52 protein-coding genes and 1 other RNA gene (1 of these 53 only partly in view) are annotated in these 57,246 nt (G+C 66.7%); 41 read left to right on the top strand and 12 right to left on the bottom strand.

Features of this window, described 5'->3' with window-relative positions; genetic code table 11:
- From BFF94_RS31820 to lipA, 6 genes are all read left to right on the top strand, one after another.
- A protein-coding gene (locus BFF94_RS31820) for an ATP-NAD kinase family protein (RefSeq protein WP_128848499.1) crosses the window boundary here: on the top strand, positions 1-20 show its 3' portion. 1,039 nt of this gene lie to the left of the window's left edge; 20 of the gene's 1,059 nt are visible here — the last part of the coding sequence; the start codon falls outside the window, past its left edge; its stop codon occupies positions 18-20.
- A 59-nt stretch (positions 21-79) separates the two neighbouring features.
- The gene (locus tag BFF94_RS31815) at positions 80-856 is read left to right on the top strand and encodes an SDR family NAD(P)-dependent oxidoreductase (protein WP_219140237.1); all 777 of its coding nucleotides are present in this window, start codon (positions 80-82) and stop codon (positions 854-856) included.
- A gap of 77 nt (positions 857-933) precedes the next feature.
- Positions 934-1,917, top strand: coding sequence for a thiamine pyrophosphate-dependent dehydrogenase E1 component subunit alpha (locus BFF94_RS31810; RefSeq protein WP_128842182.1), 984 nt, complete (start codon positions 934-936; stop codon positions 1,915-1,917).
- A 54-nt stretch (positions 1,918-1,971) separates the two neighbouring features.
- Positions 1,972-2,976 carry an alpha-ketoacid dehydrogenase subunit beta gene (locus BFF94_RS31805; protein WP_128842181.1) on the top strand — a complete coding sequence of 335 codons (1,005 nt, stop codon included), beginning with the start codon at positions 1,972-1,974 and terminating at the stop codon, positions 2,974-2,976.
- Between the two features lie 4 nt (positions 2,977-2,980).
- The gene (locus BFF94_RS31800) at positions 2,981-4,096 is read left to right on the top strand and encodes an acetoin dehydrogenase dihydrolipoyllysine-residue acetyltransferase subunit (RefSeq protein WP_219140236.1); all 1,116 of its coding nucleotides are present in this window, start codon (positions 2,981-2,983) and stop codon (positions 4,094-4,096) included.
- A gap of 2 nt (positions 4,097-4,098) precedes the next feature.
- Positions 4,099-5,064, top strand: a complete 966-nt coding sequence (lipA, locus tag BFF94_RS31795; RefSeq protein ID WP_219140235.1) for a lipoyl synthase — start codon at positions 4,099-4,101, stop codon at positions 5,062-5,064.
- Between the two features lie 11 nt (positions 5,065-5,075).
- Here lipA and BFF94_RS31790 read toward each other — a convergent pair whose 3' ends face one another.
- The 8 genes from BFF94_RS31790 to trxA form a co-directional block, all read right to left on the bottom strand.
- Complete coding sequence (locus tag BFF94_RS31790) at positions 5,076-6,431, bottom strand: MATE family efflux transporter (RefSeq protein ID WP_219140234.1); 1,356 nt, start codon at positions 6,429-6,431, stop codon at positions 5,076-5,078.
- A gap of 2 nt (positions 6,432-6,433) precedes the next feature.
- Positions 6,434-8,191 (bottom strand): ArnT family glycosyltransferase, encoded by a 1,758-nt coding sequence (locus BFF94_RS31785; protein ID WP_128842180.1) that lies wholly within the window; start codon positions 8,189-8,191, stop codon positions 6,434-6,436.
- Between the two features lie 216 nt (positions 8,192-8,407).
- Positions 8,408-8,668 carry a type B 50S ribosomal protein L31 gene (locus tag BFF94_RS31780; protein WP_006753671.1) on the bottom strand — a complete coding sequence of 87 codons (261 nt, stop codon included), beginning with the start codon at positions 8,666-8,668 and terminating at the stop codon, positions 8,408-8,410.
- 157 nt (positions 8,669-8,825) lie between these two features.
- Entirely contained in the window at positions 8,826-9,659 is an 834-nt protein-coding gene (locus BFF94_RS31775; RefSeq protein WP_128842179.1) for a M90 family metallopeptidase, read from the bottom strand.
- Positions 9,660-9,697: 38 nt separating this feature from the next.
- Positions 9,698-11,254, bottom strand: a complete 1,557-nt coding sequence (locus tag BFF94_RS31770) for an MFS transporter (protein ID WP_219140233.1) — start codon at positions 11,252-11,254, stop codon at positions 9,698-9,700.
- A complete protein-coding gene (locus BFF94_RS31765) occupies positions 11,251-11,751 on the bottom strand; it encodes a MerR family transcriptional regulator (protein WP_128842178.1) in 501 nt (166 codons plus the stop codon). Before BFF94_RS31765 ends, BFF94_RS31770 begins: the two co-directional genes overlap by 4 nt.
- A gap of 131 nt (positions 11,752-11,882) precedes the next feature.
- The gene (gene rho / locus BFF94_RS31760) at positions 11,883-13,145 is read right to left on the bottom strand and encodes a transcription termination factor Rho (RefSeq protein ID WP_006478662.1); all 1,263 of its coding nucleotides are present in this window, start codon (positions 13,143-13,145) and stop codon (positions 11,883-11,885) included.
- A gap of 192 nt (positions 13,146-13,337) precedes the next feature.
- A complete protein-coding gene (gene trxA, locus BFF94_RS31755) occupies positions 13,338-13,664 on the bottom strand; it encodes a thioredoxin TrxA (protein ID WP_006402348.1) in 327 nt (108 codons plus the stop codon).
- 390 nt (positions 13,665-14,054) lie between these two features.
- On the opposite strand from trxA, the gene ffs reads away from it, so the two are divergent.
- The 10 genes from ffs (at position 14,055) to BFF94_RS31705 (ending at position 23,532) form a co-directional block, all read left to right on the top strand.
- Positions 14,055-14,153, top strand: an RNA gene (ffs, locus tag BFF94_RS31750) — signal recognition particle sRNA small type.
- 127 nt (positions 14,154-14,280) lie between these two features.
- The gene (locus tag BFF94_RS31745; RefSeq protein WP_219140232.1) at positions 14,281-16,650 is read left to right on the top strand and encodes a DNA polymerase III subunit gamma/tau; all 2,370 of its coding nucleotides are present in this window, start codon (positions 14,281-14,283) and stop codon (positions 16,648-16,650) included.
- A 94-nt stretch (positions 16,651-16,744) separates the two neighbouring features.
- Positions 16,745-17,071 (top strand): YbaB/EbfC family nucleoid-associated protein, encoded by a 327-nt coding sequence (locus BFF94_RS31740; protein WP_043188249.1) that lies wholly within the window; start codon positions 16,745-16,747, stop codon positions 17,069-17,071.
- Between the two features lie 31 nt (positions 17,072-17,102).
- Positions 17,103-17,699: a recombination mediator RecR gene (recR, locus tag BFF94_RS31735; protein WP_034181272.1), complete on the top strand. Its 597-nt coding sequence runs from the start codon at positions 17,103-17,105 to the stop codon at positions 17,697-17,699.
- Positions 17,700-17,746: 47 nt separating this feature from the next.
- Positions 17,747-18,952, top strand: a complete 1,206-nt coding sequence (locus tag BFF94_RS31730; protein WP_128847050.1) for a CaiB/BaiF CoA transferase family protein — start codon at positions 17,747-17,749, stop codon at positions 18,950-18,952.
- A gap of 116 nt (positions 18,953-19,068) precedes the next feature.
- The gene (surE, locus tag BFF94_RS31725; protein ID WP_128847047.1) at positions 19,069-19,830 is read left to right on the top strand and encodes a 5'/3'-nucleotidase SurE; all 762 of its coding nucleotides are present in this window, start codon (positions 19,069-19,071) and stop codon (positions 19,828-19,830) included.
- Entirely contained in the window at positions 19,827-20,759 is a 933-nt protein-coding gene (locus BFF94_RS31720) for a protein-L-isoaspartate(D-aspartate) O-methyltransferase (RefSeq protein ID WP_219140231.1), read from the top strand. The genes surE and BFF94_RS31720 overlap by 4 nt, the downstream gene beginning before the upstream one ends.
- A gap of 5 nt (positions 20,760-20,764) precedes the next feature.
- Entirely contained in the window at positions 20,765-21,652 is an 888-nt protein-coding gene (locus BFF94_RS31715; RefSeq protein WP_219140230.1) for a peptidoglycan DD-metalloendopeptidase family protein, read from the top strand.
- 11 nt (positions 21,653-21,663) lie between these two features.
- A complete protein-coding gene (gene rpoS, locus BFF94_RS31710; RefSeq protein ID WP_128844262.1) occupies positions 21,664-22,752 on the top strand; it encodes an RNA polymerase sigma factor RpoS in 1,089 nt (362 codons plus the stop codon).
- 3 nt (positions 22,753-22,755) lie between these two features.
- Entirely contained in the window at positions 22,756-23,532 is a 777-nt protein-coding gene (locus tag BFF94_RS31705) for a 3'-5' exonuclease (protein WP_128844259.1), read from the top strand.
- Between the two features lie 30 nt (positions 23,533-23,562).
- Here BFF94_RS31705 and BFF94_RS31700 read toward each other — a convergent pair whose 3' ends face one another.
- Entirely contained in the window at positions 23,563-24,417 is an 855-nt protein-coding gene (locus BFF94_RS31700) for an endonuclease/exonuclease/phosphatase family protein (protein ID WP_219140229.1), read from the bottom strand.
- A 184-nt stretch (positions 24,418-24,601) separates the two neighbouring features.
- Here BFF94_RS31700 and rlmD point away from each other — a divergent pair, with 184 nt between their 5' ends.
- Complete coding sequence (gene rlmD / locus BFF94_RS31695; RefSeq protein WP_128844265.1) at positions 24,602-25,999, top strand: 23S rRNA (uracil(1939)-C(5))-methyltransferase RlmD; 1,398 nt, start codon at positions 24,602-24,604, stop codon at positions 25,997-25,999.
- Between the two features lie 63 nt (positions 26,000-26,062).
- On the opposite strand, the gene BFF94_RS31690 is transcribed toward rlmD, so the two are convergent.
- Positions 26,063-26,761: a Bax inhibitor-1/YccA family protein gene (locus BFF94_RS31690; RefSeq protein WP_006484459.1), complete on the bottom strand. Its 699-nt coding sequence runs from the start codon at positions 26,759-26,761 to the stop codon at positions 26,063-26,065.
- 248 nt (positions 26,762-27,009) lie between these two features.
- Here BFF94_RS31690 and ndk point away from each other — a divergent pair, with 248 nt between their 5' ends.
- From ndk to BFF94_RS31605, 17 genes are all read left to right on the top strand, one after another.
- Positions 27,010-27,435, top strand: a complete 426-nt coding sequence (gene ndk, locus BFF94_RS31685) for a nucleoside-diphosphate kinase (RefSeq protein WP_128844257.1) — start codon at positions 27,010-27,012, stop codon at positions 27,433-27,435.
- A gap of 55 nt (positions 27,436-27,490) precedes the next feature.
- Entirely contained in the window at positions 27,491-28,630 is a 1,140-nt protein-coding gene (gene rlmN, locus BFF94_RS31680) for a dual-specificity RNA methyltransferase RlmN (protein WP_011549686.1), read from the top strand.
- Between the two features lie 191 nt (positions 28,631-28,821).
- Positions 28,822-29,841, top strand: a complete 1,020-nt coding sequence (locus BFF94_RS31675; RefSeq protein WP_219140228.1) for a helix-turn-helix domain-containing protein — start codon at positions 28,822-28,824, stop codon at positions 29,839-29,841.
- A 112-nt stretch (positions 29,842-29,953) separates the two neighbouring features.
- Positions 29,954-31,258 carry a flavodoxin-dependent (E)-4-hydroxy-3-methylbut-2-enyl-diphosphate synthase gene (gene ispG / locus BFF94_RS31670; RefSeq protein WP_128841879.1) on the top strand — a complete coding sequence of 435 codons (1,305 nt, stop codon included), beginning with the start codon at positions 29,954-29,956 and terminating at the stop codon, positions 31,256-31,258.
- A gap of 16 nt (positions 31,259-31,274) precedes the next feature.
- Entirely contained in the window at positions 31,275-32,615 is a 1,341-nt protein-coding gene (gene hisS, locus BFF94_RS31665; protein WP_128841880.1) for a histidine--tRNA ligase, read from the top strand.
- Positions 32,616-32,670: 55 nt separating this feature from the next.
- Positions 32,671-33,300 carry a tetratricopeptide repeat protein gene (locus tag BFF94_RS31660; protein WP_128841881.1) on the top strand — a complete coding sequence of 210 codons (630 nt, stop codon included), beginning with the start codon at positions 32,671-32,673 and terminating at the stop codon, positions 33,298-33,300.
- Between the two features lie 41 nt (positions 33,301-33,341).
- Positions 33,342-34,487 (top strand): outer membrane protein assembly factor BamB, encoded by a 1,146-nt coding sequence (gene bamB / locus BFF94_RS31655; protein ID WP_128841882.1) that lies wholly within the window; start codon positions 33,342-33,344, stop codon positions 34,485-34,487.
- A 246-nt stretch (positions 34,488-34,733) separates the two neighbouring features.
- Complete coding sequence (gene der / locus BFF94_RS31650) at positions 34,734-36,071, top strand: ribosome biogenesis GTPase Der (protein WP_128841883.1); 1,338 nt, start codon at positions 34,734-34,736, stop codon at positions 36,069-36,071.
- 142 nt (positions 36,072-36,213) lie between these two features.
- Positions 36,214-36,453 (top strand): RNA chaperone Hfq, encoded by a 240-nt coding sequence (gene hfq / locus BFF94_RS31645; RefSeq protein ID WP_014896913.1) that lies wholly within the window; start codon positions 36,214-36,216, stop codon positions 36,451-36,453.
- Positions 36,454-36,525: 72 nt separating this feature from the next.
- Entirely contained in the window at positions 36,526-37,701 is a 1,176-nt protein-coding gene (gene hflX, locus BFF94_RS31640) for a GTPase HflX (RefSeq protein WP_201260357.1), read from the top strand.
- Positions 37,702-37,748: 47 nt separating this feature from the next.
- Complete coding sequence (gene hflK / locus BFF94_RS31635) at positions 37,749-39,071, top strand: FtsH protease activity modulator HflK (RefSeq protein ID WP_128841885.1); 1,323 nt, start codon at positions 37,749-37,751, stop codon at positions 39,069-39,071.
- 14 nt (positions 39,072-39,085) lie between these two features.
- Positions 39,086-39,985 carry a protease modulator HflC gene (gene hflC / locus BFF94_RS31630; RefSeq protein ID WP_128841886.1) on the top strand — a complete coding sequence of 300 codons (900 nt, stop codon included), beginning with the start codon at positions 39,086-39,088 and terminating at the stop codon, positions 39,983-39,985.
- Between the two features lie 36 nt (positions 39,986-40,021).
- A complete protein-coding gene (locus BFF94_RS31625) occupies positions 40,022-40,213 on the top strand; it encodes a DUF2065 domain-containing protein (RefSeq protein WP_128841887.1) in 192 nt (63 codons plus the stop codon).
- Positions 40,214-40,314: 101 nt separating this feature from the next.
- Positions 40,315-41,463 carry an ATP phosphoribosyltransferase regulatory subunit gene (locus BFF94_RS31620; protein WP_128841888.1) on the top strand — a complete coding sequence of 383 codons (1,149 nt, stop codon included), beginning with the start codon at positions 40,315-40,317 and terminating at the stop codon, positions 41,461-41,463.
- A gap of 113 nt (positions 41,464-41,576) precedes the next feature.
- Positions 41,577-42,923 carry an adenylosuccinate synthase gene (locus BFF94_RS31615; RefSeq protein ID WP_128841889.1) on the top strand — a complete coding sequence of 449 codons (1,347 nt, stop codon included), beginning with the start codon at positions 41,577-41,579 and terminating at the stop codon, positions 42,921-42,923.
- Positions 42,924-42,930: 7 nt separating this feature from the next.
- The gene (locus tag BFF94_RS31610; protein ID WP_162285528.1) at positions 42,931-43,527 is read left to right on the top strand and encodes a phosphoribosyltransferase; all 597 of its coding nucleotides are present in this window, start codon (positions 42,931-42,933) and stop codon (positions 43,525-43,527) included.
- A 274-nt stretch (positions 43,528-43,801) separates the two neighbouring features.
- Positions 43,802-45,718, top strand: coding sequence for a potassium transporter Kup (locus BFF94_RS31605; RefSeq protein ID WP_128841890.1), 1,917 nt, complete (start codon positions 43,802-43,804; stop codon positions 45,716-45,718).
- A gap of 105 nt (positions 45,719-45,823) precedes the next feature.
- Here the strand turns inward: BFF94_RS31605 and BFF94_RS31600 are convergent, their stop codons facing one another.
- Entirely contained in the window at positions 45,824-48,148 is a 2,325-nt protein-coding gene (locus tag BFF94_RS31600) for a Tex family protein (protein ID WP_219140246.1), read from the bottom strand.
- 160 nt (positions 48,149-48,308) lie between these two features.
- On the opposite strand from BFF94_RS31600, the gene BFF94_RS31595 reads away from it, so the two are divergent.
- From BFF94_RS31595 to yoaA, 3 genes are all read left to right on the top strand, one after another.
- A complete protein-coding gene (locus BFF94_RS31595) occupies positions 48,309-49,037 on the top strand; it encodes a hypothetical protein (RefSeq protein ID WP_128843336.1) in 729 nt (242 codons plus the stop codon).
- A 77-nt stretch (positions 49,038-49,114) separates the two neighbouring features.
- Positions 49,115-49,330 (top strand): YdcH family protein, encoded by a 216-nt coding sequence (locus BFF94_RS31590; protein WP_128843335.1) that lies wholly within the window; start codon positions 49,115-49,117, stop codon positions 49,328-49,330.
- 55 nt (positions 49,331-49,385) lie between these two features.
- On the top strand, positions 49,386-51,632 hold the full coding sequence (gene yoaA, locus BFF94_RS31585) for a DNA repair helicase YoaA (protein WP_219140227.1): 2,247 nt from the start codon (positions 49,386-49,388) through the stop codon (positions 51,630-51,632).
- Between the two features lie 120 nt (positions 51,633-51,752).
- Here yoaA and BFF94_RS31580 read toward each other — a convergent pair whose 3' ends face one another.
- The gene (locus tag BFF94_RS31580) at positions 51,753-52,577 is read right to left on the bottom strand and encodes an outer membrane protein assembly factor BamD (protein WP_128843334.1); all 825 of its coding nucleotides are present in this window, start codon (positions 52,575-52,577) and stop codon (positions 51,753-51,755) included.
- 41 nt (positions 52,578-52,618) lie between these two features.
- Here BFF94_RS31580 and BFF94_RS31575 point away from each other — a divergent pair, with 41 nt between their 5' ends.
- The 4 genes from BFF94_RS31575 to BFF94_RS31560 all read left to right on the top strand — a co-directional run.
- Complete coding sequence (locus tag BFF94_RS31575; RefSeq protein ID WP_128843333.1) at positions 52,619-53,827, top strand: RluA family pseudouridine synthase; 1,209 nt, start codon at positions 52,619-52,621, stop codon at positions 53,825-53,827.
- 6 nt (positions 53,828-53,833) lie between these two features.
- Positions 53,834-54,673 carry a peptidoglycan editing factor PgeF gene (pgeF, locus tag BFF94_RS31570; RefSeq protein WP_219140226.1) on the top strand — a complete coding sequence of 280 codons (840 nt, stop codon included), beginning with the start codon at positions 53,834-53,836 and terminating at the stop codon, positions 54,671-54,673.
- A 360-nt stretch (positions 54,674-55,033) separates the two neighbouring features.
- Entirely contained in the window at positions 55,034-56,899 is a 1,866-nt protein-coding gene (gene phaC / locus BFF94_RS31565) for a class I poly(R)-hydroxyalkanoic acid synthase (protein ID WP_128843332.1), read from the top strand.
- Positions 56,900-56,997: 98 nt separating this feature from the next.
- Positions 56,998-57,246, top strand: a 249-nt coding sequence (locus BFF94_RS31560; RefSeq protein WP_504740296.1) for a thiolase family protein, incomplete at its 3' end; no start/stop codon positions are given.

Genomic DNA, 57,246 nt, shown 5'->3' with positions numbered 1-57,246 from the left:
CCGGCGCGTGGCGCGACTGAGACGCCGGTTTCCCGAACGACATTTCGACATCCATAACGATCATCAAGGAGACATCGGCATGACAACCCCTCTCGAAGGACAGGTCGCCATCGTCACGGGCGGCGCGCGCGGCATCGGCCGCGGCATTGCGCTGACGCTCGCCGGCGCGGGCGCCGACCTCCTGCTGGCCGACCTGCTCGACGACGCGCTCGACGCCACCGCGCGCGAGGTGCGCGCGCTCGGCCGCCGGGCGGCGGTCGCGAAGGTCGATGTCACGCAGGCCGCGCAGGTCGACGCGATGGTCGCGCAGGCGCTCGACGAACTCGGCCGGCTCGACATCCTCGTGAACTGCGCGGGCGTGATCAGCATTCATCCGGTCGACGCGCTGACCGAACGCGACTGGGATTTCGTGATGGACGTGAACGCGAAGGGCACGTTCCTCGGCTGCCGTGCGGCGCTCGCGCATCTGAAGGCGCAGGGCCGCGGCCGGATCATCAACGTCGCGTCGATCGCCGGCAAGGAGGGCTTTCCGAATCTCGCCCATTACAGCGCATCGAAATTCGCGGTCGTCGGCTTCACGAACGCGCTCGCGAAGGAGGTCGCGCGCGACGGCGTGACCGTCAACGCGATCTGCCCGGGCATCGTGCGTACCGACATGTGGGACCGCCTGTCCGACGAATGGAAGACCGACGGCGAGTCGGTCGAGGAGTCGTGGCGGCGGCACCAGCTGACGCTGATCCCGCAGGGCCGCGCGCAGACGCCGGAAGACATGGGCCGGCTCGCGCTGTTCTTCGCGACGATGGACAACGTGACGGGCCAGGCCGTGAACGTCGACGGCGGCTTCACGTTCCACTGACGGCCGCGGGCCGTGCAATCCGTCGCCACGGCGCGGCCGTGGCGGCATTCGCAGTCAGACCTACCCAGGAGACACACATGACCGTTTCGACACAGCTCAGCAGGGACAAGCTGCTGGACGCCTACCGGCTGATGCGCACGATCCGCGAATTCGAGGAGCGCCTGCACGTCGAATTCGCGACCGGCGAGATCCCCGGCTTCGTTCACCTGTACGCGGGCGAGGAGGCGTCCGCGGTCGGCACGATACTGCACCTCGGCGTCGACGACTACGTCGCGACCACGCACCGCGGCCACGGCCATTGCATCGCGAAGGGCGTCGACGTGCACGGGATGATGGCCGAGATCTACGGCAAGAAGACGGGCGTCTGCCACGGCAAGGGCGGCTCGATGCACATCGCCGACCTGTCGATGGGGATGCTCGGCGCGAACGGGATCGTCGGCGCGGGCGGCCCGCTCGTATGCGGTGCGGCGCTCGCGGCGAAGCACAAAAAGACCGGGGGCGTCGGCGTGTGCTTCTTCGGCGACGGCGCGTCGAACCAGGGCGTGATCTTCGAATCGATGAACCTCGCGTCGGTGTGGCGGCTGCCCGCGATCTTCGTGGCCGAAAACAACGGCTACGCGGAAGCGACGTCGTCGAGCTGGTCGGTCGCGACCGACAACATCGCCGATCGCGCGAACGGGTTCGGGATGCCGGGCGTGATCGTCGACGGCTTCGACTTCTTCGCGGTGCATGAAGCACTCGCCGAAGCCGTCGAGCGCGCGCGCAACGGCGGCGGCCCGACGCTCGTCGAGGTGAAGTTCACACGTTATTTCGGCCACTTCGAAGGCGATGCGCAAACCTACCGCGCGCCGGGCGAGGTGCAGAAGCTGCGTGACGAAAAAGACTGCCTGAAGCATTTCGAGACGCGTGTCGTGCGCGCCGAAGCGCTGACGACGGCCGACCTGCGCGCGGTCGATGCGCAGGTGAAGGCGCTGATCGACGACGCGGTCGCGCAGGCGAAGGCCGCGCCGGTGCCCGATGCAGCGGACCTGCTGACCGACGTCTACGTGTCGTATCCGTGAGCGCGGCCTGACACCGCAGCAGGCACGGCGAACCGAACATTCCAGGAGACAGACATGGCAAGGAAAATCACTTATTCGCAGGCGATCAACGAGGCGCTCGCGCAGGAAATGGCGCGCGACGACAGCGTGATCGTGATGGGCGAGGACAATGCAGGCGGCGCGGGCGCGCCGGGCGAGGACGACGCGTGGGGCGGCGTGCTCGGCGTGACGAAGGGGCTGTTCCACAAGTTTCCGGGCCGCGTGCTCGATACGCCGCTGTCCGAGGGCGGCTACATCGGCGCGGCGGTCGGCGCGGCCGCGTGCGGGATGCGGCCCGTCGCGGAGCTGATGTTCATCGATTTCATGGGCGTGTGCTTCGACCAGATCTTCAACCAGGCTGCGAAATTCCGCTACATGTTCGGCGGCAAGGCCGTGACGCCGGTCGTGATTCGCGCGATGTACGGCGCCGGGCTGCGCGCGGCCGCGCAGCACTCGCAGATGCTCACGTCGCTGTTCACGCACATTCCCGGGCTGAAGGTCGTGTGCCCGTCGACGCCGTATGACGCGAAGGGGCTGCTGATCCAGGCGATCCGCGACAACGATCCCGTGATTTTCCTCGAACACAAGCTGCTCTATACGCGCGAAGGCGACGTGCCGGAGGAGTCCTATGCGATTCCGTTCGGCGAGGCGAACGTCATGCGCGACGGCGACGACGCGACGATCGTCACGTACGGCCGGATGGTGCATCTTGCGATGGATGCGGCCGCGAAGCTCGCGAAGGACGGCATCCAGGTCGACGTGATCGACCTGCGCACGACGTCGCCGCTCGACGAGGAAACGATCCTCGACAGCGCGGAGCGCACCGGGCGCGTGGTGGTCGTCGACGAAGCGAACCCGCGCTGCTCGATCGCGACCGACATCGCCGCGCTCGTCGCGCAGCGCGCGTTCCGCTCGCTGAAGGCGCCGATCGAGCTGGTGACCGCGCCGCATACGCCCGCGCCGTTCGCGAGCGTGCTGGAAGACCTGTATATCCCGTCCGCCGATGCGATTGCGCAGGCGGTCCTGAAGACGAGGAGCTGACACGATGTCGATTCACATGATCACGATGCCCAAGTGGGGGCTGTCGATGGAGCAGGGGCAGGTCAACGGCTGGCTGAAGGCGATCGGCGAACGCGTGACGAAGGGCGACGAAGTGCTCGATGTCGAGACCGACAAGATTTCGTCGGGCGTCGAATGCGCGTTCGACGGCATGCTGCGCCGGCAGGTCGCGCAGGAGGGCGAGACGCTGCCGGTCGGCGCGCTGCTCGGTGTCGTCGCGGCGGCCGAGGCGAGCGATGCCGACATCGATGCGGCGATCGCCGATTTCCAGCGCGATTTCGTGCCGAGCGCGGCATCCGACGAAGCCGCCGGCCCGCAGCCCGAGAAGGCGCAGATCGGCGGCCGCACGATGCGCTTCCTGAAGCTCGGCGACGGGACGGGCACGCCCGCCGTGCTGATCCACGGGTTCGGCGGCGACCTGAACAACTGGCTGTTCAATCACGCGGATCTCGCCGCGCACCGCCCTGTGTGGGCGCTCGACCTGCCCGGTCACGGCGAATCGGGCAAGGCGGTCGACACGGGCAGCCTCGACGAACTGGCCGACGCGGTGCTCGCGCTGCTCGATGCGCAGCACATCGACCGCGCGCACCTGATCGGCCATTCGATGGGCGGCGCGGTCGCGATGGCGGCGGCCGAGCGCGCGCCGCAACGCGTCGCGTCGCTGACGCTGATTGCGAGCGCGGGGCTCGGCGCCGACATCAACCGCGCCTATATCGACGGTTTCGTCGCCGGCAACAGCCGCAATACGCTGAAGCCGCACCTCGGCGCGCTGTTCGCGGACAACGCGCTCGTGACGCGGCAGCTCGTCGAGGATCTGGTGAAGTACAAGCGGCTCGAAGGCGTGCAGGCCGCGCTGGAGAAGATCGCGAACGCCGCGTTCGACGGCGCGGCGCAGCGGCGCGTGTTCCGCGATCGGCTCGCATCGCTCGCGCCGCGCACGCTCGTGATCTGGGGCGAGCACGACCAGGTGATTCCCGCGCAGCACGCGCAGGGCTTGCCGGACGGCGTGCGTGCGGAGGTGATCGCCGGCAGCGGGCACATGGTGCAGATGGAGGCGGCCGCCGACGTGAACGGCCTGATCGTCGCGTTTCTCGGAGACTGACGATGGCCGCCGCGCTCGAACGACCCAGCCTCACGGCGCTCGGCCAGCCGGGCGCGAGAAGCCGCGACAAGCTCGCGCGCATTCCGGTGCGCGTCGAGCCCGCGGCCGGCGCGGCGTTGCCGAAGCCGCCGTGGCTGCACGCGCGGCCGATGATGAGCGCGGCGGTTGCCGACATGGCGGCCGTGCTGCGCGATCATCGGCTGCATTCCGTCTGCGAGGAGGCGATGTGCCCGAACATCGGCGAATGCTTCGCGCAGCGCACCGCGACCTTCATGATCATGGGCGGGCTGTGCACGCGGCGCTGCCCGTTCTGCGACGTCGCGCATGGCCGTCCCGAGCCGCTCGATCCGGACGAGCCCGCACGGCTCGCCGGCGCGGCCGCGGCGCTCGGGTTGCGCTACGTCGTGATCACGTCGGTCGACCGTGACGACCTGCGCGACGGCGGCGCCGCGCATTTTGCCGCGTGCATCGCGGCGGTGCGCGCGAGCGTGCCGGGCATCGGTGTCGAGGTGCTGACGCCGGACTTCCGCGGCCGCATTGCGCGCGCGCTCGATGCGCTGTCGTCAGCGTGGCCGGACGTGTTCAACCACAACATCGAGACGGTGCCGTCGCTGTATCGGGCGGCGCGGCCGGGCGCCGACTATCGCGGCTCGCTCGAACTGCTCGCGCAGGCGAAGGCCATGCGGCCGGCGCTGGTGACGAAATCGGGGCTGATGCTCGGGCTCGGCGAGCGCGACGACGAAGTGCGCGACACGCTGCGCGACTTGCGTGCGCACGACGTCGACGTGCTCACGCTCGGCCAGTATCTCGCGCCGTCCGCGCACCATCTGCCGGTGCGGCGCTACGTGAGCCCGGACGCATTCGCCGCGTGGCGCGACGAGGCGCTGGCGCTCGGTTTCAGGGAAGTCGTTGCAGGCCCGCTCGTGCGGTCGTCGTACCACGCGGCCGACGTGCTGGCGGATGCGTAGCGGGCAGCGCGTCAGGCGGCGGCGGAGGCGTGCGCACGACCGACGTGGCGCAGGTACAGCACGAGCCCGGCGCCCGCGAGCATCAGGCTGACCGTGTTCGCGAACCAGAAGCCGCGCGCGCCCGTCAGCCATGCGGGGGCGATGCCGCCCACGTCGAAGCCGAGCACGTAGCCGCCGCTGAGTCCGACGCCCCACAGCGCGACCGCATAGATCACGGTCGGCACGATCGCCACCTTGTACGCGCGCAGCACGAACGCCGACGTGACCTGCAGCGCATCGAAGCAGTGATAGCACGCGACGATCGCGACGAGCGGCATCGCGGCCGCGGCGACGGCCGGGTTCGGCGTATAGCCGCTGATGATCAGCGAGCGCAGCGAGAGCACGAGCACGCCGTATGTGGCGGCAATCCCGCACGCGAACATCACGCTGTGCCGGCCGAGCAGCCTGGCTTCTTCGGGACGCCCGGCGCCGAGCGCGCGCGCGACCAGCGTCGAGGCCGCCACGCCGATCGACAGCGGCGTCATGTACAGCACCGCGCCGATGTTGCCGGCGATCTGGTGGCCGGCGAGCGTCGTCGTGCCGAACTGCGCGATGAACAGCGCCATGCACGTGTACGACGTGACCTCGATCAGGTACGACAGGCCCATCGGCACGCCGAGTTTCAGGATCGCCTTCTGGCGTTCCCAGACGGGCCAGCAAAAGCGCGAGAAGATCGCGAGCGGTGCGAACACGTCGAGCTTCGCGAGCAGCGTGTAGCCGATCAGCGCGAGCGCCCAGTTGATCAGCGTGCTCGCGAGCCCGCAGCCCGGGCCGCCGAGGGCCGGCACGCCGAACCCGCCGAAGATGAACCACACGTTGAGCGGAAACTTGAGCAGCAGCGCGCCGATCTGCAGGATCATCGCGAGCCTCGGCTTGCCGGCCGCGTTGGTCAGCGCGTTGTAGATGCGGAAGACGAGACTGGCGGGCAGCCCGTACGACAGGATGCGCAGGTAGTCAACGGTGCGCTCGTGCAGCGCGGCGGGCGCGTGCGCGACGCGCAGCAGCGGCTCGGGAAAATGCAGCAGCAGGAAGCCGGGCACCGCGAGCAGCAGCGCGAGCCACAGCGCCTGGCGCACTTCCTCGCCGATCTCGGCATAGCGCCGCGCGCCGTACAGTTGCCCGGTGATCGGCTGCAGCGCGGACAGGATGCCGGTCAGGCCGATATAGATCGATACATAGATCGACGAGCCGAGCCCGAGCGCGGCCAGATCGACGGCCGAGTAACGGCCGACCATCGCGGTATCGATCACGCCGAACGCGATGATCGCGAGCTGACCGACGAGCACCGGCCACGCGAGACCGACGATTCGCCGGATGTCGCCGAACATCGTCAATCGGCCGCCTGGCGGCGCGGCGGACGCCGCTTGACGGGCGCCTTCGGCCGTTCGATGCGCTCGTACAGGCGGAAGCGTTCATCGCGGTCGGCGACGCGGCGACCTTCCCACACGAGACGCCACACGTATTGCGACATCGAGCTCGGCTCGCCGAAGTCCGAGCGGTCCTGACGCAGGATCACGTCGCAGTCGCCGGAGAAGTCGAAGTGCATGTTGCCGAAATACGCGAAGGTCGCGATCTGCGCGTCGCCGAGCCGCACGGGCGAGATGCATTCATAGTCGGACGGCAGGTGCACGGCGATCTGCTGCGCGACATCGCGATAGGTCCGGCCGTAGTTGACGATCGGCAGCCACAGCGTCATCAGCAGCACCCACATCAGCGTGGTGCCCGCGCTCGACAGCACGACGCTGCGCCACAGCACCTTCGGTTGCCGCGAGATGCGCCAGCGCGCGAGCATGCACCAGCACACCGTGACGATCACCGCGCAGATGAACGACAGGATCTTGAAATGCGGCTCGTAGCCGGGCACGAGACGCGCGAGGTTGCGCGCGAGCGGATGCGGGAAGCCCGTGAGCGACGCGAGCCACACCAGCCACACGAAGGTGCCGAGGATCGTGAAGCTCAGCACCGCGAACCAGTCGATCGCGTTGATCGCGCCGCGCTTGAGGGTCGGCAGCGCGAACGTCGCGAGTACCGCCAGCGGCGGCAGCAGCAGCATGTACATGCGGTTCGACTGCTGGCTCTGCAGGATCACGAGCGCGACGAGCGGCACGGCGACCGACAGCGGAATCGCGATGTGCGCGCGGCGGCGCATGCCGGCCCAGCTCCACCACGCCCAGATCGCGAGCGGCCACGCGGGCCATGTGAACAGCGGCAGGTTCTTCGCCGCATAGCCGAGCACGGCGGTCGGCGGGCCCGAAAAGCGCATCAGGCTGCCGTGGATCCACTGGTTGAAGAACCATGCGGCGTCGTCGGGCGCCGCGACGAACGCGGCAAGCGGCCACAACGCGAAGATCGCGGCCGCGAGCGGCACGCCGACCAGCGGCAGGCGCAGGTTGCGCATCTCGGGCGTGACGAGCCACAGCACGGCTGTGCCGGCGAGCAGCGCGACAACCAGCACGGGGTTGCCGGACAGCGCGACGAGGCCGATCGCGAGGCCCCACCACAGCGCGCCCTGCATCGGCTTGTCGATGCCGCGCACGATTCCGTAGACGAGCATCGCGATCCACGCAAACTGCGCGAGCTGCGGCGTCGTCTCGTGCCCGCGCTCCGCGAGGCCGAAGCATGCGACCAGGACCAGCAGCGCGCCGTCGGCGAGCGTGCGGCCGTAGTCGCGCGGCTCCGGCTCGCCGCCGAATGCGTATTTGAACGGCTGGACCTCGGCGCGTCGGCCGAGCAGGTAGGCCGCGTACCAGACGAACGCGCACGCGACGCAGAACAGTACGCCCGTATCGACGCGCGACGCGTTGCTCGCATCGACCCACGGGCCGAGGCCGCGGATCGACAGCGCGCCGAGCCAGTAGCCGAGCGGTCCGTCGGTCGTGATGAACTTGCCGACCAGGTTCGGCAGCAGCCAGTCGTGCCAGCCGCCCTTGGCCATCGTCCACATCACGCCGAAGCCCGCCGCGTCCTCGTTCTTCCACGGGTCGCGGCCGAACAGGCCGAACGCTGCGTAGACGAGGCAGAGCGTGAGCAGCAGCCAGCGCGGCAGCGCACGCGTGGCGGAGGCGGTGAGACGGACGACAGGCTTCATGCAGATGAGCGTTTTGTTATGGGCGGCCGGCGCGGTCGCGCGCGGTCGAGCCGGTTTCTAGCATCCGGCATTGTAGACGCGCCGGCTGTTGCGCGTCAGGTCGATGCCCGGGGCACCGGCGGGCGGTTTCCGGGCGAGCAGAGACAAAAAAGGGCAGCCTGGGCTGCCCTTTTGTGCGATACCGGTGCGTTGCAACCACCGGATGCGGTGCGAAGCTTACTTCGCCTTGCCGCTGGCGCGTACGCCGAACTTGTTCTTGAACTTCTCGACACGGCCTGCCGTGTCCATGATCTTTTGCTGACCCGTGTAGAACGAGTGCGATTCCGACGACACTTCGATCTTGGCGAGCGGGTAGGTCTTGCCGTCGAGTTCGATGTTTTCACGCGTCTGGATCGTCGAGCGCGTGATGAACTTGAAGCCGTTCGACATGTCTTGGAAGACGACTTCGCGGTAATTCGGGTGGATGCCTTCTTTCATGGTCTTTCCTTGGTGAGAGCGGTAGCCAACCCGCCGCTTGCCGTGCCGGACTGCGCAAATTGCGCTTGCCAGCCGACGCCAAGCCCGGCGCGAGCCACTTGCCTAAGGTCGAAAAACGGCGATTATGCCAGAAAATCAGATGGTTGACGAATAATTTTCACGGTGCGTCGAGCGCGCCGGTGCCGGCCGGATCCTGCCGGTAGTAGCGCGCGAGCAGCCGGTACAGCTCCGGAAATTCGGACTCGAATGCACGCGGCCGCACGAACAGCGCTTCGCTGCACACCGCGAAGAATTCCGACGGGTGGTCGGCCGCATACGGATCGATCAGCGACTCCCGCTCGAAGCGCGCCCACGCGCGGTCCGGCACTGCATCGACGCGCGCGCAGAACTGGTCGTACGCGTGCTCGAACACGTCGGCCCACGCCTGCGCGTCGAGGTGCGGCGCATGCCAGCGGCGAAAAAGGGGCGGATAGCCGTCGGCCGCGCCGTTGACCATGTCGATCTTGTGCGCGAACTCGTGGATCACGACGTTGTACGCGTCGTGGCCGTCCGTCATCTGCGCGTCTTCCCACGACAGGATCACCGGGCCGCCTTCCCATGCCTCGCCGCTCGCATCCTGCTCGACTTCGTGGACGACGCCGTCCTCGTCCTGCACGGTCTTGCGGATCAGGAATTCGCCCGGATACACGACGACGCCGACCCAGCCGTCGTACAGCGACAGATCGAGATTCAATATGGGCAGGCAGGCCTGCGCGGCGATCGCGACGATCATCGCGTCGGTCAGTTCGAGCCCGTGCGCGGTCGAAAACGATTTCTTCGCGACGAACAGGCTCGTCAGTTCGCGCAGCCGGCCGAGCGCGTCGGGCGACAGCGTCGCGAGGAACGGCAGGCGCTCGACGGTTTCCTGCCACAGCGCGTCGGAGATCGGGTGGCTGCGCAGCGCGCGGTCGCGGCGGCGGTCGTCGAACCAGCGGGTCAGTTTCGAGAGCATGGGGGCTGTGGACGGAAATCCAAAGCTTGTCTTTTAACTCAATCGATCTCTTTTTGCCATGCTGCGAAGAGGCCGCCGACGAGCGCAACGCCCGCGAGGAAGTAAAAACCGTCGAGCGACGCCAGGAACGACGCCTGTTGCGCGACCATTCGCGCGATGGCGGCGATCGCGAGGCCGTGTGCCTCGTTCAGCGCGTGGCCGGCCGCCGCATAGCTGCGCGTGAGGGCGTCGACGGTCTGCTGGAACAGCGGGTCGAATACGTTCGCGCGCTCGACGAGCCGCGTCTGGTGCAAGGCCAGCCGGTGCTGCTCGACGATGATCACCGACGACGTCGCGAACGAGATCGTCAGTTGCCGCACGATGTTCTTCAGCCGGTAGCCGTGCGTGTATTCGTCGATCGCGAAGATCCGGAACGTCAGGTTGGCCACCGGCAGCACGATGAAGAGCAGCAACAGCCCGCGCAGCAGCAGCGGGACGATCAGCGCGGCTTCGCCGACCTGCGGCGTCATCCGCGTCATCCACAGTGCGGCCGTGACGGCGATCGCGAACCCCGGCACGACGAACCATTTCTTGTGCGCGACGAATTTCGCGTAGCGCAGGTAGGCGAACAGCGCGGTGGCCGAAATCAGCGACATCGTGCCCACCAGGCGCCCGGCGTTCTCGACCGGATAGCCGAGCCCGCCTTCGAGCAACCGCGATGTCAGGTAACTGAAACCCGTGGTCTCGTAGTAATAGAACATGTAGAGCAGCAGCCCGACCTGGAACGTCCGCTCGCGGAACGCATGCAGCCGCACGAGCGGCGTTGGGTGATTCCACTGGTGATACGCGAACCACGCGAGTGCGCCGATCCCCGCGATCGTCAGCAGGATCAGCATCGGCGAGCCGCTGTAGAGCTGGTAATGCACCTGTTGCAGCACGATCTGCAGCGCACCTTGCGCGAGCGCGAACACGACATACGGCCAGAAGTGTCCGGACCCGCGTTCGTCGTCGGGGGTCCTGCCCGAATCGGGCAGCGTGAGCAGCGCGAGGATCGCGAACGCGATGCCGGCCGGCGCCGTCCACGCGAACAGCGCGCGCCACGTCGAATGCGCGACGAGCAGCCCGCCGACGATGGGCGCGAGCGCGCTGCCGAGCAGGATCATGATCAGGAATGCCCGCGTCGCGGGCGGTCGTTCCTGCGGCTTGAAACTGACCTGGATCAGGATCCGGCACGCGCCCATCATCGGACCGATGAAATACCCCTGGAAGCCGCGCGCGAACGCGAGTTCCAGCGACGTATCGGCGAGTGCGGCCGCGATCGCGCCGAACGAGAACATCAGCATGCAGCCGGCGACGTAGCGGCGGTGTCCGAGCCGGTCGACCCACCATTGCTGCTGCAGGATACCGAGCACGGCCGTGATCGCGTACGCGCTCGACGACCATACGAGTTCGTCGGGCGACGCGTTGATGCCGCCCGCGATGTAGCTCGCGAAGAACGAGAAGGCCGCATTGTCGAAGTAGTCGATGCCGGTGACGAGCGCCAGCGCCCACGGGAACAGGTCGGCGCGCAGGTTCGCGCGGCTCCACAGCGGCGGGCGGCCGGGCGCCGCGTTCATTCGCGATCCTTGCGCGTGCGCCGCGCCCCGGCTTCGGCCTGCCGCTGCTCGATCAGCGCATCGGGGCTTTCGCCGGCGAGGCGCCGCTCGACGTAGTCGATGTCGTGCTGCAGTTCCTTGCGCAGCGCGACGGCTTCCTTCAATTCGCGCTGGACAGCCGCGATCCGCCGGTCGAGCGTGTCGATCTGTTCGGCGAGGCCGGTGCGGATGTCGCGTAGCGACGCATCCGAGTAACGGCGTCGGCCATCGCCCGTTTCTTCCAGCGGGCGCTTCAGCATTTCGGTGATGCCGTGCAGCGAAAAGCCGAGCGCGCGCAGCCGCAGGATGCGCGCGAAGCGCTCGAGATCGGCTTCGTCGTAGAGGCGGTAGCGGCCTTCGCTGCGCGACGGCGTGACGAGCCCGCGCTCTTCGTAGTACTTCAGCGTGCGCGGCGTGACGCCGAGCCGCGAAGCGGCATCGCTTACGGTCAGCAGCGGGGTGGAGGCGTCGTTCGGCATCGGGAGGCGGAAGATTCGGTCGGGGCGATGACGCGATTATAGGTCAACCTATACGTTCACGTTCAGGTTGGGGCCGAAAAACGGCCGCCGGGCAAGCTGCGCGGGCGGCCGTTCGTTGCGGGCGGGGGCGATCAGCCGCCGCGGCGCATCAGGTCGAAGAACTCGGAGTTGCTCTTCGTCTGGCGGATCTTGTCGAGCAGGAATTCCATTGCTTCGACTTCGTCCATGTCGTGGATGAACTTGCGCAGCACCCAGATCTTCTGAAGGATCTCGGGCTTGATCAGCATTTCCTCGCGACGCGTGCCCGACTTGTTCAGGTTGATCGACGGATACACGCGCTTTTCCGCGAGGCGGCGCTCAAGGTGCACTTCCATATTGCCGGTGCCCTTGAACTCTTCGTAGATCACGTCGTCCATGCGGCTGCCGGTTTCGATCAGCGCGGTGCCGATGATCGTCAGCGAACCGCCTTCCTCGATGTTGCGCGCCGCGCCGAAGAAGCGCTTCGGGCGCTGCAGCGCGTTCGCGTCGACACCGCCCGTCAGCACCTTGCCCGATGCCGGGATCACGGTGTTGTATGCGCGTGCGAGACGCGTGATCGAGTCGAGCAGGATCACGACGTCGTGCTTCATTTCGACGAGGCGCTTGGCCTTCTCGATCACCATTTCGGCGACCTGGACGTGGCGCGTGGCTGGTTCGTCGAACGTCGACGCGATCACTTCGCCGGCGACCGAGCGCTGCATTTCGGTCACTTCTTCCGGGCGCTCGTCGATCAGCAGCACGAACAGGATCACGTCCGGATGGTTCTGCTTGATCGCGTGCGCGATGTGCTGGAGCATCACGGTCTTGCCCGACTTCGGCGACGCGACGAGCAGGCCGCGCTGGCCCTTGCCGATCGGCGCGATCATGTCGATGATGCGGCCCGTGACATTCTCTTCGCCGCGCATTTCGCGTTCGAGCGACAGCGGCTTGTTCGGGTGCAGCGGCGTGAGGTTCTCGAACATGATCTTGTGTTTCGAGGCCTCGGGCGGCTGCCCGTTGACTTTGTCGACCTTCACCAGCGCGAAGTAGCGCTCGCCGTCCTTCGGCGTACGGACTTCACCTTCGATGGTGTCGCCGGTGTGCAGGTTGAAGCGGCGGATCTGCGACGGGCTGATATAGATGTCGTCGGTGCTCGCCAGGTACGACATTTCCGGTGAGCGCAGGAAGCCGAAGCCGTCCGGCAGCACTTCGAGCGTACCGTCGCCGAAGATCGTCTCTCCCGTCTTGGCACGCTTTTTAAGAATGGCGAACATCAACTCCTGCTTGCGCAGGCGGTTCGCGTTTTCGATCTCGAGGCCATTGGCCATTTCGATCAGTTCGGAGACGTGCAGAGACTTGAGCTCGGATAAATGCATACGGAGAACCCGCCAGGGAGGAGACGACGAAAGAAATAAAGGGAGGAGGGCGAGCGGAGGCGCTCAGAGACTTAAATGCGTCTTGTGACGTTTTTTAATTCTAGCATAGGCCGATTCACGCTTGAGCGGCCGATCGGCGGCTTGACGACGGACGTGTTGCCAGTTGACAACACGTCCGCGGAACTGCCGGTATTACAGGTGGCTGTCCAGGAATGCGGTGAGCTGCGACTTCGACAGCGCGCCGACCTTCTGCGCGGCGGCCGCGCCGTTCTTGAACAGGATCAGCGTCGGGATGCCGCGCACGCCGAACTTCGCGGGCGTTGCCTGGTTGTCGTCGACGTTGATCTTCGCGATCTGCAGCTTGTCGCCGTAGTCCTTCGCGACTTCGTCGAGGATCGGCGCGATCATCTTGCACGGGCCGCACCATTCGGCCCAGAAATCGACGAGCACGGGCTTGTCGGACTTGACGACGTCCTGTTCGAACGATGCGTCGCTGATGTGTTTGATCTGTTCGCTCATTGGGTCAATACCTCTTACGGTTCGGGGACTGCCTGCTTGCGCGTTGCAGCGTACCGGCCGCCGCTGGCTGCCGGCCGCTGCGGCAGGCCACCCCGCTCTCCGGAAAGGAGGGGCGTAAGCGCTGCATGCCGCGGCTCGCGGGTCGTTCGGGCGTCATATTAGCCTAAATTGCTATCTGCTGCGGGCGGCGATAGTAGCCGTTTCGCGAGTAGGGGTACGACGCGACGTTCGACCGTTGTGTCCTGCAGGTGGAGGCCGGCCCGCAAATTACAAGGGGGCGGGCACGCATGCGATTCGGGCGGCCCGATCCGCGCCCGTTTACCCGGCCATATTCGCATTGGTGCGAACAAACGGTCGCATTCGTCCGGAAGCGGTGATAGAATATGCCGTGACGGGCCTCCTCGCATGGTGGGGCGGTGAACCTGGTCAGGTCGGGAACGAAGCAGCCACAATCGTTTTCCGCCAGTGCCGAGGGTCAGGCTCGTCACCTTCCTTCTCGCCCCGTTCGCCGGGCGTTTTTTATTTCTGCACCACACTCCGTTTGACCTGCACTTTGCCCGTCTTCCGCACCGTTTCGCGTGTCGGCGCGACGCAGCGTTACTGATACAATTTCTCGATGACCTATCAAGTTCTCGCACGCAAGTGGCGTCCGAAGGATTTCGCTTCGCTCGTCGGCCAGGAGCACGTTGTCAGGGCGCTCACGCACGCGCTCGACGGCGGGCGTCTCCATCACGCCTATCTGTTTACCGGAACCCGCGGTGTCGGCAAGACGACACTGTCGCGGATCTTCGCGAAGGCGCTCAACTGTGAAACCGGCGTCACGTCGCAGCCGTGCGGCGTGTGCCGTGCCTGTCGCGAGATCGACGAAGGGCGTTTCGTCGATTACGTCGAGATGGATGCCGCGAGCAACCGCGGCGTCGACGAGATGGCCGCTCTGCTGGAGCGCGCGGTGTACGCACCCGTCGATGCGCGCTTCAAGGTCTACATGATCGACGAAGTGCACATGCTGACGAATCACGCGTTCAACGCGATGCTGAAGACGCTCGAGGAGCCGCCGCCGCACGTCAAGTTCATCCTCGCGACGACCGATCCGCAGAAAATTCCCGTCACCGTGCTGTCGCGCTGCCTGCAGTTCAACCTGAAGCAGATGCCGGCCGGGCACATCGTGTCGCATCTCGAACGGATCCTCGGCGAAGAGCAGATCACGTTCGAGCCGCAGGCGCTGCGCCTGCTCGCACGCGCGGCGCAAGGCAGCATGCGCGACGCGCTGTCGCTCACCGACCAGGCGATCGCCTATTCGGCGAACGAGGTGACCGAGTCGGCCGTGTCGGGCATGCTCGGCGCGCTCGACCAGACCTACATGGTGCGCCTGCTCGACTCGCTCGCGGGTGGCAGCGGCCCGGAAATCCTCGCGATTGCCGACGAGATGTCGCTGCGTAGCCTGTCGTTCTCGACCGCGCTGCAGGATCTCGCGAGCCTGCTGCACCGGATTGCATGGGCGCAGTTCGCGCCGGGCTCGGTGCTCGACGAATGGCCGGAAGCGGCCGACCTGCGCCGCTTCGCGGAGACGCTGAGCCCCGAACAGGTTCAACTGTTCTATCAGATCGCGACGGTCGGTCGCGCGGAGCTCGGCCTGGCACCGGACGAATACGCCGGCTTCACGATGACGCTGCTGCGGATGCTCGCGTTCGAGCCGGCCGTTGCCGCCGGCAGTGCGCCGGGCGGCCAGCCGTCCGTGCCGCGTGCCGTGCCGAGTCCGCGCCCGGCCGCGGCATCGGCCGCTGCGGCGAAGCCGGTATCGGCCGCGCCCGCGGAGGCAGTGCGTCCGCAGGCTGCCGCACCGGCTGCGCCGGTTGCGCGTTCAGCGCCGGCGCAGTCCGGCGACGAAGCCGGCCTGCCGGCCGTGAAGCCGCGTGCCGTCCAGGCATCCGCGCCGGCCTCGGCTGATGCACCCGTTATCGAAACGCCGCAGCCGCAGCCGCAGCCGGAAACGGATGCGATGCCGCAATCGGCACCGGCCGGCGATATGCCGCCACCCGCCCGCAACGAACCGGAGCCGCCTGCGGCTGCCTCGGTTGCCGTTGCGCAGCGGAACGACGAACCGGCTGCGCCGGCCGAACCGGCGCCGCGCGCTGCGCCGCCCGAGCCTGCCGCGCGCCCGTCAGTGCGCGCAGGCGGTGCCGCCGCCGCGCTCGATGTGCTGCGCAATGCGGGGATGCGCGTGTCGTCCGACCGTGCGCGGGCAGGCGCCGCGCCGAAACCGGCAGCCCAGCCGGCCGCCGAGAAGCCCGTCGCACCGCGTCCCGCCGTTCAGGTGCCGACGCCGCGCGCGGCCGCCCGCGCGCCGCAGGCGGCCGATTCGCGCCAGGCTTCGCCGCCGTGGGAGGACATCCCGCCGGACGATTACGTGCCGCTCAGCGCCGACGAGATGTTCGGCGGCTCCGACGATGGCTTCGTTCCCGTGTTCGACAGCGGTCCCGACGATGTGCGCGTGACGCCGAAGCTGGCCGAAACCCGTCCGGCCGCACCGGTCGACACGCGTCCGTTGCCGCCTGCGGTCGCGCTTGATCCGGTCGGCTTCGACGGCGAGTGGCCGGCACTGGCCGCGCGGCTGCCGCTGAAGGGTGTCGCGTACCAGCTCGCGTTCAACAGCGAACTGACGGCCGTCGATGCGACCACGTTGAAACTTTCCGTACCGGTGCCGCAGTATGCAGAGGCCGCACAGGTGGCGAAGCTGAAGGCTGCGCTCGCCGACGCGCTCGGCAAGCCGGTCGAGGTGGCTGTCGAGGTCGGGCCCGCACGGCGCACGGCGGCGGCGCTCGATGCGGCCGCGCGCGCGGCACGCCAGCGCGAGGCCGAGCAGGAGATTCACGGCGATCCGTTCGTCCAGCAGCTCGTGCGCGACTTCGGTGCACGCATCGTCGAGGGCTCGGTGCGACCGCTCGCCGATTCGGCGCCGGACGGCCCGCCGCCGACGCTGCATTGAACCGAGCGCACCGCGACAGGCACAATCACGCCCGCACACATTGGCCGGCACGCGCCGCGTGCCGGTTTTCACACGATCAAGAAGGAGTATTCCCATGTTGAAAGGCAACCTCGCCGGACTGATGAAGCAAGCGCAGCAAATGCAGGAAAACATGAAGAAGATGCAGGAGCAGCTTGCGCTGATCGAAGTCGAAGGGCAGTCAGGGGCGGGTCTCGTCAAGGTGACGATGACGTGCCGCAACGAAGTGCGCCGCGTGTCGATCGACCCGAGCCTGCTCGCCGACGACAAGGACATGCTCGAGGATCTCGTCGCCGCCGCGGTCAACGACGCCGTGCGCAAGGCCGAAGCGACGTCGCAGGAAAAGATGAGCGGCATGACGTCGGGCCTGCCGCTGCCCCCGGGCTTCAAGCTGCCGTTCTGAGCGCGGCGTCCGTGCCACTTTTTGCCGCCGTATGAAACAGCCGTCCGCCCTGTCCGCTCTCGTCGAAGCATTGCGCGTGCTGCCCGGCGTCGGGCCGAAATCCGCGCAGCGCATGGCGGTCCACCTGATGCAGCACGACCGGGAGGGCGCGGAGCGGCTCGGCCGGTCGCTGCTGTTCGCGACCGAGCACCTGCAGCACTGCGAGAAGTGCAACACGTTCACCGAAGCGCAGATCTGCGAGGTCTGCAGCGACGAGGAGCGTGATCCGACGCTGCTGTGCGTCGTCGAGACGCCTGCCGACCAGATCATGCTCGAGCAGACGATGACTTACCGCGGGCTGTATTTCGTGCTGATGGGGCGACTGAGCCCGCTGGACGGGATCGGCCCGAAGGAAATCCATTTCGACCGCCTCGTGCGGCGTGCGTCCGACGGAATCGTCAAGGAAGTCGTGCTCGCGACCAACTTCACGAACGAGGGTGAAGCCACCGCGCACTACCTCGGCCAGACGCTGAAGGCGCGCGGGCTCGCGGTCACGCGCCTCGCGCGCGGCGTGCCAGTGGGCGGCGAGCTCGAATACGTCGACGCTGGCACCATCGCCCGCGCGATGCTCGACCGCCGCACGATGTAAGCCGGGCGCCGCCGGCAGGCGGCGCCGTCCTCATGCCAGGGAGACACATGAGCACCAGCCAGGGCCCGCTCGCGGGCGTCAAAGTGCTCGAATTCGGAACGCTGATCGCGGGACCGTTCGCGTCGCGGTTGTTCGCCGAATTCGGCGCGGAAGTGATCAAGATCGAGGATCCGAACGGCGGCGACCCGCTGCGCAAGTGGCGCAAGCTCCACCCGGAGCAGGGCGGCACGTCGCTGTGGTGGTCCGTCCAGGCGCGCAACAAGAAATCGGTCACGCTCAATCTGAAAGCCGATGCCGGCAAGGCGATCGCGAGGCAACTCGCGAGCGAGGCCGACATCGTGATCGAGAACTTCCGTCCGGGCCTGCTCGAAAAGCTCGGGCTCGGCTACGACGTGCTGTCGGCCGACAACCCGGGCCTCGTGATGGTGCGCCTGTCCGGCTACGGGCAGACGGGCCCGTACCGCGACCGGCCCGGCTTCGGCGCGATCGCCGAATCGATGGGCGGGCTGCGTCACATCACCGGCTATCCCGATCTGCCGCCGCCGCGCATCGGCATCTCGATCGGCGATTCGATCGCCGCGCTGCACGGCGTGATCGGCGCGCTGATGGCGCTCCATCACCGCAAGGTCAACGGCGGTGCGGGGCAGGTGGTCGACGTTGCACTGTACGAAGCCGTCTTCAACATGATGGAAAGCGTGGTGCCCGAATACGGCGTGTACGGGATGGTGCGCGAGCGCACCGGCGCGTCGCTGCCGGGCATCGTCCCGTCGAATACGTATGCGTGCCGCGACGGCAGCATCGTGATCGGCGGCAACAGCGATCCGATCTTCAAGCGGCTGATGAAGGCGATCGAGCGCGACGACCTCGCCGACGATCCCGCGCTTGCACGCAACGACGGGCGCGTGCCGCGCACGCAGGAGATCGACGACGCGATTGCCGCGTGGCTCGCGCCGCGCACGATCGACGACGCGCTCGTCGTGCTCAACGCGGCCGACGTGCCGGCCGGGCGCATCTACAGTGCCGCGGACATGTTCACCGATCCGCAGTTCGTCGCACGGCAGATGATCCAGCGCTTCAAGCTGCCTGACGGCACCGACATTCCGCTGCCGAACATCACGCCGAAGCTGTCGGATACGCCGGGCGAAACGCGCTGGCTCGGGCCCGAACTCGGCGAGCATACGGATGAGGTGCTGCGCGGCCTCGGCTACGACGCGCAGGCGATTGCCGCACTGCGCGACGCGGGTACGATCTGAGTGCAGAACGCCGCCGCGCAATGCGGCGGCGCATCGTGCGCGCATGCGCCCGCCCGTGCGTCCGCGGCGGCCGGACTGTCGCTCTCGCGCCATCTTTCCTCGGTTACAATCGCCGGATGCGAATCCTACTCAGCAACGACGACGGCTATCTCGCCCCCGGTCTCGCCGCGCTCAGCGAAGCGCTGCGGCCGCTGGCCGAGCTCACGGTGATCGCGCCCGAGCAGAACTGCAGCGGCGCGTCGAATTCCCTCACGTTGTCGCGGCCGCTGTCGGTGCAGCGCGCTGCGGGTACGGGTTTCTTCTACGTGAACGGCACGCCGACCGATTCGGTGCACGTCGCGTTGACGGGGATGACCGACGCCAGGCCGGACCTCGTCGTTTCCGGGATCAACAACGGCCAGAACATGGGCGAAGACACGCTCTATTCGGGGACAGTTGCAGCCGCCACCGAAGGCATCATGTTCGGCGTTCCGGCCATCGCATTCTCGCTGGCCGACAAGGGCTGGGCCCATCTGGCGGACGCCGCGCGCGTCGCCGCGGAAATCGTCGAGCACTACCTCGCGCATCCGCTGCCGGGCCAGCCGCTGCTGAACGTCAATATTCCGAACCTGCCGTACGACGAGCTGAAGGGCTGGAAGGTCACGCGCCTCGGCAAGCGTCATCCGTCGCAGCCGGTGATTCGCCAGACCGACCCGCGCGGCGAGCCGGTGTACTGGATCGGTGCGGCGGGCGCGGCGCTGGACGCGAGCGACGGAACCGATTTCCACGCGGTGGCAAACGGTTTCGTGTCGATCACGCCGCTGCAGCTCGACCTCACGCATACGCAGATGCTGCCCGCGACGCGCGAATGGGCGCGCGCCGGAGGGCGGGCCTCATGAGCGGCGAGCGCGCGAAGCGGTTCCCGCTCGCGCTCGAAGATCTCAAGCGAGCGCCACGCAAGTCGGAGGGTCGGGCCGGCGAACGCCATGCGGCGGTCTCGGCGCCGAAGGCCGCCGACAAGCCCGCGGCCGTGCTGAAACCGGTTGCGGTGAAGCCTGCTGCCGTGCGAACGACGTTGCCCGGTCCGGCCGCCGCGAAGCCTGCGACCGCGCCGAAGCCGACTGCGCTGAAGCCCGCGCTGCCGAAGCCGGCTGCGCCGAGCGTCGCGCCGGCCGGCGCGTTCGCGCTCACGTCGGAACGTGTGCGCGAGCGGATGGTCGAACGGCTGCGCGCGAACGGCGTGACCGACGCACGCGTGCTGGATGCGATGGCCGCGGTGCCGCGCCACATGTTCGTGGATCCGGGGCTCGCGACGCAGGCCTATGAGGATTCCGCGTTGCCCATCGGCCACCACCAGACGATTTCAAAGCCGTCGGTCGTCGCGCGCATGATCGAGCTCGCGATGGCCGGCCGCACGCTCGAGCGCGTCCTCGAGATCGGCACGGGCTGCGGCTATCAGGCCGCCGTGCTGAGCCACGTGGCACGCGACGTGTATTCGATTGAACGCATCAAGCCGCTCTACGAGCGCGCGAAGCTGAACCTGCGGCCGCTGCGCGTGCCGAACATCCGTCTGCACTACGGCGACGGGCGTGTCGGTCTGCCGTCCGCGGCCCCGTTCGACGCGATCGTGATCGCGGCGGCGGGGCTCGACGTGCCGCAGGCGCTGCTCGAGCAGCTCGCGATCGGCGGGCGGCTCGTCGCGCCGGTCGGCGCGCAGAGCGGGCAGCACCAGGTGCTCACGCTCGTCGAGCGCGTCGCGCACGCGCAATGGCGAGAGTCACGGCTTGATCGCGTTTTCTTTGTCCCTTTAAAATCCGGAGTGATTTGAAACCGATGAGTATGTTGCGCGCGATGCAAAACAACCGATCCAGGGAACCGCTCACGCTCGCCCAGCGCGCGATCTGTGTGGCTGCGTTCTCCACGCTACTGGCTGCCTGTGCGACGCGGCTCGACAACGCGCCCGTCGTCGACCGCTCCGGGTCGCTCGGCTCGACCGCCACCGCGCAGCCCGCGGTGCCGCTCGGCCCGCCGCCGCCTGGCTTCTACCGTGTGAAGCCGGGCGACACGCTGTACCGGATTGCGCTCGAGAACGGGCAGAACTATCGCGACATCGCGTCGTGGAACAACCTGTCGAACCCGAACCAGATCGAGGTCGACCAGTTGCTGCGCGTCGCGCCGCCGGGCGGCGCCGCGGTTGCGGGCGCACCGGCCGCCGCGCCGATCGCGGGCGCCGCCGTCGCGACCGCGCCGCTGAGCAGCGGCCCCGCGACGCCGGCTGCCGGCACGTCGTCCACGCTCGCGCCGGCGCCGGCAGCGGCCACCGGATCGAGCGACACGGCGGCGGCCCCGAGCGGCCCCGTGACGTTCGCGTGGCCCGCGCGCGGTCCCGTTCTGAACGGGTTCGACGACGCGAAGAACAAGGGTGTCAACATCGGCGGCGCGGCCGGCGAGCCCGTGAAAGCGGCGGCCGACGGCCGTGTCGTCTACTCCGGCAGCGGCCTGCGCGGCTACGGCAACCTCATTATCATCAAACACGATGCAACTTACCTCACGGCGTATGCACATAATCGCGCTTTGATGGTAAAAGAGGGGGACGCGGTAACGAAGGGGCAGAAGATCGCCGAGATGGGTAACAGCGATTCCGACCGCGTGATGCTGCATTTCGAGGTTCGCCGGCAGGGTAAGCCTGTCGATCCGCTGAAGTATTTGCCGCCTCAATAACCGAGACGACCATGCCGAAATCGAAGCGCCACGAGCCGCAAGCCGAGTCTGAGAAAATCAGTCGTGCCACGCAAGCATCGGTGGGGCGAGCTGGTGCTTCGACGGACGACGAAGACGACGTCGCGGAAAACGACCGTGATCTCGAGGCGCGCGACGCCGAGGCCGACGGTGGCGACGACGAGCGCGAAGGCCGCTCGGAAGCAGCGCCCGATGTCGACGATTTCCGCACGCTGCTGCAGGCCGAGCTCACGGCCGACACGATCCAGCATTACCTGAACCGCATCAGCGTGAAGCCGCTGCTGACCGTCGAGGAGGAGCAGCGCTATTCCCGTCTCGCCAAGGCTGGCGAATTCGAGGCGCGGCAGGTGATGATCGAGCGCAACCTGCGTCTCGTCGTCAGTATCGCCAAGGGGTATCTGAACCGCGGCGTGCCGCTGCTCGACCTGATCGAGGAAGGCAACCTCGGCCTGATGCACGCGATCGAGAAATTCGACCCGACGCGCGGTTTCCGTTTCTCGACCTATGCGACGTGGTGGATCCGGCAGAGCATCGAGCGGGCGATCATGAACCAGGCCCGCACGGTGCGCCTGCCCGTGCACGTGATCCGCGAACTGAACCAGGTGCTGCGCGCGAAGCGCCACCTTGAAAAGAATTCGATGTCGACGGGCGAGGCGGCCGAACGCCGCGAAGCCAGCATCGACGACATCGCCTATCTCACCGGCAAGACCGCCGAGGAAGTCACCGATATCCTCGCGCTCAACGAGCACACGGCGTCGCTCGACGCGCCGCTCGATCTCGATCCCGCGAGCAGCCTGCTCGACCTGCTGCCCGACGACCAGAGCCAGTCACCCGACGCCGAGGTGCAGCACCGCGAGCTCGAAACGCTGACGCGCGCGTGGCTGTCGCGGCTGTCCGACAAGCATCGGCATGTGATCGAGCGCCGCTTCGGCCTGAACCACATCGAACCGGCGACGCTCGAGGAGCTGGCCGACGAGATGGGGCTCACGCGCGAGCGCGTGCGGCAGATCCAGCAGGAAGCGCTGGTGCGCCTCAAGCGGTTCTTTGCCTCCAACGGCGTGCGCAAGGACGCCGTTCTGTAACTGATGACTCCGATTCTTGTTTTTGACATCGAGACGATTCCCGATGTCGACGGCATTCGCCGCCTGGAAGACCTGCCCGCGACGCTCGACGATGCCGCGGTGGCCGAGCATGCATTCGCCGCACGCCGCGAGAAGACCGGCGGCGATTTCCTGCCGCACCATCTGCAGCGGATCGCGGCGATCTCGTGCGTGTTCCGCGACAACAACGGTTTTCGCGTGCGCTCGCTCGGCACGCCGCAGGACAACGAGGCGACGCTGGTCCAGTCGTTCTACCGCGTGATCGAGAAATACACGCCGCAGCTCGTGTCGTGGAACGGCGGCGGCTTCGATCTGCCGGTGCTCAATTACCGCGCGCTCGTGCACGGCATCCCCGCGACCCGCTACTGGGATCTCGGCGAGGACGACCGCGAATTCAAGTGGAACAACTACATCTCGCGCTATCACTCGCGGCATACCGATCTGATGGACGTGCTCGCGATGTATCAGGCGCGCGCGAACGCGCCGCTCGACGCGCTCGCGAAGCTGTGCGGCTTTCCGGGCAAGCTCGGGATGGACGGCAGCCAGGTGTGGCCGGCGTTCCAGGCCGGCCGGATCGAGGAAATCCGCAACTATTGCGAAACCGACGTCGTCAATACGTACCTGCTGTATTGCCGGTTCCAGTTGATGCGCGGCGGCCTGACGCCGAGCGAGTATGCGGACGAGATCCTGCTCGTGAAGAACTCGCTTGCGCAGGAGCCGGCGTCGCACTGGGCCGAATACCTGGCCGGTTTCGACGCGTAGCGCGGGCCGGCCGCGCCGCGGCCGGCGCGATCAGGCGAGTTCGAGCAGCACCGGCTGGTGATCCGACGCACGCACGTCGCCGTCGATCTCGCAGCGCATGACGCGCGGCAGCAGCGTTTCGGTCACGAACACGAAATCGCACGCGAGCGGCCCCTCCGACCATTGCACCGTATCGTAGACGCCGGCCGTCGGTGGCGGCGTGCGGCCGGGGTGCCGCGCGACCCAGGCGTCGATGAAGCGTGGAGCGTCCGCGATCGGCTCCAGGAAGCGGCAGTAGGCATCGCTGCCGAACGCGCTGTTGAAATCGCCGCAGACGATCGCATCGCGCGGCTGGCCTGTCGCGCTGAACGGCCCCTCGGCGGTTTCGGCGGGCGCCGGCCGTTCCGCATGCGCGCAGGCCTCGCGATGCCGATCGCGCAGCGCATCGGCCTGCGCAAGCCGCTGGCGCGCCGAATAGTATTCCAGATGCGTGGTGACCACGCGCAGCGGCCCGAAAGGTGCCTGCAGCTCGACGTCGAGCGCGACGCGCGGCATCGACGGCGCGCCGGCGTCGGCCGGCCACGGCAGCAACTGGCGCAGCACGCGGCCGACCGGCAGCCGGGTCGCGATCGCATTGCCGAACTGGCGGCGCGGCGCGCCGGATTCGATGGCCGGCAGGTCGGCGCCGATTGCTTCGATGATCGTATGGCCGGGCAGCAGCGCCGCCAGTTCGGCGAACTGGTCGGGGCCGGGCTGGCCGGGCAATGCACCGAAACCGCGCGTGACCTCCTGCAGGCACAGCACGTCGAAGTCGCCGAGCCGGCGGATTGCCGCGACGGTGCGCGAAAGGTCGACAACGCCGTCCGCGTCCCGACCCCATTGAATGTTCCAGTCGATCAGCTGCATGGTGGAAACTCCTGTCGGGCGGATTTCGGGCTGCAGGCCGGTCCCGATCGACTCTGCCGGTCGATTCCGGCGCGATGCAGGGCCGTCTATGCTTCAGTATGAGCCCGCGTCCCAAGCAAAGCGGGCGATGCGGGCCTTCGTCGTCTACAATCTCGCCTTCTTCAACGTTTGTCAGGAAAAGCTGGTGTCCGAAGCCGTCCCCACTTCTGCGCGCAAGTCGAAAAATGCGCCCGTCGCGCCCGGGATCGCCCCGGTTCTCGAGATCGAATCGCTCGACATGGAAGCCCGCGGTGTCGGCCGCACGATCACCGAGGACGGCGAGCCGGGCAAGGTCATCTTCGTCGAAGGTGCGCTGCCGGGCGAGCGCGTGACCTATTCGAGCTACCGCCGCAAGCCGAGCTACGAGCAGGCGACGGTTGTCGACATTCTGCGCCCGAGCGTGATGCGCACGCAGCCGAAATGCAAGTTCTTCGGCACCTGCGGCGGCTGCTCGATGCAACATCTCGACATGCGCGCGCAGGTGGCGGTCAAGCAGCGGGTGCTCGAAGACAACCTGTGGCACCTGGCGAAGCTGCGCGCGGAAACGATGTTCGCGCCGATCCACGGGCCGTCGTGGGGCTATCGCTATCGTGCGCGCCTGACCGTGCGCGACGTGGCGAAGAAGGGCGGCGTGCTGGTCGGGTTCCACGAGAAGAAGAGCAGCTACGTCGCCGACATGACGAGCTGCGAAGTGCTGCCGCCGCACGTGTCGGCGATGCTCGTGCCGCTGCGCCGGCTCGTCGAGGGGCTGTCGATCCGCGATCGGATGCCGCAGATCGAGCTCGCGGTCGGCTCGGAGGTCACTGCGCTCGTGCTGCGCGTGCTGGAGCCGATCAACGCGGACGACGAAGCATTGCTGCGCGCGTTCGCGGACGAGCACAAGGTGCAGTTCTGGTTGCAGCCGAAGGGCCCCGACACGGTGACGCCGTTCTATCCGCTCGACGTGTCGCTCGACTACACGCTGCCGGAATTCGGTATCCGCATGCCGTTCAAGCCGACCGACTTCACGCAGGTCAACCATCAGATCAACCGCGTGCTGGTGGGCCGTGCGCTGCGCCTGCTCGCGCCGTCGCGCGACGAGCGCGTGCTCGACCTGTTCTGCGGGATCGGCAATTTCACGCTGCCGCTCGCGCGGCTGTCGCGCGAAGTGGTGGGCATCGAAGGCAGCGAAACGCTGACGACGCGCGCGCTGGCGAATGCACGCGAAAACGGTGTCGACGGCCACACGACGTTCGCATGCCGGAACCTGTTCGAAGTGACGGGCGACGACATCCGTGCGCTCGGCGCATTCGACAAGTTCCTGATCGACCCGCCGCGCGAAGGCGCGCTCGCGGTGTCGAAGGCGCTGGCCGAGATCGCGCAGAGCGGCGAAGGCCCGCTGCCCAAGCGCATCGTCTACGTGTCGTGCAACCCGTCGACGCTGGCGCGCGACGCGGGCCTGCTCGTGCACGAGGCCGGCTACCGGCTGAAGGGCGCAGGCGTCGTGAACATGTTCCCGAATACGTCGCACGTCGAATCGATCGCGCTGTTCGAGCGCGACTGAGCCGGGCGGCGGACGTAAAAAAACCGGCCCGCGGGCCGGTTTTTTCATGGTGCGTGGCGAACGTCAGTTGCGGTTGCCGCCGAAGATGCCGAGCAGCGCGAGCAGGTTCGTGAACACGTTGTACAGGTCGAGGTAGATCGCGAGCGTGGCCGAGATGTAATTCGTCTCGCCGCCGTTCACGACGCGCTGGACGTCGAACAGCATGTACGCGGAGAAGATCGCGATCGCGAGTACCGACACGGTGAGCATCAGCGCCGGCAGTTGCAGGAAGATATTCGCGACCGACGCGAGCAGGATCACGATCACGCCCATGAACAGCCACTTGCCGAGCCCCGAGAAGTCTCGCTTGCTGACGGTGGCGATCGTCGCCATCGTGGCGAAGATGATGCCGGTGCCGCCGAACGCGAGCATGATCAGCGACGGGCCGTTCGAGAAGCCGAGGATGAAGCTCAGCAGCCGCGACAGCATCAGGCCCATGAAGAACGTGAAGCCGAGCAGCACGAACACGCCGGCGGCGCTGTTCTTCGTCCGCTCGATCGCGAACATGAAGCCGAACGCGATCGCGAAGAACGCGAGCAGGCTCATCATCGGGCTCGTGGCCGCGAACAGCGAGAAGCCCGTCGCGACACCGACCCAGGCGCCCAGCACGGTCGGCACCATCGACAGCGCGAGCAGCCAGTACGTGTTCCGCAGTACGCGGTTGCGTACCTCGGCGGTGCTGACGGAACCGCCGCGGCCGAAATTGTACGGATAGTCGTTCATGGTTTCTCCTAACATTGAACGCGTGAGCGTCCGGGGCCGGTTCGGCGCGCGCGGTGTGCGGCGCAGCAAACCGGGGCAGCTATGGCTAAGATACGTTCCGTGCCACGAGGTTTCAATGGCCGGCGACACAAAACATAGGGATTCTGAACCTTTCATGCGTGTAAGGGTTCAATCGCAATGATACACGGGATCGTGCTACAATAGCGGATTCATTTGAACCTGTAACTTCTTAATTTTTTGGAGTTTTTATGGCAATCGAGCGCACCCTGTCGATCATCAAGCCGGATGCGGTGGCAAAGAACGTGATCGGTCAGATCTACAGCCGTTTCGAAGGCGCCGGCCTGAAGATCATCGCATCGCGCATGGCCCACCTGTCGCGTGCCGACGCCGAGAAGTTCTACGCGGTTCACGCAGCGCGTCCGTTCTTCAAGGACCTCGTCGATTTCATGATCTCGGGCCCGGTGATGATCCAGGTTCTGGAAGGTGAAGGCGCGATCCTGAAGAACCGCGACCTGATGGGTGCAACGGATCCGAAGAAGGCGGAAGCGGGCACGATCCGCGCCGACTTCGCCGACAGCATCGACGCGAACGCCGTTCACGGCTCGGACGCTGCGGAAACGGCAGCGGTCGAAGTCGCGTTCTTCTTCCCGGAAATGAACGTTTACTCGCGCTAAGCCCTGGCTGACAGCAAGTAGGCAGGATTCAGCGCACGCGGCAAGGCAGCACATCATGACGAGCGAAACTTCCGTCAATCTTCTCGACTTCGATGCCGAGGGTCTTGTCGCGTACTGCGGCAGCCTGGGCGAGAAGCCGTTCCGCGCCAAGCAGTTGCAGCGCTGGATCCACCAATACAACGCCGGCGATTTCGACGGCATGACCGATCTCGCGAAGTCCCTGAGGGAGAAACTCAAGGGCCGCGCGTCGATCGTGATGCCGGACATCGCCAGCGATCACGTTTCCACCGACGGCACGCGCAAGTGGCTGATCGACGTCGGAAACGGCAATGCGGTCGAAACCGTGTTCATCCCGGAAGAGACGCGCGGCACGCTGTGCGTGTCGTCGCAGGCTGGGTGCGCGGTCAACTGCCGCTTCTGTTCGACGGGCAAGCAGGGCTTTTCCCGCAACCTGTCGACAGCCGAAATCATCGGCCAGCTCCGGATGGCCGAATTTGCACTGCGAGCGTCGCTGGGCCGCGCGCCCGGCCCGAACGGCAAGGCCGAACGGGTCGTCACCAACGTGGTGATGATGGGCATGGGCGAGCCGCTCCTGAATTACAGCGCGGTCGTGCCCGCGATGCGGCTGATGCTCGACGACAACGCGTACGGCCTGTCGCGCCGCCGCGTCACGCTGTCGACTTCCGGCGTGGTGCCGATGATGGACCGCCTCGGCGCCGAATTGCCGGTCGCGCTGGCCGTTTCGCTGCACGCGCCGAACGATGCGCTGCGCGACGAGCTGGTGCCGCTCAACAAGAAGTATCCGCTTCGTGAGCTGATGGCTGCGTGCCAGCGCTATCTGAAAGTCGCGCCGCGCGACTTCATTACTTTCGAATACTGCATGCTGGACGGTGTCAACGACACCGAAGCGCATGCGCGCGAGCTGCTGGCCGTCACGCGCGACGTGCCGTGCAAGTTCAATTTGATCCCGTTCAATCCGTTTCCGGAATCGGGCCTCATCCGCTCGAAGCCGGAGCAGATCAAGCGTTTTGCGCAGGTCCTCATCGACGCGGGTGTCGTCACGACCGTGCGCAAGACGCGCGGCGACGATATCGATGCCGCATGCGGCCAGCTGGCCGGCGCGGTGAAGGACCGCACTCGCCTCGCGGAGCGAACGGGCGCAGCAGGAAAAATCATCGAAGTTCGGGCGGTTTGACGGGGGCGCCTAGTCGGGGACGCCTAGTCGGGGCGCCTGGCCGGGGATGCCAGAACCTTCGGGCGGTACAACACGCGAATAGCGATCGGTCGCGGTGCCACGGCGCCGCGCATGGTATGAACAGTTGCGGGTGCCGGCCGGCGGGAGCTGGCGGCAGCCGCCAGTGAAGAAGAATCGACGCGAGGACAAGGATGAGTGAGCCGCAGCCGTCTAACGGCGCAGAGACGAATGCCGCGAAGCCGGCACCGGCGGGACTGGAATCGCTGGCGGCGGTCGGCAGCCGGCTGGCGCAGCTTCGGGAGACGAAGGGCTGGTCGGTCGACGACGTATCGGCGCGGCTCAAGGTCGCACCGCAGAAGCTCCGGGCGCTCGAGGCAGGCGACATCAGTCATTTGCCCGGCGTGACGTTCGCGCTCGGTGTTGTCCGCAGCTACGCGAAGATGCTCGGCGTCGACCCGGAACCGTTCGCGCAGGCGCTGCGCCGTGAGCGCGGGGTGCCGGAAGTCGACCTGTCGATGCCTGCATCGTCGGGCACGGATCTGCCGCGCGGCCGCGTGTCGATTCCGCTCGGCGGCTCGTCGCGCCAGCACCCGTGGCTGTGGGGAACGGCGATCGTCGTCGTCGCGGTGGTCGCAGTACTGATGTGGCACACTGGCGGCGATTCGTCGAGCCTGCTTGCGCGCTTCAAGGGCAGCGACGCGGAGCATGCGTCGGCCGCGAGCGCGCCGGCGGCATCGTCTTCTTCCGTCGAAGAGGCGGCTGCGAGCGGCGCGTCGGCCGTCGCCGCCAATGAGGTTCCGGCCCCGGCTGCGACGTCCGCTGCGGCAACGCAGCCGATTACGTCCGCGGCGCCGGCGCCCGCGGCACCGGTCGTGGCCGCCGTTGCATCGCAGCCTGTCGTGGCGCCGGCGGCGGCGAGCGCCGCTGCGCCGGCCCAGCCGGCGAGCGTCGTGGTCGCGGCAGGCCAGTCGATGGTGGAACTGAAGGTCAAGCAGGATTGCTGGTTCAGCGTGCGCGACAAGAACGGCAAGGAGCTGTTCTCGGCGCTGGTGCGGGCCGGCGAGACGAAGCAGGTCGCCGGCGACGGGCCGTTCAAGGTCACGATCGGCAACAAGGCGGGCCTCGACGCGGTTGCGTTCGACGGGAAGCCTGTCGATCCGGCAAAATATTCGGCAGCGCGGGGTAATGTGGCGCGGTTCACGTTGCCCTGACGTCAAGCGCCGTGGCGAACGCCTGTCGTCGATATCGGCAGGCCGTGAGGGCACGGCGCTTTTTCAATTCATGCGCCGCGTCGCGGCGCATTCCGCGTAAATGGATCTATCGATGCAATCCGAAGCTCAATCCCCACGCAGCAGTCAGATTTGTTCAACCGAGCCGGTGTTCGGCGGGCATCAGCCGCGCCGCGTATCGCATGCGGTGGATGTCCGCTGGGGCGGGCAGCTCGTGACGATCGGCGGCGACGCGCCGGTGCGCGTGCAGTCGATGACGAATACCGATACGGCCGACGCGATCGGCACGGCGATCCAGATCAAGGAACTCGCGAACGCGGGCTCCGAACTGGTGCGCATCACGGTCAACACGCCCGAGGCGGCGGCCGCCGTGCCGGCGATCCGCGAGCAGCTCGACCGGATGGGCGTGACCGTGCCGCTCGTCGGCGATTTTCATTACAACGGCCACCTGCTGCTGCGCGACTACCCGGGCTGCGCGGAGTCGCTGTCGAAGTACCGGATCAATCCCGGCAACGTCGGTCAGGGCGCGAAGCGCGATACGCAGTTCGCGCAGATGATCGAGGCCGCGGCCAGGTACGACAAGGCCGTGCGGATCGGCGTGAACTGGGGCAGCCTCGACCAGGACCTGCTCGCACGCATGATGGACGAGAACGGCGCGCGTTCGCAGCCGTGGGACGCGCAAAGCGTGATGTACGAGGCGCTGATCCAGTCGGCGATCGGCTCGGCCGAGCGTGCAGTCGAACTGGGCCTCGGCCGCGACCGCATCGTGCTGTCGTGCAAGGTCAGCGGCGTGCAGGACCTGATCGCCGTGTACCGCGAGCTCGGCCGCCGCTGCGGCTTTGCGCTGCACCTCGGGCTGACCGAGGCCGGCATGGGCTCGAAGGGCATCGTCGCATCGACGGCAGCGCTCGGCGTGCTGCTGCAGGAAGGGATCGGCGACACGATCCGCATCTCGCTGACGCCGGAACCGGGCGCGTCGCGCACGGGCGAGGTGATCGTCGGCCAGGAAATCCTCCAGACGATGGGCCTGCGCTCGTTCGCGCCGATGGTGATCGCGTGCCCGGGCTGCGGTCGTACGACGAGCACGCTGTTCCAGGAACTCGCGATGCAGATCCAGACCTACCTGCGCGAGCAGATGCCCACCTGGCGCAAGGAGTATCCGGGCGTCGAGAAGATGAACGTCGCGGTGATGGGCTGCATCGTCAACGGCCCGGGCGAATCGAAGCACGCGAACATTGGCATCAGCCTGCCGGGTTCGGGCGAAAACCCGGCCGCTCCCGTCTTCATCGACGGCGAGAAGGTCAAGACGCTGCGCGGCGAGCGGATCGCCGAGGAATTCCAGCAGATCGTCAGCGACTACGTCGCACGCAATTACGGCCGCACCGAGGCCCTGAATTAATTCGTCCATACACACGATGACTGAACAGAAACGCAAGATCGAGAAGCTCACCGGCGTCAAGGGCATGAATGACATCCTCCCGCAGGATGCCGGCCTTTGGGAGTTCTTCGAAGCCACCGTGAAATCGCTGCTGCGCGCGTACGGCTACCAGAACATCCGCACGCCGATCGTCGAACACACGCAACTCTTCACGCGCGGCATCGGCGAAGTCACGGACATCGTCGAGAAGGAGATGTACAGCTTCACCGACGCGCTGAACGGCGAGAACCTGACGATGCGCCCGGAAAACACCGCGGCCGTCGTGCGCGCGTCGATCGAGCACAACATGCTGTACGACGGCCCGAAGCGCCTGTGGTACATCGGCCCGATGTTCCGCCACGAGCGCCCGCAGCGCGGCCGCTATCGCCAGTTCCACCAGGTCGGCGTCGAGGCGCTCGGCTTCGCGGGTCCCGATGCGGATGCCGAGATCATCATGATGTGCCAGCGCCTGTGGGACGACCTCGGCCTGACCGGCATCAAGCTCGAGATCAACTCGCTCGGCCTCGCCGAAGAGCGTGCCGCGCACCGCGTCGAACTGATCAAGTACCTCGAGCAGTTCGCCGACGTGCTCGACGAGGATGCGAAGCGCCGCCTGTATACGAACCCGTTGCGCGTGCTCGACACGAAGAATCCCGCGCTGCAGGAGATCGCGCAGAACGCGCCGAAGCTGATCGATTTCCTCGGCGACGAATCGCGCGCGCATTTTGACGGACTGCAGCGTCTGCTGCTCGCGAACAACATTCCGTTCAAGATCAACCCGCGTCTCGTGCGCGGCCTCGATTATTACAACCTGACCGTGTTCGAGTGGGTGACCGACAAGCTCGGTGCGCAGGGCACGGTCGCGGCCGGCGGCCGCTACGATCCGCTGATCGAGCAACTCGGCGGCAAGCCGACCGCCGCATGCGGCTGGGCGATGGGCATCGAGCGCATCCTCGAACTGCTGAAGGAAGACGATCTCGTGCCGGAGCAGGAAGGCGTCGACGTGTACGTCGTGCACCAGGGCGAGACCGCGCGCGAACAGGCGTTCATCGCGGCCGAGCGCCTGCGCGACACGGGCCTCGACGTGATCTTCCACTGCAGCGCTGACGGCGCGACGGCGAGCTTCAAGTCGCAGATGAAGCGGGCCGACGCGAGCGGCGCCGCGTTCGCGGTGATCTTCGGTGAAGAGGAAGTCGCGAACGGCACGGTGGGCGTGAAAGCGCTGCGTGGTGCAGGCGAAGAAGGGGAAAAGAACGTTCAGCAGACCGTACCGGTCGAAAGCTTGACCGAATTCCTAATCAATGCGATGGTTGCATCCGCCGAAGACGGCGACGACTGATCGCGCCGGCATCCGCTCGACAAAAAAGGCCTGAACAGGAAGGAATCGCTCGCCGATGAGTTATCACGACGAACAAGAATCGATTGAAAGTCTCAAGGCGTGGTGGGCCCGCTGGGGCAACCTCACCACGTGGATCGTGCTCGCGGCGCTCGTCGTCGCGGCCGGTTTCAACGGCTGGAACTACTGGCAACGCCGTCAGGCCGCCGGGGCGTCCGGGCTGTACGAGCAGGTCCAGAAGGCAGCCGCCGCGAATGACAAGGCGACGATGGCCCGCGCGGCCGGCGACATGGAAGACAAGTTCGGCAGCACGCCGTATGCGCAGATGACGGCGCTCACGGCCGCGAAGGTGCTGTACGCGGCCGGCGACGCGGCAGGCGCGAAGGCGCAGTTGCAATGGGCTGTCGATCACGCCAAGGACGACGAGTACAAGCAGATCGCGAAGCTGCGTCTCGCTTCGCTGCTGCTCGACGAGAAGGCGTACGACGCGGGCCTCGCGCTGCTGTCGGGTACGCCGGTCGATGCATTCAAGGGCCTCGTGGCCGATCGCCGTGGCGATCTGCTTGCCGCGCAAGGCAAGACCGGCGATGCGCGCGCCGCTTACAAGCTCGCGCTCGACGGCCTGTCGAAGGACGACCAGTCTGCGCGCCAGCTCGTGCAGTTCAAGCTGGACGCGCTCGGCGGCTGAATCCCGGCCCCCTTAACCTCTTAACTCTGCTTCGCTAACCGATGAATTTGCTGAAACGTTACGCTGTGCCCGCTGCCTGCGCGGCGGCTGTCCTGGCATTGGCGGCCTGCTCGTCGTCGAAGGACGCGCGCCGCGTGCCGACGCCGCTCACCGAGTTCAAGTCCGTCATGGACGTGCAACAGGTCTGGAAGGCAAGCGTCGGCAAGGGCGGACGCTACCTGTTCTCGCCGGTGGCCGTGGGCGACGCCGTCTACGCGGCGGGCGAAAACGGTTCGGTCGAGAAGATCGACGCGAAGACGGGCCAGACGCTCTGGCGCTCGAAGGTCGGTTCGGACCTGTCGGCCGGTGTCGGCAGCGACGGCAACCTGACCGCGGTCGGCGCGCTGAAGGGTGGCGTGTTCGTGCTGGGTCCGGATGGCAAGCAACTATGGAAGACCAGCGTGCAGGGCGAGATCTTCTCGCCGCCGCTCGTCGGCAACGGGCTCGTGGTCGTCCGCACGATCGACGGCCAGGTGATCGCGTTCAACGCACAGACGGGCGAGCAGAAGTGGAACTACCGCAACCGTGCGGTACCGCTGAACCTGCGCGTGTCGGCCGGCATGACGTTCGCGGGCGACGCGGCGGTGCTGGCGGGCTTCCCGGGCGGCGGCCTCGTCGCGATCAACCTGCAGACGGGCGAGCCGTTCTGGCAGACGCCCGTGTCGTTCCCGAAGGGCGTGACCGAGGTCGAGCGCATCAACGACGTCAGCGGGCCGCCGACGCTCGTGGGCGCGGAAGCCTGCGCGGTGACGTTCCAGGGTCAGCTCGGCTGCTTCGATGCGAACTCGGGCCGTCCGCTGTGGGAAAAGGCGTTCTCGAGCCGCAGCGGTCTTGCGCAGGACGATTCGGTTGTCGCAGGCGGCGACGACTGGTCGGTCGTGACGGCGTACGACGCGGCCTCCGGCAACCAGCTCTGGCGCAACGACAAGCTGAAGAGCCGTGACGTCGGCGTGCCGTACCTGCTCGGGCATGCGGTCGTGATGGGCGATTACAAGGGCTTCGTGCACTTCCTGTCGCGCGAAGACGGCAGCTTCATCGCGCGGATGAAGACGGACGGCAGCGCGATTACGGCGGCGCCGGTCCTCGCGGGCAATACGCTCGTCGTACAGACGAAGGACGGCGGCCTGTACGGGTTCCGTCCGCGCTGACGCGCAGAAACATGCGCGGCCGCGGCGCGGCGGGCTTGTCCCGCTCGCCCGGGCCGCGCGACATGAAGGCGGCCGGTGTTCCCGGCCGCTCGGTATTTGAAAGGCAGTTCGAGACGAAAGACGACGGCGCGCAACGCGCGCCCGGCGCGCGCATCCGGTGCGGCGCGAATTCGTGATATTTTCATTCAGCGCAGCCGCCCGCAGCAGCGGGCCCCCCGCTGCTGCGCTTCACCGTAGAAAACACAGATGAAACCGGTCATTGCCCTTGTTGGGCGCCCCAATGTGGGGAAATCCACGCTGTTCAACCGGCTCACGCGCTCGCGCGATGCGCTGGTCGCCGACTTGCCGGGCCTCACGCGCGATCGCCATTACGGCGAAGGGCGGGTCGGCGAGCGACCGTACCTGGTCGTCGATACGGGCGGCTTCGAGCCCGTCGCGAAGGACGGCATCCTGCACGAGATGGCGCGCCAGACGCGGCAAGCCGTCGAGGAAGCCGATATCGTCGTGTTCATCGTCGACGGCCGCAACGGGCTCGCGCCGCAGGACAAGTCGATTGCCGACTACCTGCGCAAGACCGGCCGGCCGATCTTCCTCGTCGTCAACAAGGCCGAGGGGATGAAGTACACGTCGGTTGCGTCCGAGTTCTACGAGCTCGGGCTTGGCGACCCGCGCGCGATCTCGGCCGCGCACGGCGACGGCGTGACCGACATGATCAACGAGGCGCTGGAGGTCGCGTACGCGGACCGGCCGGAGGAGGAGGACGAGAACGATCCGTCGCGCGGCATCAAGATCGCGATCGTCGGCCGTCCGAACGTCGGCAAGTCGACACTCGTGAACGCGCTGATCGGCGAGGACCGCGTGATCGCGTTCGACATGCCGGGCACGACCCGCGACTCGATCTACGTCGACTTCGAGCGGAACGGCAAGAAATACACGCTGATCGACACGGCCGGCCTGCGGCGCCGCGGCAAGGTGTTCGAGGCGATCGAGAAGTTCTCGGTCGTGAAGACGCTGCAGTCGATCTCCGACGCGAACGTCGTCATTCTTCTGCTGGATGCGCAGCAGGACATTTCCGACCAGGACGCACACATCGCCGGCTTCGTCGTCGAGCAGGGCCGCGCGCTCGTGATCGGCGTCAACAAGTGGGACGGGCTCGACGAGCACGCACGCGATCGTGCGAAAGCGGATTTGACCCGCAAGCTGAAATTCCTCGACTTCGCGAAATCGCACTTCATTTCGGCCGCGAAGAAGACGGGTATCGGCACGCTGATGCGCTCGGTCGACGACGCGTACGCGGCGGCAATGGCGAAGCTGCCGACGCCGAAGCTCACACGCGCGCTGATCGAGGCCGTCGAGTTCCAGCAGCCGCGCCGTCGCGGCCCGGTGCGCCCGAAGCTGCGCTACGCGCACCAGGGCGGTCAGAATCCGCCGCTTATCGTCATCCACGGTAACGCGCTCGACGCGGTGACGGAAACGTACAAGCGCTACCTGGAAAACCGGTTCCGCGAAACTTTCTCGCTGACCGGGACTCCATTGCGAATAGAGTTCCGTTCGTCGAACAACCCGTACGCGGACAAGGGCTGAAGCACGCCCCGCAAGGGCTAGGCCGCAAGGCCTATGCCCCGGGCTGGGTAGGCAAAATCGGCTATAGTGTAGCGATTGGCGCCGGATCTCTTTTTCTTCGTCGCCAATCCAGATCAACCTGCAAAAAAAGATGGAGTACGCCATGAGCAACAAAGGGCAATTGTTACAAGACCCGTTTTTGAACGCACTGCGCAAAGAGCACGTTCCCGTTTCGATCTACCTCGTCAACGGCATCAAGCTCCAAGGGAACATTGAATCGTTCGACCAGTACGTCGTGTTGCTCCGTAATACGGTGACCCAGATGGTGTACAAGCACGCCATCTCGACGGTCGTGCCGGCGCGCCCGGTGAATTTCCACCCGGACGCGGAAGTCTCGTCCTAACCTATCGCAGCGGCCGGCATCCGGTCGCCGCGAGCGACCGATGCCAGCCGCCTTATCTTGACACCCGATAATTTGATCAACGCAGCGCTCGTCGGCATCGATTTCGGCAAGACCGATTTCGAAGCCAGTCTCGAAGAACTCAGTCTTCTCGCCTCCAGCGCGGGGGCTCATCCCGCCGTCACCCTCACGGGCCGTCGCTCCAGTCCCGATGCCGCGATGTTCATCGGCAGCGGCAAAGCCGAAGAACTCCGGCTTGCCTGCGACGCACACAACGTCGAAATCGTCATCTTCAACCACGCACTGGCGCCAGCCCAGCAACGCAATCTGGAGCGAGCGCTTAACAGGCGCGTGGTCGATCGCACGAGCCTCATCCTCGACATCTTTGCGCAGCGTGCCCGCAGCCACGAAGGCAAGCTGCAGGTCGAGCTCGCGCAGCTTCAATACCTGTCGACGCGGCTCATTCGCGCGTGGACCCACCTCGAACGGCAAAAGGGCGGTATCGGCCTGCGCGGCCCCGGGGAAACCCAGCTCGAAACCGACCGCCGGCTGATCGGCGAGCGCATCAAGATGCTGAAGTCGCGGCTCGACCGGCTGCGCCGGCAACACAGCACGCAACGCCGGCAGCGCGCGCGCAGCGGCACGATGTCGGTGTCGCTCGTCGGTTATACGAACGCGGGCAAGTCGACGCTGTTCAATGCACTGACGAAAGCGCAGGCCTACGCGGCCGACCAGCTGTTCGCCACGCTCGACACGACGTCGCGGCGCGTGTACCTCGGCGACGAGGTCGGCCAGATCGTCGTGTCGGATACGGTCGGGTTCATCCGCGAGCTGCCTCACCAGCTCGTCGCCGCATTCCGCGCGACCCTCGAGGAAACGATCCACGCGGATCTGCTGCTGCACGTGGTCGATGCGTCGAGCGCGGTCAGGCTCGAACAGATCGAGCAGGTCAACGGCGTGCTGCACGAGATCGGCGCGGACACGGTCCGGCAGGTGCTGGTGTTCAACAAAATTGACGCCGTGCCCGAGCTGGCGGCCCGCGGCGACGCGGTCGAGCGGGACGAGTATGGTAATATTTCGCGCGTCTTTTTGAGCGCGCGCACCGGTCAGGGTCTTGACGCGTTGCGTGCCGCCATCGCCGAGATCGCCTCCGAGGAACACCTTTCCGGCGCGACGTTACCCAACGGCGCGCTCGACGGCGCCCCCGCTGAACCACACGAAGACCGCACGATTTCCGAACACGGGCGCTAACCGGTCCCGGCCGGTTCGCCGGCGTCTAATCTGGTGAACAAACTCTGGTGAACGAATACAAAGAGCGGAGTACCTGGCGGCGGATGCGCGCCTTGCTGTCGATCAACGATCCCCGCTGGGGACGCGGCGAAGGCAATGGCAAAGACGGATCCCGTCCCCGTGCAAATGAATCGAAACGTCCGCAAGGCGGCGATGGCGATGGTCCGCCCGATCTCGACGAGATGTGGCGCAACTTCAACCGGCGCCTGAGCGGCCTTTTCGGCGGCAAGGGCGGCAACGGCTTCCGTCCCGACAACGGGCGGGCCGCGCGGGTCGGCGTCGGCATCGTGATCGGCGTGCTGGTCGCGGTCTATGCAGGCAGCGGACTGTTCGTCGTGCAGGACGGCCAGACGGGCGTCGTGCTGCAACTCGGCAAGCTGTCGGGCACGGTCGGCCAGGGCGTGCACTGGCGTGCGCCGTATCCGTTCGCGTCGCACGAGATCGTCGATACGTCGCAGGTCCGCTCGATCGAGATCGGCCGCAACAACGTCGTGCGTCTCGCGAACGTGAAGGAAGCGGCGATGCTGACGCGCGATGCCGACATCGTCGACGTGCGCTTCATCGTCCAGTACCGGATCCGCTCCGCGACCGATTACCTGTTCCGCAGCGCCGATCCCGAGCGCAGCGTATCGCAGGCCGCACAGGCCGCGGTGCGTGCGATCGTCGGCACGCGCAGCGCGGCCGACATCCTGAACCAGGATCGCGACGCGCTGCGTGAGCAGCTTTCCGCCGCGATCCAGCGCGATCTCGACCGTTACCAGTCGGGGCTCGAGGTGACGGCTATCACGATGCAGAGCGTCGCGGCGCCCGAGCAGACACAGGCCGCCTACGCCGAAGTCGCGAAGGCGCGCGACGAGCGCGAGGGCGCGAAGCGCGCCGCGCAGGCGTATGCAAGCGACTTGCTGCCGAAGGCGCAGGGCAATGCCGCGAAGCTCGTCGACGAAGCGAAGGCCTATGCCGATCGCGTGGTCACGGTGGCCGAAGGCGATGCCGACCGCTTCAAGCAGGTCTATGCGCAGTACTCGAAGGCGCCCGCGGTGATCCGCGAGCGGATGTACCTCGAGACGATGCAGGAAATCTACTCGAACGCGACGAAGGTGTTCGTCGGCAACAAGGGCGGCAGTACCGTCGTGCTGCCGCTCGACAAGCTCGTCGAGCAGGGGCGACAAAACGCCGCGGCGCCCACCGGTGCATCCGCACCCGATGCGGCGTCGGCACCGGCGGCAGCCGTACCCGCGAGCGCGGCACCGGCCGCCGCCGCGTCGGGCGTCGACGTGCTGCGATCGCGCGAAGCGTTTCGCAGCCGGTCGCGTGAAGACGATCTGAAGTAACGGGAGCGCAGAACATGAACCGAATCATTGCGCTCGTCGTCGCAATCGTGATCGTTGCCTTCGCGGCGTCCTCGACGGTCCTCACCGTCGATCCGCGCCATACGGCCGTGCTGTCGGGCCGCGACGGCGCGCAGCCGGAGCTTGCGGGCCCCGGCATCCATTTCAAGTTGCCGCCGCCGCTGCAGACGGCCACGCTGATCGACACGCGGCTGCAATCGCTCGAGTCGTCCGATCCGCTGCAACTGGCCACGGAAGACAAGCACGACCTGCTCGTCGCCTATGCGGTGAAGTACCGGATCAGCGATCCGATGAAATATTTCACGGCGACCGGTGGCGACCCGGCGGCAGCCGCCGAACGTCTGACCGGCACGCTGAAGAGCGCACTCGGCGACGCGTTCGGCAAGCGCGCGCTCGACGACGCCCTCGGCGGCCAGCGTGCGATCGCCGATGCGGCCCGCGACGCGGCGAAGGCGAAGGCGTCCGGTTTCGGCGTCGACGTGGTCGATGTCCAGCTAACGCGCGTCGATTTGCCGGCCGCGCAGGCGGATGCCGTCTATCAACGGATGATCGCTGCGCTGCGCGACCAGGCGGCGCAGGTGCATGCGCAAGGCGCGGCCGACGTCGAGCAGATCAAGGCCGACGCCGAACGCGAACAGCAGGCCGTGCTCGCGAACGCCTACAAGTCCGCTCAGACGATCAAGGGCGAAGGTGACGCGAAGGCCGCAACGATTGCCGCCGATGCGTTCGGCCGCGATCCGCAGTTCTATCAGTTCTACGCGAGCCTGCAGGCCTACCGGAACACGTTCAAGCGCAACGACATCATCGTCGTCGATCCCGACAGCGAGTTCTTCCGCTTCATGCGCAGCCCGACGGGCGGTGCCGCACCGGCGGCGCCTGCTCCCCGCAAACACTGACCTTGGGGTGCCGCGTCGAGCGGCGCCGTCGCTCGCATGAACCTGGCTGGCTCGTTGTTGCTCGCAGTGGCACTGATGCTGATCATCGAGGGGGCGTTCCCCTTCGTGTTTCCCGTCGCCTGGCGCGACACGTTTCGTAGAATAGCTGAGCGGCCGCCGCATCATATCCGGATCGGCGGGCTGATCGTGATGGCGCTCGGGCTCGTGCTGCTGCTGCTCGCCACTTGATCCGGACGGCGCATCCGCCGTTCGTTCCGCCCGATTCCGAATTTCCGATTCATATCGCGGCGCGCGTGTCGCGCGCTGTTTCCCGTCGTAGGACCGTACCGATGTCGACCTGGTTACTTCCCGAGAATATCGCCGACGTGCTGCCGTCGGAAGCGCGCAAGATCGAGGAGCTGCGCCGCAGGCTGCTCGACCGCTTCCGTTCGTACGGCTACGAAATGGTGATGCCGCCGCTGCTCGAGTATCTCGAGTCGCTGCTGACGAGCGGGGGCGCGGATCTGCGCCTGCGCACCTTCAAGCTGGTCGACCAGCTGTCGGGCCGCACGCTCGGCCTGCGCGCGGACATCACGCCGCAGGTCGCGCGGATCGACGCGCACCTGTTGAATCGTCAGGGCGTGACGCGCCTCTGCTATGCGGGCCACGTGATGCATACGCGCCCGCGCGGCCTGCACGCGACGCGCGAGCAGATCCAGATCGGCGCCGAAATCTACGGGCATGCCGGGCTGGAAGCCGATCTCGAGATCCAGCAACTGATGCTCGATGCGCTGCATCTCGCGGGCCTGTCGCGCATCCGTCTCGACCTGGGCCATGCGGGCGTGCTCGCGGCGCTGCTGGCCCGCGATGCGCAGGCCGCCGAGCGCGGCGAGTCGCTGTATGACGCGCTGTCGGGCAAGGACGTGCCGCTGCTGAACGAACTCACCGACGATCTTGGTGCCGATACGCGCGCAGCGCTGCGTGCGCTGCCGAACCTTTACGGCGACGCGAGCGTGCTCGCCGAGGCGCGCGCGCGGTTGCCGGTGCTGCCCGAAATCACGCGGGCGCTCGACGATCTGGCGCAGCTCGCAGCGCAGGCGAACGGCGCCGAAGTCGCGATCGACCTCGCCGACCTGCGCGGCTACGCGTACCACAGCGGCGCGATGTTCAGCGCCTACATCGACGGCGTGCCGAACGCGATCGCGCGCGGCGGCCGTTACGACCACGTCGGCCAGGCGTATGGCCGTGCCCGTCCGGCAACGGGCTTCTCGCTCGACCTGCGCGAGCTCGCGCGAATTTCCCCGGTCGAGGCACGTGGCACGGCGATTCTCGCGCCCTGGGCACAGGACGACGCGCTGCGTGCGGCCGTCGCGGCGCTGCGCGATGCGGGCGAGGTCGTGATCCAGGCGTTGCCGGGCCACGACCACGTGCTCGACGAGTTCGCATGCGATCGCTCGCTCGTCGAGCGCAATGGCGCATGGGTGGTCGAACCCCGATAAACAGGGGTTCGCGGGCCGTGCTTCGACGTGCATATCGTTGAAGCGAAACGGAAAAAATCGGAATCGCCCGCGAACATAGGTAGAATACGTTTTTAACCAGCTAACGAATCAACATGTCTGCCAGCGCAGTGAACGTGACTCCCGGGCGCAATGTCGTCGTCGTGGGAACTCAATGGGGTGATGAAGGCAAGGGCAAGATCGTCGACTGGCTGACGGACCACGCTCAGGGCGTCGTGCGTTTCCAGGGCGGCCACAACGCCGGCCACACCCTCATCATCGGCGGCAAGAAAACGATCTTGCGCCTCATTCCGTCGGGCATCATGCGTGAAGGCGTCGCCTGCTACATCGGCAACGGCGTCGTCCTGTCCCCCGAAGCACTGTTCAAGGAAATCGGCGAGCTCGAAGAGGCCGGCGTGAATGTGCGCGACCGCCTGTTCATTTCCGAAGCCACGACGCTGATCCTGCCGTACCACATCGCGATCGACCAGGCGCGCGAAGCACGCAAGGGCGCGGGCAAGATCGGCACGACGGGCCGCGGCATCGGCCCCGCGTACGAAGACAAGGTCGGCCGTCGCGCGCTGCGTGTGCAGGACCTGTTCGACGCGAAGACCTTCGCCGACCGCCTGCGCGAAAACCTCGATTTCCACAACTTCGTGCTGACCCAGTACCTGGGTGGCGCGGCCGTCGACTTCCAGGCTACGCTCGACACGATGCTCGGCTATGCCGACCGCCTGAAGCCGATGGTGGCCGACGTGTCGCGTCGCCTGTACGACGCGAACAACGCGGGCCAGAACCTGCTGTTCGAAGGCGCGCAGGGCACGCTGCTGGACATCGATCACGGCACCTATCCGTTCGTCACGTCGAGCAACTGCGTCGCGGGTGCGGCGTCGGCGGGCGCGGGCGTTGGTCCGCAGAAGCTCAACTACATCCTCGGCATCACGAAAGCCTATTGCACGCGCGTCGGTGCGGGCCCGTTCCCGAGCGAGCTGTACGATGCGGACAATCCGCAGCGCCAGGACCAGGTCGGCGTCACGCTCGCGAACGTCGGCAAGGAATTCGGTTCGGTCACCGGCCGTCCGCGCCGCACGGGCTGGCTCGATGCGGCCGCGCTGCGCCGCTCGATCCAGATCAACGGCGTGTCGGGCCTGTGCATGACGAAGCTCGACGTGCTGGACGGCCTCGACGAGGTCAAGCTGTGCGTCGGCTACAAGATCGACGGCAAGGATGTGGACATCCTGCCGCGCGGTGCCGCCGATGTGGCCCGTTGCGAGCCCGTGTACGAAACGTTCGCCGGCTGGAAGGAAAGCACCGTCGGCATCAAGGCGTGGGACGCACTGCCGGCGAACGCACAGGCCTACCTGACCCGTGTCCAGGAAGTGGCCGGCGTGCCGGTCGACATGGTGTCGACGGGCCCGGACCGCGACGAAACGATCCTGCTCCGCCATCCGTTCAAGGTGTAATTGCCAGATGACGCAGCAAATTTCGATGACGGCGGCAGACTTGATGACCGATCCGCGCAACGACGACAAGAACCTGTGGGTAGGCTGGGACGAGTACCACCGTCTGATCGAGCTGCTGGCGCTCGAGGTGCATGCGTCGGGCTGGAAGTTCGACCAGATCCTGTGCCTCGCGCGCGGCGGCCTGCGCGTCGGTGACCAGCTGTCGCGCATCTACGACGTGCCGCTCGCGATCCTCGCGACGAGTTCGTACCGGGAAGCGGCCGGCACGGAGCAGGGTGAGCTCGACATCGCACAGTACATCACGATGACGCGCGGCAATCTTGCGGGCAACGTGCTGCTGGTCGATGATCTCGTCGATTCGGGTGTCACACTTGCGCGCGTGCAGGAGCACCTGAAGGAGCGCTATCCGTCCGTGACGGCCGTGCGTTCGGCCGTGCTCTGGTACAAGGGGTGCTCGAAGGTCAAGCCCGACTATCACACGCAGTATCTGCCGACGAATCCGTGGATTCATCAGCCGTTCGAGGAATGGGACACGGTTCGTCCGCACAACCTCGAGGCGTGGATCAAGCGCGGTCGCGCTCAGCGCGACGGTTCGGGCGCGTAAGCGGCCGGCCGATCGAAGGAAAGCCTTGTACGGCGCCGCTTGCGGCGCCGTTTTTCATTGGGGCGCAGCGTGCGCCGCGCGGCGGGCCTCGCGTCTCCGGTAGGCAGACGGCGCTGCCCCGGCTATGATGGCAGCCCTGCCACAGCTCGCGCCGGATTGCATGCGCAGCGTGGATCACGTGGTTCCGCGGCAACAGAGCAGGGCGGCGTTTCACGGGGGCGCGAGTAGAATAGCGCTCGTTTTGTCCGACCCGGACCCGATTATTACGCTTCATATGAACGACACGATCCACGCGACCGACGCTGTACACTCGCCGCATTCGACGCAACAACACTCGATGCGGGCGCTAGCGATAGCAGCCATCGGCGTCGTGTTCGGCGACATCGGCACCAGCCCGCTGTATTCGCTCAAGGAGGCGTTCAGCCCCGCACACGGCATTCCGCTCACCGAAGCGTCGATTCTCGGCGTCATTTCGCTGCTGTTCTGGGCAATCATCCTGGTGGTCGGCGTCAAGTACCTGCTGTTCGTGATGCGGGCAGACAACAACGGCGAAGGCGGCGTGCTCGCGCTGATGGCGCTGTCGCTGCGGCCGCTGAATTCAAAATCCCGCGTGACGGGCGCGCTGATGGCGCTCGGGATATTCGGCGCGTGCATGTTCTACGGGGACGCGGTGATCACACCGGCGATCTCGGTGATGTCGGCGGTCGAAGGTCTCGAAATCGCGACGCCTCACCTGTCCCATCTCGTGCTACCGATCACGATCGTGATCCTGATCGCGCTGTTCTGGATCCAGCGTCACGGCACCGCGCTGGTCGGCAAGCTGTTCGGCCCGATCATGGTGCTGTGGTTCATCGTGATCGCGGCACTCGGCGTGTACCATATCGTCCGCGTGCCGGGCATCATCGCGGCAATCAATCCGTATTACGCGGCGTCGTTCATGGCCGATCACCTGCTGCAGGCCTACGTCGTACTAGGCTCGGTCGTGCTGGTGCTGACCGGCGCGGAAGCGCTCTACGCGGACATGGGCCACTTCGGTGCGAAGCCGATCCGCCTCGCCGCATACGGGCTCGTGATGCCGTCGCTCGTGCTGAACTACTTCGGCCAGGGTGCGCTGCTGATCCAGAATCCGAAAGCGATCGAGAACCCGTTCTTCCTGCTGGCGCCGGAATGGGGGCTGCTGCCGCTCGTCGTGCTGTCGACGGTCGCGACCGTGATTGCGTCGCAGGCCGTGATCTCGGGCGCGTACTCGCTGACGTCGCAGGCGATCCAGCTCGGTTACGTGCCGCGCATGAAGGTGCTGCATACGTCCGAACTCGCGATTGGCCAGATCTACGTGCCGGTCGTGAACTGGCTGCTGCTGTTCGTGATCCTCTGCATCGTGGTCGGCTTCAAGAGCTCCGACAATCTCGCGGCCGCGTACGGCATCGCGGTGACGGCGACGATGGTGATCACGACCGTGCTTGCCTGCGTCGTGATGGTGAAGGTGTGGAACTGGAACCGGCTGCTGGTCGGCGCGATCATCACGGTGTTCCTCGTGATCGACCTCGGCTTTTTCGGCGCGAACCTGCTGAAGGTCGCGCAGGGCGGCTGGCTGCCGCTCGGCATCGGTGCGCTGCTGTTCTTCCTGCTGATGACCTGGTACAAGGGGCGCCACATCGTCAAGGAGCGCACGGCAGCCGACGGCATTCCGCTCGAACCGTTCCTGCAGGGGCTGCTCGCGCATCCGCCGCATCGCGTGTCGGGCACCGCGATCTACCTGACCGGCAACGACAAGCTCGTGCCCGTCAGCCTGCTGCACAACCTGAAGCACAACAAGGTGCTGCACGAGCGGACCATTTTCCTGACGTTCGTCACGCGCGACATTCCTTACGTGCGCGACGACAAGCGCCAGAGCTCGCGTGATGCGGGCGGCGGGCTGTATATCGTCAAGGCCGAGTATGGCTTCAACGAGACGCCGGACGTGAAGGCGGTGCTCGAGGAATTCGGCCGCGCGCACGACATGACGTTCGAGCTGATGGACACGTCGTTCTTCCTCGCGCGCGAAACGGTCGTGCCGACGCATCTGCCCGGGATGTCGATCTGGCGCGAGCGCGTGTTCGCGTGGATGCACCAGAATGCCGCGAAGCCGACCGACTTCTTCTCGATTCCGGCGAACCGCGTCGTCGAGCTCGGTACGAAGATCGAGATCTGACCGGGCGCGGCGCGCGGGCCGCCTGGTCGCGCGCCGTGTCGCCGAAGCAATAAAAAGCCCGCCTTCCGGCGGGCTTTTTTTCGTGCGTCGACGGCTTTCGCGTGCTCAGCGCTTCAGCTTCGCGAATGCCGCGGCCATCGCGCCGGCCGGTTCCGGCTCACGCGAACGCTGCGGGCGGGCGGCGCCGCGCCCCGCGTTGCCGCGCTCCTGGCCGCTGCGCGACGACATGCCGGGTGCTGCCGCGTCGTCGTCGAGGCGCATCGTCAGCGCAATGCGCTGGCGCTTCACGTCGACGTCGAGCACCTTCACCTTGACGACCTGGCCGGCCTTCACGACTTCGTGCGGGTCCTTGATGAACTTCGTCGACATCGCGGACACGTGGATGAGGCCGTCCTGGTGGACGCCGATATCCACGAATGCACCGAAGGCGGCGACGTTCGTCACGACCCCTTCGAGCGTCATGCCCGGTACGAGATCCGACACCTTCTCGACGCCTTCGCGGAACGTCGCGGTCTTGAATTCCGGACGCGGATCGCGGCCCGGCTTCTCCAGTTCGGACAGGATGTCTCGCACGGTCGGCAGGCCGAAACGTTCGTCAACAAATTCGGCCGGGGACAGGCCCGACAGCGCTTCGCGGTTGCCGAGCACATCGTCGATGCGCTTGCTGATCTTCGCGAGCATCCGTTCGACGACCGGATAGGCTTCCGGGTGCACCGACGAGCGATCGAGCGGATTCTCGCCGCCGTTGATGCGCAGGAAGCCGGCGGCCTGTTCGAACGTCTTGTCGCCGAGGCGCGGCACCTTGCGCAGGTGCTCGCGCGACGGGAACGGGCCGTTCGCATCGCGATAGTCGACGATGTTGCGCGCGAGCGTCGCGTTCAAGCCCGACACGCGCGCGAGCAACGGGGCAGACGCCGTATTCGCGTCGACACCGACCGCGTTCACGCAATCCTCGACGACCGCGTCGAGCGAGCGGGCGAGTTCGCGCTGGTTGACGTCGTGCTGGTACTGGCCGACGCCGATCGCCTTCGGCTCGATCTTCACGAGTTCGGCGAGCGGGTCCTGCAGGCGGCGCGCAATCGACACGGCGCCGCGCAGCGTCACGTCGAGGTCCGGGAATTCCTTCGCGGCGAGCTCGGACGCCGAGTAGACCGACGCGCCGGCTTCCGACACGACGATCTTCTGCAGGCGCAGTTCCGGGTGTTTCGCGATCAGTTCGCTCGCGAGCTTGTCGGTTTCGCGCGATGCGGTGCCGTTGCCGATGCTGATCAGTTCGGCCTGCGTCTGCGCGGCAATGCGCGCGAGTTTCGCGATCGAGCCGTCCCAGTCGCGGCGCGGCTCGTGCGGGTAGATCGTATCGGTTGCGAGCACCTTGCCGGTACGGTCGACGACCGCGACCTTCACGCCCGTGCGCAGGCCGGGGTCGAGACCGATCACGGCCTTCGGGCCGGCCGGCGCCGCCAGCAGCAGGTCGTTCAGGTTGCGCGCGAACACGCGGATCGCTTCGGTTTCGGCCGTTTCGCGCAGTTGCGTGAGCAGTTCGTTCTCGATATGCGGCTGCACCTTCACGCGCCAGCACCAGCGGCATGCGTCGGACAGCCATTTATCGGCCGGGCGGTTCTGGTTCGCGATGCCGAAATGGCGCGCGATCATCGCCTCGCCGGGATGCGGCACCTGCGCGTCGAGCTCTTCGCCGAGGCCGAGCTTGATCGTCAGCACGCCCGCGTTGCGGCCGCGGAACAGTGCGAGTGCGCGATGCGACGGGACGGTCTTGATCGTTTCCGCGTAGTCGTAATAGTCGCGGAATTTCTCGCCTTCCTCGTTTTCCTTGCCCTCGACGACGACCGACGACACGACGCCCTGGTTGTGCAGGTAGTCGCGCAGCTTGCCGCGCAGCTCGGCCGTCTCGCCGAACTGTTCGGACAGGATGTCGCGCGCGCCGTCGAGCGCGGCCTTCACGTCGGCAACGCCCTTGTCGGCGTCGACATACGCGGCCGCCTCGGCCTGTGGGTCGAGCAGCGGGTTCGCGAGCAGCGCCTGCGCGAGCGGCTCGAGGCCGGCCTCGCGGGCGATCTGCGCACGCGTGCGCCGCTTCGGCTTGTACGGCAGATAAAGGTCTTCGAGCACCTGCTTGCTGTCGGCCGCGTCGATCGCGGCGCGCAGTTCGTCGGTCAGCTTGCCCTGTTCGTCGATGCTCGACAGGATCGCCGCGCGTCGATCCTCGAGCTCGCGCAGATACAGGAGGCGTTCCTCGAGCTGGCGCAACTGCGTGTCGTCCAGGTTGCCGGTCACTTCCTTGCGGTACCGGGCAATGAACGGAACGGTCGAGCCTTCGTCGAGGAGTTGCACGGCCGCCGCGACCTGGCGCGGCTGGACGGACAGTTCGGTGGCGATGCGCTGTACGATCTTGAGTGCTACGGTTTCCGTCATGTCGTGGATGATCTGCATGCTGAAATCGCGGCGCGGGCCGGCAGGCCCTGAGCGGCGGGCTGCATGGCGGGCCCGACGGGCCAGATGCCGCGGGTGAGTGAAGCGGGGCATTTTGCCATAAATGGCGGAGCGTCCAGCCGGGGGTGATAGAATTTGACACATGTCCCGCAGCTTTCCTACGACGTTGCCAACTTCCCGCATTTCTCTCGTCGCGCTCGGCGCAGCGCTCGCCGCGGCTTTGTCTGCCGGGCCTTCCGGCGCGTTCGCGCAGGCCTCGGACGCAACCGCGCCTGTGGCGGCTTTCGCCGCGCCGGATTTCGACGCCCGTCAAAAAGTGCTCAATCAACGCTCCGCGGAAAACGATTATCGTTATGCGGTGGCCGAGCACGATTGCTACAGCAAATTCTTCGTCAATCACTGTCTCGGCAAGGCGCGCGACCAGATGCGCGACGAGCGGGCGAGCATCCGCCAGGAGCAGCTCGCGCTCAACGACGAGCAGCGTGCGGTGCGCGCGCAGCAGCGCGACCAGCAGCAGGCGCTGAAGCAGGCGCAGAATGCGGCTGAAGCGCCGCAGCGCGCGGCGAACGAAGCGGCAAACTCGGCGGCATTCCGCGACAAGCAGGAGCAGAATGCTGTGAAGCAGGCGCAACGCGGCGCGGAAGGGCCGCAGCGCGCGGCGAGCAAGCAGGCATACGACCAGAAGCAGGCCGACTTCCAGCACAAGCTCGATCAGGCGCACCAGCAGGCGGCGCAGAAGGCGCAGGAGCGGGCGGACAATGCCACGCGCTACGAGCAGAAGCAGAAGGAAGCCGTGCAACACAAGGCCGATGTCGAGCGGCGTCAGCGGGAAGCGGCCGAGAAGGCCAAGCAGCAACAGCAGGGGCAGTAACGTGTTGGATTGATCCGGAATCAGTCTCGTGCGCGCTGGCACGCCAGCCGGCGCGCTGCTTCGATGAGGAGGCAAGTATGCAAAACCGTCACACGGAACAGCAGCAGGAATTGCAAAACCGTTTGGCTGCATTGCAGGAGCAGCACCAGCAGCTCGCTCGGGAGATCGAGCTGAAGGAAGGACACTCCGACATCGACGACATTACGCTGCACAGGCTGAAGAAGGAAAAGCTGGCGGCCAAAGACAAAATCATTTTGCTGCAATCGCAGCTGGAACCGGATAAGCGCGCCTGAGCGCGGCCTGGCAAGCGCCGGTGCCGCCCGGGCGCTGGACACAGGAACGCTTGCCTTGAATTCACCGCTTGAAGCCACCCCCGATGCCCGGCGTGACGCGTCGTCCGCCGGGCGCGCCCGTGCGCCCGAAGGCACCTTCGAGCTGAGCCGCAAGCGCGTCGACGAACTCGACACGATCTTCGGCGACGGCGGGTTGCTGGCGCGCGCACTCGACGGCTATCGGCCGCGTACGTCGCAGATCGAGATGGCACGTGCTGTCGCGTCCGCGATGGAAGCGTCGGCGCGCCGGATGCCCGAGCCCGAGATCTTCGAGACCCGCAAGCGGCCGGCGCGCCGCCTCGGCGACGGCGACAAGACGGCCGAACCGGGCGCGGACGCCGTCGCGGCGGCCGAGTCCGACAGCGACGCAGGCGACAACACGCTGATCGTGGAAGCCGGCACAGGTACCGGCAAGACCTATGCGTATCTCGTGCCCGCGATGCTGTGGGGCGGCAAGGTGATCGTGTCGACCGGCACGAAACACCTGCAGGACCAGTTGTTCCAGCGCGACATTCCGACCGTGCGCAACGCGCTCGCGGTGCCGGTGACGGTCGCGATGCTGAAGGGGCGCGCAAACTACCTGTGTCACTACTACCTGCAACGCACGGCCGACAACGGCCGGTTGCCGTCGCGGCAGGACACGGCCTATCTGCAGGAAATCGTCCGCTTCGCAAAGCTCACGAAGAGCGGCGACAAGGCCGAGCTCGCGAGCGTGCCGGAAACGGCGCCCGTGTGGTCGATGGTCACGTCGACGCGCGACAACTGCCTCGGCCAGGAATGCCCGCATTACAAGGAGTGCTTCGTGATGCAGGCCCGGCGCGAGGCGCAGCAGGCCGACGTCGTCGTCGTCAACCATCACCTGTTCTTCGCGGACATCATGCTGCGCGACACGGGGATGGCCGAGCTGCTGCCGAACGCGAACACGGTCATCTTCGACGAGGCGCATCAGTTGCCGGAAACGGCGACGTTGTTCTTCGGCGAGACGCTGTCGACGACGCAGATCCTCGAGCTCGCACGCGACACGGTGGCCGAAGGCCTGAGCCATGCGCGTGACGCGGTCGAGTGGGTGAAGCTCGGCGGCGATCTCGAACGCGCGGCGCGCGACTTGCGCCTCGCGTTCGCGAACGACCAGATCGTACGCATGTCGCTCGCGCAGCTTGGCGACGATCACCCGATGTTCGGCGCGCTCGACGCGCTCGAGGCCGCGCTCGACGCGCTCGCGTCGGCGCTCGCGAGCCAGGCCGAACGAGCGGAATCGCTCGGCGCCTGCCTGCGGCGCGCACGCGAGCTGCAGGACCTGCTGGCCGGCTGGGTCGCACCCGGCGCGGCGGAAGCGGCCGCGAAGGTCGACGCAGCGGCCGGCGACAAGGCGGCATCCGACGGCGATCCGAACGAGAAGGTGCGCTGGGTCGAGGTGTTCGCGCATACCGTCCAGCTGCACGAAACGCCGCTGTCGGTCGCGCCGATCTTTGCAAAGCAGCGCGCGGGCGTGCCGCGTGCATGGGTGTTCACGTCGGCCACGTTGTCGGTGCGCGGCGATTTCACGCACTACGCGGCTCAGATGGGCCTCAACTCGCGTCGCTCGATGACGCTTGCGAGCCCGTTCGACTACCAGGCGCAGGGGCTGCTGTACGTGCCGCGCAACCTGCCGCAACCGTCTTCGCCGGCGTTTACCGATGCCGTATTCGATGCCGCGCTGCCGGCGATCGAGGCGTCCGGCGGCGGCGTGTTCATGCTGTGCACGACACTGCGCGCGGTCGACCGGATCGCGTCGAAGCTGCGCGACGTGATCGAATCGCGCGGCTGGAACACGCCGCTGCTCGTGCAGGGCGATGCGAGCCGCACCGAGCTGCTCGACCGCTTTCGCGCGTACGGCAATGCGATCCTGGTCGGCAGCCAGAGTTTCTGGGAAGGCGTCGACGTGCGCGGCGACGCGTTGTCGCTCGTGGTGATCGACAAGCTGCCGTTCGCACCGCCGGACGATCCGGTGCTGGCCGCGCGGCTCGATGCGCTGACGAAGAAGGGCTTGAGCCCGTTTGCCGTGCACCAGTTGCCGCAGGCCGTGATCACGCTGAAGCAGGGCGCGGGCCGGCTGATTCGCGCGGAGACGGATCGCGGCGTGCTGATGATCTGCGACACGCGGCTCGTCGACAAGCCTTACGGGCGCCGGATCTGGCAGAGCCTGCCGCCGTTCAAGCGGACCCGCGAGATCGCGGTCGTCGAGGACTTCTTCGAAGAGCGTCGGACGGAAAAGCGCACGTGACGGCGCGCGCGGAGATTGCCGCGCGAGTTCGCCTGCGCCGCGTGAATGCGGCGCCAAGAAAAAACCCGGCTCGATGGCCGGGTTTTTTCTTGGTGCAACGGGTGTCGCGTCGCGCGTTCGTCAGAACTGCCACCACGACTTCTTCGCGCCGGGGCGTGAGTGGCCCGTGACGTACGGGCTGTCGGGGAACGTGCCCGCGAGCACGCGTTTCGTGTCCTCGGCGAGTTGCGGCTGGTCCAGCTTGCCGTACGACAGGATCATGATGTGCAGCGCGTCCTCGATCGCCGGTGCACCCTTGTAGTCCTTGATCGCGAGCTGTGCGCGGTTGATGGCCGCGACATACGCGCCACGCCGGTAGTAGTAGTCGGCCGCGTGCACTTCGTGCGACGCAAGCGCGTTCACGATGTAGCGCATCCGCGCGGCGGCGTCGGGTGCGTACTTGCTCTTCGGGAAGCGGTCGACGACGACCTTGAACGCATCGTACGATTCGCGCAGCGCCTGCGGATCGCGCTCGCTCATGTCCTGGCCGGAGAAGCGCCCGAACAGGCCGAGATCGTCGTTGAAGTGGATCATCCCCTTCAGGTAGTACGCGTACGGGATATCCGGATGATCGGGGTGGAGCTGGATGAAGCGATCGACGGCCTGGTCGGCGGCTGCCGCTTCGTTGTCCTTCCAGCTGCAGTATGCAACGTTGATCTGTGCCTGTTGCGCGAAATGGCCGAACGGATCGCGGCCTTGCAGCGATTCGAAATATTTCGCGCACTTGCCCCAGTCGCCGCCGGACAATGCGTCCTGGGCCTCTGAGTATAATTTGTTGTTCGACCAGGTAGCCGTCTCGTCCTGCTTCTGCGGCAAGCCGTGGCAGCCGGCGATGAGGGCCGCGGCCGCTACCGCCGCAGCCCGGGCGGCGACGGTTCTGGCCGTACGTTTGGTCGAATTCATCATGCTCGCATGTCCTAGCTTCAAGTCTCGGTGACCCAGTCTAAATGACCCGTTCAAGTTCGCAGAATGCCCAGCCGGGCACACCAAATCGCGAAGATTATAGCCCAAGCGATCGGCCCGCCGACGCTGCCTCGGGGGATTCCCTCGATGACGATCTGACCGGCGACGCGATTCAGCCGCCCATTGTGCCGTCCGCGGCGGCCGATGAAGCGCCGCGCATCGTCGCAGTGCCGCCGTCGCTCGCGGGCGAACGCCTCGACAAGGCGCTCGCGCAACTGTTCCCCGAATTCTCCCGTAGCCGCCTGCAGAGCTGGATCGAGGCGCAGCGCGTGCTGGTCGACGGCGCGCCGGCGAAGATCCGCCAGCCGGTGCCGCTCGGCGCGACGATCGAGCTCGTGCCCGACCTGCTTCCCGAGCAGCTCGCGTTCACGCCGGAGCCCGTGCCGCTCGACGTCATCTACGAGGACGACGCGCTCGTCGTCATCAACAAGCCGGCGGGCCTCGTCGTGCACCCGGCCGCCGGCAACTGGAGCGGCACGATCCTCAACGGCCTGCTGCACCGCTACGGCGACGCGGCGGCCGGCCTGCCGCGCGCGGGGATCGTCCACCGGCTCGACAAGGAAACGTCCGGCCTGATGGTGGTGGCGCGCACGCTGGCCGCGCAGACGGATCTCGTGCGCCAGTTGCAGGCCCGTACGGTGAAGCGTCGCTATTTCGCGCTCGTGTGGGGCACGATGCCCGAGGAAGGCACGATCGACGCGCCGATCGGCCGCGACCCGCGCGAGCGCACGCGCATGGCCGTCGTCACGGGCGCGTCGGGCAAGCCCGCCCGCACGCATTTCCGCACGGTTGACACATGCCTGTGGCAACGTCAGCCGGTTTCGGCGATCCAGTGCGACCTCGAAACCGGCCGCACGCACCAGATCCGCGTGCATTGCGCGCACGCCGGGCACCCGCTGCTCGGCGATCCCGTCTACGGGCGCGCACGCGGCAAGCGCTCGGTCACGCCGCTGCCGGACGGGTTCGCACGACAGGCGCTGCATGCATGGCGGCTCGGCCTCGTGCATCCGGTCACGGGCAAGGCGATCCAGTGGCGCTGCCCGCTGCCGGACGACATGAACGCGCTCGTCGCGGCGCTCGGCTTCGGGCAGGGCGACGAGGAATTCGACGACGACGACGGTGTCTACGACGATGACGATTTCGGCGGCGAGTATCACGACGACGAGCCGTATCCGGACGACGAGGAGGAGTGAGTGCCGATGACGAACCTGGCGCCGTTGACGTGGCAGGACTGCGTGCAGCCCGACTGGCAGGTGTCGCCGCGCGTGCGCGCGCTGATCACGACGCGCGACGGCGGTGTGAGCGAAGGCCCGTACGGGCGCTGGCAGGGCGGCACCGCGCTGCCGGGCGGAATGAATCTCGGCCTGCATACCGGTGACGATCCGGCGCATGTCGCCGGGAATCGCGCGAGCTTGCTCGCACTGGCAGGCCAGTCGGGCGCCGCTTGGCTCGAGCAGGTCCACGGCGCGCAAATCGTGCGCGCGGACGAGGTGATCGCGGCGGCGCCCGCGGCTGCGGCGCCGGTGCAGGCCGACGCGAGCGTCACGGATCGGGCCGGCGCCGTCTGCGTCGTGATGGTCGCGGATTGCCTGCCCGTGCTGTTGTGCGATGCACAGGGCCGGGCGGTCGGCGCCGCGCATGCGGGCTGGCGCGGGCTCGCGGCCGGCATCGTCGAGCAGACCGCGACGCGGGTCGCGGCGCTCGCGGGCGGCGCGACGGACACACTGCATGCGTACCTCGGGCCGGCGATCGGCCCGCAGGCGTTCGAGGTCGGCGCCGACGTGCGCGACGCGTTTCTCGACACGGCCCCGCAGTCGGAGCATGATGAAACCCGGCTTGCGTTCGTCGCGATCGACGGCGCGCCCGGCAAGTTCCTCGCCGATCTCTATGCGCTCGCGCGCCTGCGTCTCGCGCGTGCGGGCGTGGCGCATGTGAGCGGCGGGACTGCCTGCACGGTCGCCGAACACGCACGCTTCTATTCATACCGGCGCGATCGCGTGACGGGCCGCATGGCGGCGGCGATCTGGTTGGCCGATTGACGAGAAGCGCATGCGCGCGTGGTTTGTTGCGCCGCGAAATCGGGTTATCTCGATATTTAGACGGCAATGCGGCGTTGCATGCGCGGCTGAATGATAAATTGCGAAGTCAAGTCAGTAAAAATGTTTTATGTTTTGCCAGAACCCTTGTCCCGTCTGTTGCACGCGGATTATCTCCGTGCGGAAATGTTCAGTGGTTTGACATGGCGCTTCACATGGGGAAAACGATAATGATAAAAATACCGCACTGCGGCAGAATCTGGAGACGCCTCTCCAGAGCATGACGGCCCGGCTCGCAGCCGGCGCGCCGCGCGCGAGCAGGATTTCACGATTGACGCTCACGAATCACCGGTAAGGCAGGTAATGACAGCATCGAAAAATTCGTCGACGTCCGCTCAGGCGGGCACTTCCGCAGGCAGCACCGGATTCGATCCGGCCGCCCAGCCGATGCAGCAGATGTTCGAGTCGTGGTTGAACGCATGGCGCGGTTTTGCAGATCCGGCGCGCGCCGCGACTGCATCGGCCACCGTGAATCCGTTCGCGACATTCCAGTTCCCGACGTCGTTTCCGTTCCAGGTGCCGTCGATGCCCGATTTCAGCGGCATGGCGTCGCCGTTCGCGGGGCTGAAACTGCCGGTTGCCGCGATTCCGCCCGAGCGGCTCCAGACGCTGCAGGCCGACTACGCGCGCGATTGCATGACGCTGATGCAGCAGGCGGCCGCCGCGAAGCTCGAGTCGCCCGAACTGAAGGACCGCCGCTTCAGCGGCGATGCATGGAAGGCGTCGCCCGCGCATGCGTTCGCGGCCGCCTGGTATCTGCTCAATGCGCGCTATCTGCAGGAACTGGCCGACGCGCTTCAGACCGATACGAAGACGCGCGAGCGCATCCGCTTCACGGTCCAGCAATGGACGGCCGCCGCAGCGCCGAGCAACTTCCTCGCGCTCAATCCCGACGCCCAGAAGTCGATTCTCGAGACGCAGGGCGAAAGTCTGCGGCAGGGGATGATGAACCTGCTCGGCGACCTGCAGCGCGGCAAGATTTCGCAGACCGACGAATCGCGGTTCGTGGTCGGCAAGAACCTCGGGTGTACCGAAGGCGCGGTCGTCTACGAGAACGACCTGATCCAGCTGATCCAGTACACGCCGAAGACGGACAAGGTGTTCGAGCGGCCGCTGCTGATCGTCCCGCCGTGCATCAACAAGTTCTACATCCTCGATCTGCAGCCCGAGAATTCGCTCGTCGCGCATGCACTGTCGAGCGGCCATCAGGTGTTCCTCGTGTCGTGGCGCAACGCGGATGCTTCGGTCGCGCACAAGACGTGGGACGACTACATGAACGAAGGGCTGCTCGCGGCGATCGATGCCGTGCAGCAGGTCAGCGGCCGCGAGCAGATCAATACGCTCGGCTTCTGCGTCGGCGGCACGATGCTCGCGACCGCGCTGGCGGTGCTCGCCGCGCGCGGCGAACATCCGGCCGCGTCGATGACGCTGCTCACCGCGATGCTCGATTTCACCGACACGGGCATTCTCGACGTGTTCGTCGACGAAGCGCACGTGCAGATGCGCGAGCAAACCATCGGCGGCAAGAACGGCACGCAACCGGGGCTGATGCGCGGCGTCGAGTTCGCGAACACGTTCTCGTTCCTGCGGCCGAACGACCTCGTGTGGAACTACGTCGTCGACAACTACCTGAAGGGCCGCACGCCCGCGCCGTTCGACCTGCTGTACTGGAACAGCGACTCGACGAGCCTGCCTGGCCCGATGTACGCGTGGTACCTGCGCAATACCTATCTCGAGAACAAGTTGCGCGAGCCGGGCGCGCTGACCGTGTGCGGCGAATCCGTCGACCTGTCGCTGATCGACGTGCCTACCTTCGTCTACGGCTCGCGCGAGGATCACATCGTGCCGTGGCAGACGGCCTACGCATCGACGTCGATCCTGTCGGGCCCGCTGAAGTTCGTGCTCGGCGCGTCGGGTCACATCGCGGGCGTGATCAATCCGCCGGCGAAGAAGAAGCGCAGCTACTGGGTCAATGACAGCGATCTGCCCGAATCCGCGGACGACTGGTTTGCCGGTGCGACCGAGCAGCCGGGGAGCTGGTGGACGACCTGGGTCGAGTGGCTTGACCAGTATGGCGGCCGCAAGGTGGCGCCGCCCGCCCAGCCCGGTTCCGCGCAGTTCCCGGCGATCGAGCCGGCGCCGGGGCGTTACGTGTTGCAGCGCGATTGACGAAAACCGGACAGCGGCGCACGCTGTCCGGTGCACCGCAGTTTTTTAACAGGGCCGGTAACGATGCGCCGTGTCGTGCGGGCCTGGAGGAAAGGGAAATGACGGACGTAGTGATCGTATCGGCCGCGCGGACCGCGGTCGGCAAATTCGGCGGCTCGCTTGCGAAGATTGCGGCGCCGGAGCTGGGCGCGACGGTGATCCGCGCGGTGCTGGAGCGTGCGGGCGTGAAGCCCGATCAGGTCAGCGAAGTGATCATGGGCCAGGTGCTGACGGCCGGCTCGGGGCAGAACCCGGCGCGGCAGTCGCTGATCAAGGCCGGGCTGCCGGCGGCAGTGCCGGGGATGACG

The sequence above is a fragment of the Burkholderia catarinensis genome, assembly GCF_001883705.2.
Lineage (GTDB): Bacteria > Pseudomonadota > Gammaproteobacteria > Burkholderiales > Burkholderiaceae > Burkholderia > Burkholderia catarinensis.
Note: the sequence above shows the minus strand (reverse complement) of the source record. Positions and strands in the feature narration are given on the sequence as shown.

What these genes read in the sequence shown, in the direction of transcription:
- BFF94_RS31815 (WP_219140237.1), top strand. Translation starts at nt 80, where the DNA reads ATGACAACCCCTCTCGAAGGACAGGTCGCCATCGTCACGGGCGGCGCG.
- BFF94_RS31810 (WP_128842182.1), top strand. Translation starts at nt 934, where the DNA reads ATGACCGTTTCGACACAGCTCAGCAGGGACAAGCTGCTGGACGCCTAC.
- BFF94_RS31805 (WP_128842181.1), top strand. Translation starts at nt 1,972, where the DNA reads ATGGCAAGGAAAATCACTTATTCGCAGGCGATCAACGAGGCGCTCGCG.
- BFF94_RS31800 (WP_219140236.1), top strand. Translation starts at nt 2,981, where the DNA reads ATGTCGATTCACATGATCACGATGCCCAAGTGGGGGCTGTCGATGGAG.
- lipA (WP_219140235.1), top strand. Translation starts at nt 4,099, where the DNA reads ATGGCCGCCGCGCTCGAACGACCCAGCCTCACGGCGCTCGGCCAGCCG.
- BFF94_RS31790 (WP_219140234.1), bottom strand. Translation starts at nt 6,431, where the DNA reads ATGTTCGGCGACATCCGGCGAATCGTCGGTCTCGCGTGGCCGGTGCTC.
- BFF94_RS31785 (WP_128842180.1), bottom strand. Translation starts at nt 8,191, where the DNA reads ATGAAGCCTGTCGTCCGTCTCACCGCCTCCGCCACGCGTGCGCTGCCG.
- BFF94_RS31780 (WP_006753671.1), bottom strand. Translation starts at nt 8,668, where the DNA reads ATGAAAGAAGGCATCCACCCGAATTACCGCGAAGTCGTCTTCCAAGAC.
- BFF94_RS31775 (WP_128842179.1), bottom strand. Translation starts at nt 9,659, where the DNA reads ATGCTCTCGAAACTGACCCGCTGGTTCGACGACCGCCGCCGCGACCGC.
- BFF94_RS31770 (WP_219140233.1), bottom strand. Translation starts at nt 11,254, where the DNA reads ATGAACGCGGCGCCCGGCCGCCCGCCGCTGTGGAGCCGCGCGAACCTG.
- BFF94_RS31765 (WP_128842178.1), bottom strand. Translation starts at nt 11,751, where the DNA reads ATGCCGAACGACGCCTCCACCCCGCTGCTGACCGTAAGCGATGCCGCT.
- rho (WP_006478662.1), bottom strand. Translation starts at nt 13,145, where the DNA reads ATGCATTTATCCGAGCTCAAGTCTCTGCACGTCTCCGAACTGATCGAA.
- trxA (WP_006402348.1), bottom strand. Translation starts at nt 13,664, where the DNA reads ATGAGCGAACAGATCAAACACATCAGCGACGCATCGTTCGAACAGGAC.
- BFF94_RS31745 (WP_219140232.1), top strand. Translation starts at nt 14,281, where the DNA reads ATGACCTATCAAGTTCTCGCACGCAAGTGGCGTCCGAAGGATTTCGCT.
- BFF94_RS31740 (WP_043188249.1), top strand. Translation starts at nt 16,745, where the DNA reads ATGTTGAAAGGCAACCTCGCCGGACTGATGAAGCAAGCGCAGCAAATG.
- recR (WP_034181272.1), top strand. Translation starts at nt 17,103, where the DNA reads ATGAAACAGCCGTCCGCCCTGTCCGCTCTCGTCGAAGCATTGCGCGTG.
- BFF94_RS31730 (WP_128847050.1), top strand. Translation starts at nt 17,747, where the DNA reads ATGAGCACCAGCCAGGGCCCGCTCGCGGGCGTCAAAGTGCTCGAATTC.
- surE (WP_128847047.1), top strand. Translation starts at nt 19,069, where the DNA reads ATGCGAATCCTACTCAGCAACGACGACGGCTATCTCGCCCCCGGTCTC.
- BFF94_RS31720 (WP_219140231.1), top strand. Translation starts at nt 19,827, where the DNA reads ATGAGCGGCGAGCGCGCGAAGCGGTTCCCGCTCGCGCTCGAAGATCTC.
- BFF94_RS31715 (WP_219140230.1), top strand. Translation starts at nt 20,765, where the DNA reads ATGAGTATGTTGCGCGCGATGCAAAACAACCGATCCAGGGAACCGCTC.
- rpoS (WP_128844262.1), top strand. Translation starts at nt 21,664, where the DNA reads ATGCCGAAATCGAAGCGCCACGAGCCGCAAGCCGAGTCTGAGAAAATC.
- BFF94_RS31705 (WP_128844259.1), top strand. Translation starts at nt 22,756, where the DNA reads ATGACTCCGATTCTTGTTTTTGACATCGAGACGATTCCCGATGTCGAC.
- BFF94_RS31700 (WP_219140229.1), bottom strand. Translation starts at nt 24,417, where the DNA reads ATGCAGCTGATCGACTGGAACATTCAATGGGGTCGGGACGCGGACGGC.
- BFF94_RS31690 (WP_006484459.1), bottom strand. Translation starts at nt 26,761, where the DNA reads ATGAACGACTATCCGTACAATTTCGGCCGCGGCGGTTCCGTCAGCACC.
- ndk (WP_128844257.1), top strand. Translation starts at nt 27,010, where the DNA reads ATGGCAATCGAGCGCACCCTGTCGATCATCAAGCCGGATGCGGTGGCA.
- rlmN (WP_011549686.1), top strand. Translation starts at nt 27,491, where the DNA reads ATGACGAGCGAAACTTCCGTCAATCTTCTCGACTTCGATGCCGAGGGT.
- BFF94_RS31675 (WP_219140228.1), top strand. Translation starts at nt 28,822, where the DNA reads ATGAGTGAGCCGCAGCCGTCTAACGGCGCAGAGACGAATGCCGCGAAG.
- ispG (WP_128841879.1), top strand. Translation starts at nt 29,954, where the DNA reads ATGCAATCCGAAGCTCAATCCCCACGCAGCAGTCAGATTTGTTCAACC.
- hisS (WP_128841880.1), top strand. Translation starts at nt 31,275, where the DNA reads ATGACTGAACAGAAACGCAAGATCGAGAAGCTCACCGGCGTCAAGGGC.
- BFF94_RS31660 (WP_128841881.1), top strand. Translation starts at nt 32,671, where the DNA reads ATGAGTTATCACGACGAACAAGAATCGATTGAAAGTCTCAAGGCGTGG.
- bamB (WP_128841882.1), top strand. Translation starts at nt 33,342, where the DNA reads ATGAATTTGCTGAAACGTTACGCTGTGCCCGCTGCCTGCGCGGCGGCT.
- der (WP_128841883.1), top strand. Translation starts at nt 34,734, where the DNA reads ATGAAACCGGTCATTGCCCTTGTTGGGCGCCCCAATGTGGGGAAATCC.
- hfq (WP_014896913.1), top strand. Translation starts at nt 36,214, where the DNA reads ATGAGCAACAAAGGGCAATTGTTACAAGACCCGTTTTTGAACGCACTG.
- hflC (WP_128841886.1), top strand. Translation starts at nt 39,086, where the DNA reads ATGAACCGAATCATTGCGCTCGTCGTCGCAATCGTGATCGTTGCCTTC.
- BFF94_RS31625 (WP_128841887.1), top strand. Translation starts at nt 40,022, where the DNA reads ATGAACCTGGCTGGCTCGTTGTTGCTCGCAGTGGCACTGATGCTGATC.
- BFF94_RS31620 (WP_128841888.1), top strand. Translation starts at nt 40,315, where the DNA reads ATGTCGACCTGGTTACTTCCCGAGAATATCGCCGACGTGCTGCCGTCG.
- BFF94_RS31615 (WP_128841889.1), top strand. Translation starts at nt 41,577, where the DNA reads ATGTCTGCCAGCGCAGTGAACGTGACTCCCGGGCGCAATGTCGTCGTC.
- BFF94_RS31610 (WP_162285528.1), top strand. Translation starts at nt 42,931, where the DNA reads ATGACGCAGCAAATTTCGATGACGGCGGCAGACTTGATGACCGATCCG.
- BFF94_RS31605 (WP_128841890.1), top strand. Translation starts at nt 43,802, where the DNA reads ATGAACGACACGATCCACGCGACCGACGCTGTACACTCGCCGCATTCG.
- BFF94_RS31600 (WP_219140246.1), bottom strand. Translation starts at nt 48,148, where the DNA reads ATGACGGAAACCGTAGCACTCAAGATCGTACAGCGCATCGCCACCGAA.
- BFF94_RS31595 (WP_128843336.1), top strand. Translation starts at nt 48,309, where the DNA reads ATGTCCCGCAGCTTTCCTACGACGTTGCCAACTTCCCGCATTTCTCTC.
- BFF94_RS31590 (WP_128843335.1), top strand. Translation starts at nt 49,115, where the DNA reads ATGCAAAACCGTCACACGGAACAGCAGCAGGAATTGCAAAACCGTTTG.
- BFF94_RS31580 (WP_128843334.1), bottom strand. Translation starts at nt 52,577, where the DNA reads ATGATGAATTCGACCAAACGTACGGCCAGAACCGTCGCCGCCCGGGCT.
- BFF94_RS31575 (WP_128843333.1), top strand. Translation starts at nt 52,619, where the DNA reads ATGACCCGTTCAAGTTCGCAGAATGCCCAGCCGGGCACACCAAATCGC.
- pgeF (WP_219140226.1), top strand. Translation starts at nt 53,834, where the DNA reads ATGACGAACCTGGCGCCGTTGACGTGGCAGGACTGCGTGCAGCCCGAC.
- phaC (WP_128843332.1), top strand. Translation starts at nt 55,034, where the DNA reads ATGACAGCATCGAAAAATTCGTCGACGTCCGCTCAGGCGGGCACTTCC.